The sequence below is a fragment of the Kitasatospora sp. NPDC059747 genome, assembly GCF_042732955.1.
Lineage (GTDB): Bacteria > Actinomycetota > Actinomycetes > Streptomycetales > Streptomycetaceae > Kitasatospora.
The window spans coordinates 1-45,228 of record NZ_JBHWGV010000078.1 but is presented as its reverse complement, the minus strand read 5'-3'; the positions used below and the strand labels follow the sequence as shown (position 1 = coordinate 45,228).

The window sequence follows — 45,228 nt, the reverse complement described above, 5'->3', positions numbered from 1 at the left end:
CGGCCGCGGTGACGTTGGCCGCTGCGGCGAGCTCTGCCGGGGGAGCGAAACGACGCTCCTCCTTGAGCAGGTTGGCCAGGCTCTCGTTGCTCAACACGCACTCCTCATCGAGTCATGATCTGGGACGATCCCGTGCGTGGGGATTGTCCCGTGTGTCCCAGCGCACAGCTCACCAGGCGAAGAGCCCACTTGACAAGAGGCACCCGGGAATTGGTGTAGACCTTTGACCGAGAGTCGAACGGACGTCGTCGTGGAGGGGCGGCCTGCGGACCCCCGCGGTGGCCGCCGGGCCGGCCGTCCCGGCGGCCACCGGGAAGGTCGGCCCGACCGTCGAGCGGCACCACCGCAGAAGCCGCGGAGGTCGCAGGAGGTCGGAGGGGGTGGGCCCGTGCCCCGGCCCGCTCGGCGGGGACACGGGCCCGGCTCTCAGGCGGCCAGACGGGGATCCCCCTCACTGCCGGCGGCGGACACCCGGTCCGGGATTCCAATCACTCCTTCGGGCGGGCACACCGCCGGTGCGCCCGGTGCCGCGCCGGCGAGCGCCTCGGCCGGCCCTGCTTCGGCGGGCCTTGCTCCGGCGGGCCCTGCCTCGGCCGGACGAGCCTGGACCGGGCTGAAGGTGCCGGCCTCGCGGTCGAGCACGTACGCCTGGGCGGTCGCGAAGTCGAAGTACATCCCGACCAGGCGCAGGGTGCCCTCCTCGACCCGGCGCTCCACCGCCGGGTTCGCCAGCAGCTGGTCCAGCTGCTGGACGACATTGGTGATGCAGAGCTGCTCGGCGAGGTCCACCACCGGCCGGTCGGCGAACTCGGCGGGGGCCCGCCGGAGCCGGTCGAGCGAGCCGCGGCCGTTGCGCAGCCAGCGGGTCAGCGGGGTCGGTGTGCCCGGGCGCTCGTGGACGCCGTCCAGCAGGGCCTTCATCGCCCCGCAGCCGGAGTGGCCGCAGACGGTGATCGAGCGCACCTCCAGCGCCTCGACGGCGTACTGCACCGCGGCGGCCACCGAGTCGTCGGCCGCGCCGGGCTCGAACGGCGCCGGCACGAGGTTCCCGACGTTGCGGACGGTGAAGAGGTCTCCCGGGCCGCTGTTGGTGATCATGCTGGTGACCATCCGGGAGTCCGCGCAGGTCAGGAAGAGCTGGGAGGGCGTCTGGCCCTCCCGGGCCAGCCGGGCGAGCTCGGGCCGGATCAGCGGGGCGGTGTGCTGCTGGAACACCCGGACGCCGTCGAGCAGCCGGCCGTGCGGGTCCTCCTGCCGCTCGATGCAGTGGTGGCCCACCCAGGGCGTCCAGGCCCGGCAGCGGTGCGGACCCGGGGAGCTGCCGGCGCGGACCGTCCCGTCGGGGTCGAGCACCTCGTCGTCCTGGCGCCGCGTCACCATCGAGACCCGTCCGCCCGCGGCCTGGTGCCCGGAGCGCCAGCTGTGCAGCGTCTCGTACGCGGCGTGGTCCAGGAAGGAGCCGTCGTGGACCACCGTCACGTCGGCGTCGGTGGGGATCCCGGCCAGTGCCCGGCTCAGCCGGGGCACGGCGGTGAAGGTGAGCGGGCCGTGCGTCTGGACCGTCACCGAGCCGTCGGGGCCGGCCAGCACGTCCACATGGGCGCGGGTGAGCCGGTAGAGCGCGAGCAGGACGGCGGTGGCGGCGCCGAGCGTCACGCCCCACAGCACGCCGAACACCACGACGCCCAGCCCGGTGGTGAGGTAGACCGGGAACTCGCGGTGCCGGTGGACCTTGCGGATGTGCGCGAAGCTCATCATCTGCAGTCCGACGACCAGCACCAGCGCACCCAGTGCGGCCAGCGGGATCCGGCGCAGCCCGCCGGTCAGCGCCACGGCGGCCGCGAGCACCCAGACGCCGTGCAGGACCGAGGCCCACCTGCTCTGCCCGCCCGCGCGCACGTTGGCGGTGCTGCGGACCGCGCCCCCGGCGATCGGGAGTCCGCCGACCAGGCCGCTGACGACGTTGGCGACGCCCTGGCCGCGCAGTTCGCGGTCGAGGTCGCCGGTGCGGCGGGACATCCGGTCGATCGCGACGGCGGAGAGCAGCGACTCGACGCTCGCGACCGCGGTGACGGTGAGGACGGCGGCGACCACGCCGGCGAGCGGCCCGTGCGGGAGCGCGGGGACGAACGAGTGCGGTTGCCAGGAGGGGAGTTCGATGTGGGCGAGCGGCAGGTTCGTCGCGGTGGCGAGCGCCGTGGCGGCGGCGATGGCGGCCAGCGGTCCGGGCACCCTGGCCAGCTTCGCGCCCAACTCGCCGGCGCGGCCCGGGATTCGGCCGAGCCGCGGCCAGCCGAGCAGGACGGCCACGGTCACCGACCCGATCAGCACGGCGGGCGGGTGCGGACCAGCCAACTGCCCCGGCAGCGCCAGGATGTTGGCGATCGCGGAGCTCTGCGGGGAGCCGCCGAGCACGACGTGCAGCTGGGCGATCGCGATGGCGAGCCCGACCCCGGCGAGCATGCCGTGCACGATGGCGGGCGAGACGGCGAGCGCCGTCCGGGCCACCCGGCGTGCGCCGAGGAGGAGTTGGAGCAGCCCGGCCGCGAGCGTGATGGCGCAGGTGGCCCGCCAGCCGTACTGGGCGATCAGCCCGGCGGTGATCACGGTCAGCGCGGCCGAGGGTCCGCTGACCTGGAGGGGCGTGCCCCCGAGCAGCCCGACGACGATGCCGCCGACGGCGGCCGCGGCGAGGCCCGCGGTGAGCGGGGCCCCGGTCGCGAGCGCGATGCCGAGGGAGAACGGCACGGCGATCAGGAAGACCACCAGAGAGGCCGAGAGGTCCTGCATCCACCGGACGCGGGGGCCGGATCCCGGACCCGGCGGCGCGTGGTCGGTCGTGTCGGAGGCGATGGGGGCGCTGGAGATGTCGAGGGTCATTGTCTTCCCGTCTGTCCGGGGGAACGAACGCAGTCAGGTCCGGCGGCGAGTCCGGTCGTGGGGCTCCGGGGCGGATCGGCTGTCGTGGGTCGCGACGGTGTGGCGGGATGGTGCGGGCGCGGCGGGGAGTGCGGGTGTCACCGGCCGGACCTCGACCATCGGGGCCCGCCAGGGGCCTCGGCGAGGAGCGGGAGGCCTCGCAGAGGGCCGTCGGGACGGACCATCAAGACTCGGTAAACCGAGGGTAATGAAAGCTTTGCACGCGGTCACCCGTGGCGGAAGGGGAAAAGCCCCTGATTCACCCCATTGGGTGGTGTTCGAACCGCCGCAAATCTGCTGGTGGGCACCCCGGACACGTCGAACGGGCCGTGCCCTTCCCCGGGCTGGGGGAGGGCACGGCCCGTTCCGGTGCCGTGCGGCGGCTCGGTCCGGCCGGTTCGTCAGGCGGGCGCGCCGGCCGTGGCGGGCCGCCCGCCGTCGTGGGCGAACTCGCCGAGCACGAAACCGTGGTCGACCTGGGTCGCGAGGTCGACGCCCACCTTGGCGCTGGCCCAGCTCTCCGCGTTCCGCAGGTGGAAGAGGACGGCCTGGTCGGTGTAGCGTCGCGCGTCGCGCCGCTCGTGGGCGGCGTCGACCTCGGTCAGCAACTGCTCCAGCACGGCCCGGTTGGCCGGCTCCAGGGTCCTCAGTGGCGGCTCGCCGCCCTGCTCCAGGCGCCGCACCCAGTCCGAGTGCCCGAAGGTCGTGAGCAGGTCGTCGCCGACCTCGCGGCGCAGGAACGCCAGGTCGTCCGGGCCCTGCACCTTGTTGCCGATCACCCGCAGGTGCACGCCGAAGTCGCGGGCGTAGTCCTTGTACTGGCGGTAGACCGAGACGCCCTTGCGGGTCGGCTCGGCGACCAGGAAGGTCAGGTCGAAGCGGGTGAACAGGCCGGAGGCGAAGGAGTCGGAGCCCGCCGTCATGTCGGTGACGAGGTACTCGTCGCGGCCGTCCACCAGGTGGTTGAGCAGCAGCTCGACCGCGCCGACCTTGGAGTGGTAGCAGGCCACCCCGAGGTCCTCCTCGGTGAAGGCGCCGGTCGCGAGCAGCCGCACCGAGCCCTCGTCCAGGGCGATCGGCCGCGCGCAGGCGGCGTAGACCGGGTTCTCCTCGACGATGCGCAGCAGGCGCGAACCCCGACCGGGCGGCGTGGTTTTGATCATCTCGTCCGCCGAGCCGATCAACGGGTTGCCGCCGCGCAGGTACTCCTTGATCTCCGGCAGGTGCGCGCCGAGCGAGGGCAGTGCGGCGGCCTGGTCGTCCGTCAGTCCCAGGGCGGGGCCCAGGTGCTGGTTGATGTCGGCGTCGACGGCGATCACCGGCCGGCCCGTGGCGGCCAGGTGGCGGATGAACAGCGCGGACAGCGTCGTCTTGCCGCTGCCGCCCTTTCCGACGAAGGCGATCTTCATCTGGGGACTCCGGCTCTCGCTCGGGGGCTCTCGCTCCGGGGGTTCCGCCCCCGGGCCTCGCCCTGGGAGCTCAACTGGCGCCGGGACGTAACTGGAAATCGTTATCGTCTCCGATAGTGGCCATGCTAGCCGGGGTTTGGGCGTCCCCGCGGACGGGAAGTGAGGATTGCCTCTAACGGGTGATGCGGGGTTGCTGTTCCGGGAGGGGCGGCCGGTTCATTACTCTCGGGTAGGTGAGCACTGGAACAGATCCCCTCGCCCCGCTGGCCCAGCTCCCCGGGGTGCCCGACGCGGTGGCCGAGGTGCGCAAGGCCGTCGACCGCCTCTACGGCCACCGGGTGATGCGCCGCCGCGCGGCCGAGGTCACCTCCGAGTCCGCGCTGCGCGGGGCCCGCGCCTCCGCGGCGCTGGCCGGGGCTGACTGGCCGCTGGAGGAGGTCCGGCGCCGCAGCGACTTCGGCGCGGACGACGGGGCCCGTACGGTCGGCGCCGCCCTGCGGATCGCCGCCGAGGCCGGCCAGCTGCTCAGCATCTGGCGGCACTCGCCGCTCCAGGTGCTGGCCCGGCTGCACCTGCTCGCGGTCGGCGACGCCGACCCGTCCGCGGGTCGTCCGCGGCGTGCGGGCGAGACGGCGGAGGAGCTGTTCCCGCTCGACCTGGAGCCGGTGGAGAGCGTCGAGGCGGTCGTGGTGGACGCCCCGCTGCCGGTGCTGCCGCCCGCGCCCGCGGCCGAGGAGGTCGCCGCGCGCCTCGACCAGCTCTCGCGCCTCCTGGTCGCGCGGGCGGAGGGGCAGGGCGTCGGGACGCCGGCCCTCGTGGTCGCGTCGGTGGTCCACGGGGAACTGCTCGCGCTGCGTCCGTTCGGCGCCCACAACGGGGTGATCGCGCGGGCCGCCCAGCGGATCGTGCTGATCGCCGAGGGCCTCGACCCGAAGTCGATCTGCCCGGCCGAGGTCGGCCTCGCCGAGCTCGGGACGGACGCCTACCGGCGGGCGCTGGCCGGCTACCTGTCCGGGACGGCGGAGGGCATGGGGGCCTGGATCGCGCACTGCGGCCGGGCGTTGCGGCTCGGCGTGCGGGAGAGCACGGCGGTCTGCGAGGCGATGCAGCGCGGAATGGTCTGACCGAACGGTCTCGTCCGGACGCCGGAGCGGTCTTGTCCGGACGCGGAGATGCGGCGGCACCCGAACCTGCCGGGTGCCGCCGCTGGTACAAGTGCCGGGTGACCAAGCATGCACCGGAAGTGCCGATCAGACGGGGATCCTGCCCGTTCGTCTGGTCCGGCGGCCCGACAGCGGGTCGGCTGCATGTGGGTGCTCGGCTACGTGTACGCGCGGTCCGTGGGGCCTGAACTGCGTTGTCGGTTTGACCTCTTCGGTCCTGACCGGGTCTCGCGGGCCGTGTTTCCTTTGTATCGCGTTTCGGGCGAAAGGGGAACCCGAAACGAGAAGTCTGCGGCAATTGCCCGTTTTGTCCCAAACGCGGAGAGTTGCCGGCTTCGAATCGGGCCCGGAACCGTTCCGGAGCCGCTCCCGAACGGCTCCGGGCCCGGGCGTCAGGCGGTCGGCCGCCGGCGCCGGGCCAGGTACCAGATCACGCCGGCGGTCAGCACGGCCGTCCCGACCGCCACGGCGGTGAGCACCGAGCCGCTCGGGGCGGAGAACTCCGGGAGCCGCCGCCGCAGTTCCACCGGCTTGTCGAAGACCAGCACCGGCCACTCCCGGGCCGCCGCCTCCTTCCGCAGCGCGCGGTCCGGGTTGACGGCGGACGGGTGGCCGACGGCCTCCAGCAGCGGCAGGTCGGTGGAGGAGTCGCTGTAGGCGTAGGACTGGGTCAGGTCGTAGCCCTCGGTCCCGGCCAACTCCCGGATGGCGGAGGCCTTGTTCTCGGCGTAGGCGTAGTACTCGATCTCGCCGGTGTAGCAGCCGTCCTCGATCTTCAGCCGGGTGGCGATCACGTGGTCCGCGCCGAGCAGGGCGCCGATCGGCTCGACCACCTCGGAGCCCGAGCTGCTGACGATCACCACGTCCCGGCCGGCCGCGTGGTGCTGCTCGATCAGCGAGGCGGCCTCGTCGTAGATGATCGGGTCGATCAGGTTGTGCAGCGTCTCGGCGACGATCTCGCGGACCTGCTGCACGTTCCAGCCCCGGATGAGCGACGAGAGGTACTCGCGCATCTTCTCCATCTGGTCGTGGTCCGCGCCGCCGACGAGGAACACGAACTGGGCGTACGCGCTGCGCAGTACGGCCCGACGGTTGATCAGGCCGCCCTGGTAGAAGGGTCGGCTGAAGGCCAGTGCGCTCGACTTGGCGATGATGGTCTTGTCCAGGTCGAAGAAGGCCGCCGTGCGGGTGCCGCCCGGCCGGGGGTGCGCGGGGGCGGGAGCGTCGGCGGGCCCGGTGGCGCCGCCCGCGGAGTGGTCGGCGCGGTCGTCGGCGTTCTCGGTGGTGTCCACGGGAACCGAGGATAGAGGGAGCTGCAAAAACACCCCGCCATTCGGCGTACTCGCGGGCGTGCGGGTTTGTGTTTCTGGCCTCTCGGGTACACCATGGAAGTCACGGATCGTTCGCGACCGTGCTAACCCGGTCCGGCTCCTCCCCCCCGAGTCGGGCTGTGGATAGACGACCCCCGCTCTCCCCCCCGGCGGGGGTCGTCGCACGTCCGGGGCCATTTTCAGGGCTTGAAGGCCCTTCACGGCGAGTGTGCCCGGCCGACCGCCCGCGGTGTACAGGGGGTGTCGGCAGCGGGGCCCGCCCACCATCTTTCGTCACTCTGCGTCGCCATTTGCTCATGCCTGCCGATGGCCACTTGCCGCCCCCGTCGCGGCGGTCCGGGATGCCGGACGGCTCCGTGAGAGGAGTCCGACGAGGTCGCGCGGTAAGTGCGACCGGAGTCCCCGGTTCATCTCCGTGATCCCGGTTCGTCAATTCTTGGCTCATTAGCCCCCCGCCCGGGTGAACGCATTTATCCACAGGCGCCGAGTTGTCCACAGGGATTCGGAAGCCCGATGACGGAATCCCGATCAGCCCCCACCGTGAGGTTCGGCGGCGGTCGCCGGGGCCTCCCTCAGGGCCTCTCCCGGGCCCTCCCGGGCGGCCGTCCGTCCCAACCGTCGGACGTGCGTCGTCGGCCGTGAACAGCGGTCGACGGCGCGGAGGGGAGAGCACCATGTCGACGCCGATCACCGGCCACACCACCGTCGAGGGGCCCGGAGCCACCGGGCCGCTGGTCCTCACCGAGGACGAGCGCCTCGCCGAGCACCTGGTGCGGCTCTGCGCGGCCGCGGGCACCGAGCCGCAGCTGATCCGGGGCGCCCCGCCGCCGCGCGGGCTCTGGGAGAGTTCCTCGCTGGTCCTGGTCGGGGACGACCAGGTGGCCCATTGCGCCGGGCTGCCCCGGCGTGCCGGGGTCCTGCTGCTGGGGCTGGACCTGGACGACCCGGAGGTATGGGTCAGAGCCGTCCAACTCGGCGCCGAGCACGTGCTGTTCCTCCCCGATGCCGAGGCCTGGCTGCTCGACCGGATCGCCGACGCGGCCGAGGGCGTCGGGCCCCCGGCGCTCACCGTCGCCGTGCTCGGCGGCCGCGGCGGCGCCGGGGCCTCCACCCTGGCGTGCGCCCTCGCGGTCACCGCGGCGCGGTCCGGCCGGCGGACGATGCTGATCGACGGGGATCCGTTGGGCGGGGGCCTGGACATCCTGCTGGGCGGAGAGACGGCCCGCGGGCTGCGCTGGCCCGATCTGGCCGGCTCGCGCGGCCGGGTCAGCGGGACCGAGCTGGCCCGGGCGCTGCCGGCGCTCAAACGGCCGTCCAGACTGTCCTGCCTGTCGTGGGACCGCGGCGACACGCTGGCCGTGCCGCCCGAGGCCATGCGCAGCGTCCTGGCGGCCTCCAGACGGCGCGGCGGGCTCGTCGTGGTCGACGTGGCGCGCCACCTCGACGCGGCGGCCGGGCAGGCGCTGGAGCAGTCGGACCTGGCGCTGCTGGTGGTCCCGGCCGAACTGCGGGCGGTGGCCGCCGCCGACCGGGTCGCGGCGGCGGTCCGGATGCGACTCGGGGACGTCCGGGCGGTGGTGCGCCCGCTGCGGGCGCGCGGCCTCCCGGCCGGGCGGATCGCCCGCGGGCTGCGGTTGGAGCTCGCGGGAGAGCTGGAGCGGGAGCCCGGGCTGGTCGAGGACGTCGAGAAGGGCGTGCCGCCCGGGACGCGGGACAACGGCCCGCTCGCGCGCTTCTGCGCGACCTTCCTGGACGAAGTGCTGCCGCCGGTGCCGGCGGTCGGAGGAGGTGTGTACTGATGGTCCGTCTGCGCAGAACGGGGATCGGGTCCGGCTCGGGTGGCACCGGCGCTTCCGCCGGAGCCGGCGGGATGGGCGGCTCGCCCGGCCGGGGCGGCGGTGCGCGGGAGCACCGGCTGCTCCGGAGCGTCCCGCCACCCGACGGGCCACCGGAACAGTCCCGTCCGTGCCCCTACGGGCGGACGGCCCGGGAGGAGCGGACTGCGGCGCTGCTGGACGCGGTCCGGCTGCGGCTGGCCGAGTCGGGCGCCGCCCCGACGGAGGGATCCGTCGCCGCCGCGCTGCGGGCCACCCGGCCGCCGCTCGGCGGGGACGAGGTCCTGGACACCGTGCGCTCCCTGCGCGCCGAACTGGTGGGTGCGGGCCCGCTGGACCGGCTGCTGGCGGCGCCCGACGTCACGGACGTCCTGGTGAACGGGCCGGGGGAGGTGTGGGTCGACCGTGGCGGCGGCCTGCACCGCGCCACCGGGGTCCGCTTCGCCGACGCCGAGGCGGTCAGGCGGCTGGCGCACCGGCTGGCCACCGCGGCGGGGCGGCGGCTGGACGACGCCCGTCCCTGGGTGGACGCCCGGCTCCCGGACGGCACCAGGCTGCACGCCGTGCTGCCGCCGATCGCGGCCGGCTGCACGCACATCTCGCTGCGGGTCTGCCGGCCCCGGCCGTTCACGCTCGCCGAGCTGGTGGCGGGCGGGACGCTGCCACCCGAGGGCGCCGGCCTGCTGGCCGGCATCGTGCGGGCGCGGCTGTCGCTCCTGGTCTCCGGCGGCACGGGGACGGGCAAGACCACGCTCCTCGCGGCCCTGCTCGGCCTCGTCGGCCCGGACGAGCGGATCGTGGTCGCCGAGGACTCCGCCGAATTGCGACCGGCCCATCCGCACGTGGTCCGGCTGCAGAGCAGACCGCCCAACCAGGAGGGGCTCGGCGAGCTCACCCTCAGGGACCTCGTCCGGCAGGCGCTGCGGATGCGGCCCGACCGCCTGGTCATCGGCGAGGTGCGCGGGGCCGAGGTGTCGGACCTGCTGGCCGCGCTGAACACCGGCCACGAGGGCGGCTGCGGGACGGTCCACGCCAACACGGCGGCGGACGTGCCGGTGCGGCTGGAGGCGCTGGGCTCGCTCGCCGGGCTCGACCGGCCGTCGCTGCACAGCCAATTGCGCGCCGCACTCGACCTGGTGGTGCACCTGGTCCGGGAGCCGGGCTCGGGGCGGCGCCGGGTGGCCGAGATCCACACGCTGGCGGGCGACCGCGAGGGCCTGGCCGTGACCATCCCGGCGGTGGAGTTCACGGCGGAGGGCCGAATGGCCCCGAAGGCGGGCTGGGAGCGACTGCTCGGGTTGCTGGCGGCGCGCGGCGTCACGCTCTCGGCGGGTCCGCCGTGACAGGGCTCGCGGGGGCGAGCGCGCGAGCGGCGGAACTCGGCTTCGTCCTGCTGCTGAGCGTGCTCTCGGTGGGTGCCCTCGCGCTGCTGGGGGACTGGGGCCGGAAAGGCCGATGACGTGGACGACGTGGACGACGTTGATGACAAGGAGGTTCACGAGATGATCGACGGTCAGATTTCGTTGTGGTGGGCCGCTGCGCTGTGCGTGGTCGCGCTCGGCGGGTGGCACGTGGTGCAGCAGCAGCTGCCGGGCGGGCGGCGTTCCAGGCTGGTGCTGGCGGGCGCCGGGCCGCCGGTGCCTCCCATGAGGCCGGTGGGTGCACTCGGGCCGCCGCAGTGGCTGGTTCCCGAACTGCTGCTCCTCCCGGTGGGATTGGCGGCCGGGTACGTGACAGCCTCGCCGGTGCCGGTGCTCGTCGGTGCCCTCGCCGTGGTGCCGCTCCGGAGGTGGCGTCTGCGGCGGGCCGTGGCGGCGCGGGCAAGGTGCCGGGCAGCCGGTGTGATCGAGCTCTGCGCCGGGCTGGCAGGGGAGTTGCGCAGCGGGTCGACACCGGAGCAGGCGCTCCACGTGGTGACGGCGCGCACCGCGGCCGACCCGGATGCCCTGCGCAGGCTGGGCGAGGAGCCGGTGGCGCGGCTGGCGGCCGGCCGCTACGGGGGCGACGTTCCCGCTGCGCTGCACCTGCTCGCCGAACTGCCGGGCGGGAGCGGGGCGGCGGCGATCGCGGCCTGTTGGCGGGTGGCGTCCGACGGGGGCGCGGGGCTGGCCGCCGCGCTGGACCGGGTCGCGGAGGCGCTGCGCGGCGAGCAGGCCCTGGCCGAGGAGATCGCCGGTGAACTGACGGGGCCTCGAACGACGATCGCTGTCCTGGCGATGTTGCCGGCGGCCGGGCTGCTACTGGGCACTGCGATGGGGGCGAGGCCGGTGGACGTCCTCCTGCACACGTCTGCCGGGCTCGGCTGCCTCGCGGTGGGTGCCGTGCTGGAGGGGCTGGGCGTGGCCTGGACGGCTCGGATCGTGCGGGCGGCGGCTCGGGGCGGCTTGGAGGGCCCCGCAGGCCCGGGGCGCGGCGCTGCTGTTCCGGGCTCGTGGGCGCCGTGGGCGCCGAGGACCGGGAGGGCGGGCGCCCGGGCCCTGAAGGCCGCCACACGCCGCTCCGGGCGAGTACGTGGCGAGTGGGGAGTCCGGGGCGTCGGGCGGGCGTTGAGCGGCCTGCCACGCCGCCGGGCCTGGCGCAGGCCGGTGAGCAGCAGGAGCGCCAGGGCAGAGGCGGTGGCCGGGTGATGTGGGGTGTGGCGGTCCTGATGGCCGCTGTGGCGGCGGGAGTTGTGCCGGGGCGCCGGTGGGTGAGGCGGCGCCGAGCCTCGGTCAGGCTCTTCGGTCGGGTTCCCGCGGCGCGGTCGGCGCCGTTGGCGCGGGAGGCGGGTGGGGCCGGGGTGCTCCGGCGGTCGGTGATGGCGGCACTGGCGGGCGCTGGAGCGGCTCTGGTGCTCGGCGGTGGCCTCGGGCTGCTGCTGGGGGTGGTACTGGCGGTGGGCGCCTACCAGGCGCTTGCACGAGCGCGGTCACCGGCCGATCGGCGGACCGAGCTGACGGAGGAGTTGCTCACCCGGCAACTCCCGCTGAGCGCCGAGCTGCTGGCGGCCTGCCTCGGCTCGGCTGCCTCGCCTTCCGTGGCGGTCATGGCGGTCGGGCGGAGCGTGGACGCTCCGATGGGACCCCGGTTGGTGGCGATCGGGGCCGAACTGGCCCTGGGCGCACCGCCGGAGCTGTGCTGGGACCGGCTGGGCGACCAGCACCCCTCGCTGGCACCGCTGGTCCGCTGCATGGTCCGTACGAGCCTCGGGGGCTCCCCGGTGGCCGGGTCCCTGATCGGACTCGCCCACGCACGGCGGACGGCTGCGGGTAGGGCGGCCCACGCCCGGGTCCGCAGGGCGGGGGTCCTGGCCACCGCGCCGCTCGGGCTCTGCTTCCTTCCGGCGTTCGTGCTGATCGGTGTCGTGCCGGTCGTCGTGGGGCTGACCAGCCGGTTCGCACTTGCGGTGTGAGGGGCCCCGGCAGCCCCGCCGAATCCACCGAATCCACTGAGTCCGCCGAATCCATCGCACGCATCGCAACGCATCGCGTGCAACCGAAACCGATGAGGAGAAAACCATGGCTGTTGTGATCGCGCCCAGGCTCGTGAACGCCCTTCCGGCCCGGCCGTTGCCGGGCGTGTGGAGGCGCCGGGGACGCTGGACCGCGCGCCGGGTCCGGCGGGTGGTTCGGGCCAGGGGCCGCTCGGACGCCGGGATGACCACGGCGGAGTACGCGGTCGGCACGCTGGGCGCGTGCGCGTTCGCGGCCGGGCTCTACAAGGTGGTGACCAGCGCGACCGTCACCGGGGCGCTGACCGATCTGCTGGAGCGGGCGCTCCATGCGACGTAGCGGGTGTCGGCGCGGCAGGGCACGCGGTGACGCGGGGTTCGTGACGGCGGAGACGGCGGTGGCCATGCCGGCGTTGGTCCTGCTCGCGGCCTTGCTGATCTGGGGCGTGCTCGCCGCGGCGGCCCAGATCCGGTGCGTGGACGCGGCCCGGGTCGGCGCCCGGGCCGCGGCCCGCGGGGAGACCGACGCCGTTGTGGTCGCCCGTGAGGCGGCCCCGCCCGGGGCACAGGTCGAGGTCGCCCTGGCGGCCGACACCGTGCGGGTCACGGTGGACGCGCCCTGCGGCGCGCCCGGCAGGCTCGGAGGCCTGCTCTCGGTGCGGCTGAGCGCCGTCGCGGTGGCGGCGCGGGAGGACACGTTGGTGGGAGGAGGAACGGCATGGCCGTCCTGACCCGCCGGCTGGTGCCGGCGATCGTGGGCGCGCGGTCCCGGGTCGCTGCGGCGCGCGGGCTCGGCGGGGCTGCGGACACCGGCTCGGCGACGGTCTGGCTGGTGGCCTTCGCGATGCTCGGCTGCTCGGTGTTCGCGGCGACGATGGCGGTCGGTGCGGTCGTCGCCGCCCGGCACCGGGCCGAGGCGGCGGCCGATCTCGCGGCCCTCGCGGCGGCGGACCGGCTCTTGCTGGACCCGGACGGCGGGTGCGGTCGGGCGGCCGGGATCGTCGCCGCGCAGGGCGCGGGCCTGGTGTCCTGCGTGCTGGACCGGGACGACGACGCCGTCGAGGTGGTGGCCGAGGTGCCCGTCGCGGGGCTGCCGGTGCGGCTTTCGGTCGGTCCGGCGCGAGCGCGGGCCCGCGCCGGACCGATCCGGGCCGCGGTCACCCCGGTGGAGGAGGGTTCATGAGTCCGTGTCGGTGGGGGCGGGAGCCCCGTCCGCCGCCTTCGGGGCGCCGGCCAGCAGGACGTCCAGGAGCCGGACGGCCGCGGTCTTGTCCAGCGGGTCGTTCCCGTTGCCGCACTTGGGCGACTGCACGCAGGACGGGCAGCCGCGCTCGCACTCGCAGGCGGCGATCGCCTCGCGGGTGGCCGTCAGCCACTGGACGGCCCGCTGGAAACCGCGTTCGGCGAAGCCGGCCCCGCCCGGGTGGCCGTCGTAGACGAAGACGGTGGGCAGCTCGGTGTCGGGGTGCAGCGGGACGGAGACGCCGCCGATGTCCCAGCGGTCGCAGGTGGCGAACAGCGGCAGCAGTCCGATCGAGGCGTGCTCGGCGGCGTGGGCGGCGCCGGGCAGCCGGTCGAGCGGGATGTCCGCGTCGAGCAGCTGGTCCTCGGTGACGGACCACCAGACCGCCCGGGTGCGCAGTGTGCGGGGCGGCAGGTCGAGCTTGCTCTCGCCCATGATCTCCCCGGTGGAGATCCGCTTCCGGAGGTAGCCGATCACCTGGTTGACCACCTCCACCGAACCGAAGCTGAGCCGGCCCTCGCCCCAGCGGACGGTGGTGTCGGTGTCGAGCACGGAGATGGAGGTGATGTCCCGGGCAGCCGTGGTGTACGGCGGGTCGGCCGCGTCGACCAGGGCGACGGAGTTCTCCAGGTCGAGCTCGCGGACCAGGAACGTGCGCCCCTGGTGCAGGTGGACGGCACCGGTGTGGACGGTCGTGTGGGAGGCGGAGGCGTCCACCGTGCCGAGCAGCCGGCCGGTGGCGGCCTCGACGATCTGCACCGGGCTGCCGCCGCTGCCGCGCAGGTCGACGGCGTCGGCCGCGCGTTCGCGGCGGGTCCAGTACCAGGAGCCGTCGCTGCGCCGGCGCAGCAGGCCGCGGCGTTCCAGGACGGGCAGCAGGGGTGCGGTGGAGGGGCCGAACAGCTCCAGGTCGGCGTCGGTGAGCGGGAGTTCGGCTGCGGCCGCGCACAGGTGCGGGGCGAGGACGTGCGGGTTGTCGGGGTCGAGCACGGTGGCCTCGACAGGCGCCGCGAACAGCGCCTCGGGGTGGTGCACCAGGTAGGTGTCCAGCGGGTCGTCCCGGGCGATCAGGACGGCGAGCGCGCCCTGGGCCTCGCGGCCGGCCCGGCCCGCCTGCTGCCACAGCGAGGCCCGGGTGCCGGGGTATCCGGCCATCAGGACGGCGTCGAGGCCGGAGACGTCGACGCCCAGTTCGAGAGCGGAGGTGGAGGCGAGGCCGAGGAGCCGACCACTGTGCAGGGCACGTTCCAGGGCCCGGCGTTCGTCGGCGAGGTAGCCGCCGCGGTAGGCGGCCACCCGCTCGGCGAGCGGTCGGCCGAGCTGGTCCTGGGCCTGCAGGGCGACGAGTTCGGCGGCCCGCCGGGAGCGGACGAACACGACGGTGCGGGTCTGCTGCTCGACGAGGTCGGTGAGCAGGTAGGCCGCCTCGGCGGTGGCGGTGCGGCGGACGGGTGCGCCGTGCTCGCCGACGTTCTCGGTCAGCGGCGGCTCCCAGAGGCCGAAGACCATCGGTCCGCGCGGCGAGGCGTCATCGGTGACGGCGACGGCGGGCAGGCCGGTCAGCCGCCCCGCGGTGGCGGCCGGGTCGGCGGTGGTGGCGGAGGCGAGCAGGAAGGTGGGTGACGAACCGTAGCGGGCGCAGATGCGGCGCAGCCGCCGCAGCACCTGGGCGACGTGCGAGCCGAACACGCCCCGGTAGCTGTGGCACTCGTCGACGACCACGTAGCGCAGCACCTTGAAAAATGAAGACCAGCGGGCATGGGCGGGCAGGATGCCCCGGTGCAGCATGTCCGGGTTGGTGAGCACGTAGGAGGCGTACTGGCGGACCCACTCGCGCTCCTCGGGCGGGGTGTCGCCGTCGTAGAGGGCGGCCCGGACCCGGGGCGGCGCGAGTTCGGCGGCGCGGCGGCGCTGGTCGGCGGCGAGCGCCTTGGTCGGGGCGAGGTAGAGGGCGGTCGCGCCGCGGCCGTTGCGGGCCTCGGTGCCGTCCAGCAGATCGCTCAGGACCGGGGCCAGGTAGCCGAGCGACTTGCCCGAGGCGGTGCCTGTGGCGATCACCACAGTCTGGCCGGTTTTGGCCAGGTTCATGGCTTCCGCCTGGTGCGCCCAGGGCTGTTCCACGCCGACGGCGCGCGCGGCGGCCGTGATCTCGGCGCGGATCGAGTCCGGCCAAGGCGCATAACGCGCAGGTCGGGCGGGAAGGTGCTCCGTATGGGTGAGCCGGTCGGACCGCCCCCTGGTGGTGGACAGGGTCGTGAGCAGTGCCTCGGGCAGGCTGTGTCGGGGCGGCATGGGGACCCAGTGTGTCACCGGCGTGACGGAGAATCGTCGTAAGCCATCGTGCGGGCATGGTCGCAGGTGGTTGAATGTGGCCGTGACGGCCGTATGGCCGTGGGTCGCAGCGCCGAGGCTTGCCACGCGTTGGCTGGGCGCGCCCGGGGCTCGCGACCATGCGGTGGCGGCCGTCCGGCCGAGGAACGCACATGACGTAGCAAGGCAAGGTGCTGGAGGTTCCGTGGACCTGTCCCTGTCGACCCGTTCAGTCGGCGATCGCACGGTCGTCGAGGTTGGCGGCGAGATCGATGTGTACACCGCCCCGAAGCTGCGGGAGCAGCTGGTCGAGCTCGTCAACGACGGCAAGTACCACCTCGTCGTCGACATGGAGGGCGTGGACTTCCTCGACTCGACCGGTCTGGGCGTACTGGTGGGCGGTCTGAAGCGGGTGCGTGCCCACGAGGGCTCGCTGCGCCTGGTCTGCAACCAGGAGCGCATCCTGAAGATCTTCCGCATCACCGGCCTGACCAAGGTCTTCCCGATCCACACCTCGGTGGACGACGCGGTCAACGCGACCGACTGATGCGGCCGGGCCGGTCCTGGTGGCCGGCCCGCCCGATCCACGCGGTCGGGACGGTCGGGGCGCCTCGCCCCGGTCGTCCCCGGCCGCACCGGGGCCGGTTCGGCCGGCCCGCAGGGGCCGCGGCGTCGGCCCCGGTCGGAGCACCCCGAGGGGGAGAGATGGCAACCGTCGAACTTCGATTCAGCGCGCTTCCCGAGCACGTCCGCACGGCCCGACTGGTCGCCGCGGCAGTCGCCAGACGGGCCGGCGTCGACGAGTCGGTGCTCGACGAGGTACGGCTCGCGGTCGGTGAGGCGTGCTCCCGCGCGGTCGGGCTGCACCAGCGCGGCGGCATCGGCGGCACCGTCAGGGTCGCGCTGACCGATCAGGAGAAGCGTTTCCTCATCGAGGTCGAGGACGAGGCGGGCCCGTCCGCCGTTCCGGCCTCCGGCGCGGCCGAGGGCGGCGATCCGGACGAGGACACCCTGGGCCTGGCGGTGATCACCGGCCTGGTCGAGGACCTGGAGGTCACCAACGGCACGGACGGTGGCCTGATCCGGATGAGCTGGCCGGTTTCGGTCGACGCCCTCGCGGTCTGAGGACCTGGGGGACTGGACGGTCTCCGGCTTCGCCGGGCGGACCCCTGAGCCTGCGTGGCCGCAGTGCCGTGACGTCGCAGTGCCGTGACGCCGCAGCCCCGTGACGCCGTGCGTCCATTCCTCGGGATCCCGTTGACAAACTGTTGAATCCGGCGGTTCGCTGCTTCCGGCACGACCGGGTCCGATCGACGATCGACCATCCACGATCGACGATCGGACCTGTCGCGGAAGAGGACGACCATGCGGATACGCATTCTGTGGCCGGCCGGTCAGGCGACCGCCACCCTGCGGGCCACCCCCACCGCCGAGGCGCTCTGGGCCGAGCTGCCGATCGGCTCCTCGGCCAGCACCTGGGGCGAGGAGGTCTACTTCGGGACGCCGGTCAGCGTGCTGCGGGAGGACGACGCCGAACAGGTCGTCGAGCCGGGCACGGTGGCGTTCTGGACGGACGGCGACAGCCTCGCCCTGCCGTACGGGCCGACGCCGATCTCGCGTGGCGACGAGTGCCGGCTGGCCAGTGCCTGCAACATCCTCGGCGCGCTGGACGGCGACGCCCAGGTGCTGCGGACGGTCCGGCCGGGGGACCCGATCCGCGTCGAGCGCGCCTGAGTTCGGGCCGGTACGTACCGAGTCAGGGCCGGGTACGTACCGGCTTCGGGCTGAGCGAGGCCCGGGGCGTGCCCGGGGCGGGCCTTCGTCGGGCCCGAACCCGGCCAGGACGGCCGGGAACCGGGGAGCGGATCGGCGGCGTGTAGGTTCGACGACCGAAGACGACCGAACCGAAAGGCTTCTCCCGGTGAACAAGCGACTGCTGGCCGTACCCGCCCTCGGCGTGCTGCTCGCGTTCGGAGCCGTCGGCTGCGGCGACGACAACAGCAAGCAGCTGGAGTCCTGGGCGTCGAACGTCTGCGGCGCGGCCAAGGACCCGATCGCCCAGGCCCAGACCGCGCTCGCCGACACCGGCCAGGTGAAGACCGGCGAGGCCCCGGCCGACCTGCAGAAGCGGCTCTCCGCCGACGTCGGGCGTCTCGCCAAGACCAACCAGGACATCGCGAAGGCGATCGACGCGGCGGGGGCGCCGAAGGTCGACGACGGCGCCAACCTGCAGAAGGACACCGTCGCCGAGCTGAACAAGGCGGCCGACGGCTACCTGGACGTCCAGAAGAAGCTGGACGCGCTGTCCAGCGCCGACCAGTCCAAGTTCGCGGACGGGCTGCGCAGCGTCGCCGACCAGGTGCAGCAGCTGGCCACGCTGTCCACCCAGGCGCAGGGCAAACTCCAGCGCGGCGACCTCGGTGCGGCCATGGCCAAGCAGGACGGCTGCAAGCCCTCCGCGGCCACCGCCGCCCCGAGCGCCGGGTCGGCCACCCCCGCCCCGAGCGGCGGCGGCGGCACGGCCCCGGCGACGGCTCCGGGCACCGCCGCACCGACCGACGGCGCGACCGGCGCCCCCTCCGCCGCGCCCGGCGGCACCCCGGCCCCGTCCGCGACGGGCAGCGCCGGCCCGGCGGCCACGCCCGCCACCACGCCGGCCGCCGCCCCGTCCGCGCCCGCGCCCAGCGCGAGCTGACCCGCCGCACGCCCGAGGCACACCCGTCGCGCCCGGCCCGGGCACGGCGGGTGCGCCCGCGGCCCGGGGGACAATGGCGGGGTGATCAGTAGCCCCGTTCTCGACCCCACCCGCCTCGCCAAGCTGCGCGAGGCGCTGCTCGCCGCCTCGTTCACCGCCGACGGCTGCCTCGACCTGCTCGGGCCCACCGGCTACGCGGCGCTGGCCCGCAGCGAGGCGGTCCCGGCGCTGCGCGCGACCCGCGGCGACGGCCCGCTGGAGACGCTGGTCCGGCTGTTCCTGCTCCAGCAGCCGGTGCCCTACAAGGCGGCCGCGGCCGCGCTGCCGGTCGAGGACTGCCTCGCGGACGGCTGGCTGCGCCCGGACGGCGACCTGGTGCGTGCCACCGTGGACGTCCGCCCCTACGCCAACGAGGTCGCCGGGCTGCCCAGTTCGGACGCCTGGGTGGTCTCCGACCTGGGCTGCGCGGTGGGCGGCGCGGGCGGCATCGGCTCCGGCGAGACGGCGCACGGCGTGGCCCGCAGGGACCTGGTGCTCGGGGTCGGCGGCGCCTCCACGACGCTGGCCAACATCACCGTGCGTCGGCCCGTCCGCGCCGCGCTGGACCTCGGTTCGGGCTCCGGCGTGCAGGCGCTGCACGCGGCCCGGCACGCCCAGAAGGTGACCGCCACCGACCTCAACCCGCGCGCGCTGCGCTTCTCCGAGCTGACCCTGGCGCTGTCCGGTTTCGACAACACCGAGGCCGCCGCCGGGAGCCTCTTCGAGCCGGTCGGGGAGCGGAAGTTCGACCTGATCGTCTCCAACCCGCCGTTCGTGATCTCGCCGGCCGGCCGGTTCACCTACCGCGACGGCGGCATGGCCGGCGACGACCTGTGCCGCACCCTGGTCCGTTCCGCGGCTGCCCACCTGGAGCCGGGCGGCTACTGCCAGTTGCTGGCCAATTGGCAGCACGTCAAGGGCGAGGACTGGCACGAGCGGCTGGCCGGCTGGGTCGCGGGCACCGGGCTGGACGCCTGGATCGTCCAGCGCGAGGTCCAGGACGTCGCCCAGTACGCCGAGTTGTGGCTGCGCGACGGCGGCGACCACCGCGGTCCGGGCGGCGACTACCAGGCCCGTTACGGCGAGTGGCTGGACGCGTTCGAGGCGGGCCGGGTCGAGGGCATCGGCATGGGCTGGATCACCCTGCGGGCGAGCGGCGCCGAGCGTCCGACGGTCCGGGTGGAGGAGTGGCCGCACCCGGTGGAGCAACCGCTCGGTCCGCACATCGAGGAGTGGTTCGACCGGCAGGACTTCCTGCGCTCGCACGACGACGCGGGCCTGCTCGCGGCCCGGTACGTGCTGGCCGACGAGGTCGTCCAGGAGCAGGTCGGCGCGCCCGGCGCGGAGGACCCGGAGCACGTGATCCTGCGTCACAACCGCGGCATGCGGCGGGCCACCAAGGTGGACACCGTCGGTGCGGGCTTCGTCGGCGTCTGCGACGGGACGCTGTCGGCGGGCGAGATCGTGGACGCCATCGCCCAGTTGCTCGGCGAGGACCGGGTCGTCCTGCGGGACCGCGTGCCGGAGTCGCTGCGGCTGCTGACCGAGCAGGGCTTCATCCGCCCCGTCGCCTGAGCCGAAGCCCCGGCGCCCCACTGCCCGAACGGGACGGGCACCCGCCTGCCAGGACGGGACGGGCGCCTGCCTCCCGGACCGGGCGGGCGCCCGGTTCACCTCCCGGTAGCCCCCGGTTCGTCCGTCGGCCTCCCGGCGGCCGTCCCGCGTTGGCCGCCCGCTGCGAGGCTCTGTCCACAGGCTGTGGACAGAGCTGGGGAGCCGGGGGGCGAGGGGTGGACAGGACGACGGCGGTCGTGGGCGGGCTGGTGCTCGCCCTGTTCGGTGGCGCGCTGCTGCTCTGGTGCGCCGCCGAAGTGCGCCTTCGCCACCGGGTCCGCCGCCGGGGGGTGCCGGCCGAGGCCGTCGTGGTCGCCGAGGACGACGCGCGCGGCGAGCTCGACAGCGCGCCGCTGCTCGCCTTCTCGGCGCTGCCGTCGGTCGGCGGCCCCGGAGCGGGGCGGTGCGCCGAGCGGGTGCTCGCCCGTCCGCGCGGCCACACGCCGCTGCGCCGTCCCGTCCGCTTCGCCCCCGGCACGTCCGTCCGGATCTGTTACGACCCGCGCCGCCCGGACCGGGTCGTGCTGGCGGCGGGGGAGATCAGCCGCCCGGCGGTGGCGGACCTGCTGTGGAGCGCGCTCGGCACCTGCTGCCTGGCGGCCGGGGCGGGCCTGCTGGCGGCCGTCGTCGGCTGAATCCGCAGGGCCGGGGCCGGTTCGGTCGGCCGCCCCGGCGGACCGAACCATCCGGAGCCCCGCGCTCCGCGGATACTCCGTTGACAGATCTTGAAATCCGTCATTCCATCCTCCGGAACCCGCCGATGCCCCCCTCCACGGGGCGCGATGCTCCATCATCGGGTTACCGTTCGAGTGGCGTCGGTGGGCCTGGCAAGTGAAAACGCGGGATCCGTCCGTTTGACAAGGGTGGCCGGGGTACGGTCACACTCCGCTGGTGGGGTCGTCGTTCAGCGGCAGCCCCGGGACGGTGGAGGGGTCGGGCGGAGCGCAGCCCGTGCTGCCGGCGCCGACCAGCTCACATAACGACCGGGAGAGAAGAGCGAAGGTGTCCCCGAGCAGCGAGACCGCGCACGGACAGCGACTCGTCATTGTCGAGTCGCCGGCCAAGGCGAAGACGATCAAGGGCTACCTTGGCCCCGGCTACATCGTCGAGGCGAGCGTCGGGCACATCCGCGACCTGCCCAGCACCGCGGCCGAGGTGCCGGACAAGTACACCGGCGAGGTGCGCCGCCTCGGGGTGGACGTGGACCACGACTTCGCTCCCATCTACGTGGTCAACGCGGACAAGAAGTCCCAGGTCAGCAAGTTGAAGTCGCTGCTCGCGGAGTCCGACGAGCTCTTCCTCGCCACCGATGAGGACCGCGAGGGCGAGGCCATCGCGTGGCACCTCCAGCAGGTCCTGAAGCCCAAGGTGCCGGTGCACCGCATGGTGTTCCACGAGATCACCAAGACCGCGATCCAGGAGGCGGTGGCCAACCCGCGCGAGCTGAACCAGCGCCTGGTCGACGCCCAGGAGACCCGTCGCATCCTCGACCGCCTCTACGGCTTCGAGGTCTCGCCGGTGCTGTGGAAGAAGGTCATGCCGAAGCTCTCGGCCGGCCGCGTGCAGTCCGTCGCGACCCGCCTGGTGGTCGAGCGCGAGCGCGAGCGGATGGCCTTCCGCAGCGCGTCCTACTGGGACCTCGTCGGCACCTTCAGCACCGGCCGCACCCCGGCCGACGCGGCCAACCCGGAGACCTTCGGCGCCCGGCTGTCGAGCGTCGACGGCAAGCGGATCGCCAGCGGCCGCGACTTCGGTTCGGACGGCCGGCTGAAGGCCGGCAGCACCAACACGCTCCACCTGGACGAGCAGGCCGCCCGCCAGCTGGTCGTCGCCCTGGAGCGGACCTCGTTCGGCGTCCGCAGCGTCGAGTCCAAGCCCTACCGCCGCTCGCCGTACGCGCCGTTCCGCACCACCACGCTCCAGCAGGAGGCCAGCCGCAAGCTGGGCTTCGGCGCCAAGCGGACCATGCAGGTGGCCCAGAAGCTGTACGAGAACGGCTTCATCACCTATATGCGCACCGACTCGACCACGCTGTCGGACACCGCGATCTCCGCCGCCCGCGCCCAGGTCACCCAGCTGTACGGCGCCGACTACCTGCCGGACGCCCCGCGCACCTACGCCAGCAAGGTCAAGAACGCCCAGGAGGCGCACGAGGCCGTCCGCCCCTCCGGCGACCGCTTCCGCACCCCGGCCGAGACCGGCCTGAGCGGCGACGACTTCCGGCTGTACGAGCTGATCTGGATGCGCACCGTCGCCTCCCAGATGAAGGACGCGGTCGGCCAGTCCGTCACCGTCCGGGTCGGCGGCACCTCCGCCGACGGCCGGGACGTCGAGTTCTCCGCCTCCGGCAAGATCATCACCTTCCACGGCTTCCTCAAGGCCTACGTCGAGGGCGCGGACGACCCGAACGCCGAGCTCGACGACCGCGAGCGCAGGCTGCCGCAGGTCGTCCAGGGCGACCCGCTGGCCGCCGAGCAGCTCACCTCCGAGGGCCACGCGACCAAGCCGCCGGCGCGCTACACCGAGGCCTCGCTGGTCAAGGAGCTGGAGGACCGGGAGATCGGCCGCCCCTCCACGTACGCGTCGATCATCGACACGATCATCCAGCGCCGGTACGTCTTCAAGAAGGGGACGGCGCTGGTCCCCTCCTTCCTCTCCTTCGCCGTGGTCAACCTGCTGGAGAAGCACTTCGGCCGACTGGTCGACTACGACTTCACCGCGAAGATGGAGGACGACCTCGACCGGATCGCCGCCGGTGAGGCGCAGTCCGTGCCGTGGCTGAAGCGCTTCTACTTCGGCGAGGGCGAGGGCGTCGAGACCGGGCGCGCCGCCGACGCCGGCAACGGCGACGGCGACCACCTGGGCGGCCTGAAGGAGCTCGTCACCGACCTCGGTGCGATCGACGCCCGCGAGATCAGCTCGTTCCGGATCAGCGACGACATCACGCTGCGCGTCGGCCGCTACGGCCCGTACGTCGAGCGCGCCTCCGCCGTCGAGGGCGAGCCCGGCCAGCGCGCCGACATCCCGGACGACCTGCCGCCGGACGAGCTCACCGTCGAGCTGGCCGAGGAGCTGCTGGCCAAGCCCAGCGGTGACTTCGAGCTCGGCCAGGACCCCGTCAGCGGCAACATGCTGGTCGCCAAGGACGGCCGCTACGGCCCGTACGTGACCGAGATCCTGCCCGAGGGCACGCCGAAGACCGGCAAGAACGCGGTCAAGCCGCGCACCGCCTCGCTGTTCCAGACGATGTCGCTGGACACCGTCACCCTGGAGGACGCGCTGCGGCTGCTCTCGCTGCCGCGCGTGGTCGGGGCGGACGCCGAGGGCGTCGAGATCACCGCGCAGAACGGCCGCTACGGCCCGTACCTCAAGCGCGGCACCGACTCGCGCTCGCTCACGAGCGAGGACCAGCTCTTCACGATCACCCTCGACGAGGCGCTGGCGATCTACGCGCAGCCCAAGCAGCGCGGCCGGGCCGCCGCGGCCCCGCCGCTGCGCGAGCTCGGCACCGACCCGGTCAGCGAGCGCCCGGTCGTGGTCAAGGACGGCCGCTTCGGACCGTACGTGACGGACGGCGAGACCAACGCCACGCTGCGCAAGGACGACGACGTCGCCTCGATCACGCCGGAGCGCGGCTACGAGCTCCTCGCCGAGAAGCGGGCGCGCGGGCCGGTGAAGAAGACCGCGAAGAAGGCCCCGGCGAAGAAGGCGACCGCCACCAAGACGGCGGCCAAGAAGACCACCACGGCCGCCGCCAAGAAGACGGCCGCGAAGAAGACGGCGGCCAAGACCACCACGGCCGCGGCGAAGAAGACGGCGGCGAAGAAGACCACCGCGAGCAAGACCACCGCGAGCAAGGCCACGGCCACCGACGAGGGCTGATCCTCCGACGGCGGCTCCCGGGCCCGTGCCCCCTTCACCGGGGGTGCGGGCCCGAGGCGTGTCCGGGGAAGGTCGTGTGGGCCGTTCGGGGGAGGGGGCCGGGACCGTTCGCGGAGGGGGCGTGGGCCGTGCGAGGGCGGTGGCGGGACCGTTCGGGGACGGCGGGTGTGTGTGCGGGGATCGTCACAACCCGGTGATGAGCCCGATCCGGAACGTCGTTCGTCTCTTTCCGGCCAACCCCCGACCGCTACGCTGACCGTATGACGAGCGAGGAGCAGCCCACCCCCAGCGCCGCCCCGGCCGCCAGAGCCGCCATGCCCGACCTGCCCGAGGTCGCGCCCGCCGGAACCCCGGTGGAGCGGGCCCGCGCGCTGCTGCGCACGCGGTCCTACCGGCGGCTGTGGACCAACCAGCTGATCGGCGGCACCGCCGACCGGCTCGGCCTGCTGGTGCTGCTCGCGCTCACCGTGATCGCGGCCGCCCTCGGCGGCGGGTTCGGCGAGCTGCCGCGCAGCCTGGCCTTCGCCGTCGCCGGGGTCTTCGCCGCCCGGCTGGCGGCCACCCTGATCGCCGGCGTCCTGCTGCTCGGACCGGTGCACCGGCTGGTCGCCGGCAAGCTGGACCGGCGCTGGACGCTGTTCGGCGCCGACGCGCTGCGCGCCCTGCTGATCGGCGTCGCGCCGTGGTGGATCGTGTGGCTCGGCTCCGGCCCGAAGCCGTCCGGCGCCGCCACGTACGTCCTGCTCGCCACCGTCTTCGTGACCGGCGCCGCCGAGCGCGTGTGGGCCGTCGCCAAGGACGCGGCCGTCCCCGGCCTGCTGCCGCCCGCCGACCCGTACGCCCCCCTCGCCGAGCAGCGGCCGTCCGCGGCCCACCTGGAGACCGTCCGGAGCGTTGACCGGTTCACCGGCTGGGTCTGCCTGCCGCTCGCCGCCGTCGGCCTGGTCGGCCTCACCCTGCTCAACAACATCTTCGCGGCGCTCGGCTCGGACTGGCTCCGGGCCCACCAGGTGACCTTCGCCGCCCTCGGCGCGGCCGGCCTGTTCACCGCCTCCGCCGTCCGCGGCTACCTCCAGCAGCTGGCCCTCGGCGCGGTCACCGCCGCCCCGTACTCACCGCTGCAGGGCCTGCGCGCCCCGACCGACGCCACCCCCGGCCCCGCCCTCAAGAAGGGCCGCACGGGCGGCGCCCCCTACTTCACCTTCGCCGTCGCCGCCGCCTACGCCTCGATGGCCGGCGTCGCCGCCCTCGCGCTGCTCACCGCCGTCGAGCACCGGGCCGGGCCGATCGGCTACGGCCTGCTCGTGCTCGCCGCCACCGGCGCGCCGGCCGCCGGCGTCCGGCTCACCCGGGCCACCCTGCCCGCCCTCTCCCGCCGCCGGCTGCTCGCGCTGGCGCTGATCACCGAGGGCGTGACCCTGATCCTGGCCGGGCTCGTGCTCGACTACGTCCTGGTCCTCCTGCTCACCGTGCTGGCCGGCCTCGCCGCCGGGATCGTCGTCTCGGCCGGGCGCACCCTGCTCGCCCAGGAGGTCGAGGAGGCCCGGCTGCCGAAGGTCACCGAGCACCTGTACGCGGTGCTGCGGGCCGTCGTCGGCGCCGCGCTGGTCGCCGTCCCGCTGATCGCCGGCGCCTACGGCGACGTCGAGTACGGCACGGTCGAGCCCGGCTCGTTCACCTTCATCCACGGTGGCGCGGCCCTCGCCGTCGCCACCGCCGGCCTGCTCACCCTGGTGCTGGCCGCCGTCGTGCTGGTCAAGACCGACGACCGGCGCGGCACCGCCCCGTTCGGGCGCGACCTGGTCGACGCCGTGCGCGGCGGCAGCGGCCCGGCGGCGCACCGCACCACCGGCACCGGTTTCTTCATCGCCCTGGAGGGCGGCGACGGCGCCGGCAAGTCCACCCAGGCCCAGGCGCTCGCCGAATGGATCCGCGGCAAGGGCCACGAGGTCGTGCTGACCCGCGAGCCCGGTGGCAGCCCGGTCGGGCAGCGGCTGCGCGGCCTCGTCCTGGACGTCGGCAACACCGGCCTCTCCCACCGCGCCGAGGCCCTGATCTACGCGGCCGACCGCGCCGAGCACGTCGAGAATGTCATCCGTCCCGCCCTCGCGCGCGGCGCCGTCGTCATCACCGACCGGTACATGGACTCCTCCATCGCCTACCAGGGCGCCGGGCGCGACCTCGCCGCGACCGAGGTCGCCCGGATCTCCCGCTGGGCCACCGGCGGTCTGGTGCCCGACCTGACCGTCGTCCTGGACGTCGACCCGACCAAGGCCCGGGAGCGCTTCACCGAGGCGCTGGACCGGCTGGAGTCCGAGCCGACCGAATTCCACCAGCGGGTCCGGGCCGGTTTCCTCGCCCTCGCGGCGGCCGACCCGGCGCGCTACCTGGTCGTCGACGGCAGCCAGGCGCCCGGCTTCGTCACCACCGCGATCCGCCACCGGCTCGACCGCGAGCTGCCCCTCTCCGAGAAGGAGAAGGCCGCCCGCGTCGAGCAGGAGCGGCTCGCGCGGGAGGAGGCCGAACGGCGCGCCGCCGAGGAGGCCCGCAAGAAGGCCGAGGCGGAGGCCGCCGAGCGCAAGCGGCAGGAGCTCCTGGAGCAGCTGCGGGCCGAGCAGGCGGAGAAGGAGCGGCTGGCCAAGGAGGAGGCCGAGCGGGTCGCCGCCGAGGCCCGCCGCAAGGCCGAGGAGGAGGCGCGGCGCCGCGCCGAGGAGGAAGCCCGCCGACGGGCCGAGGAAGAGGCGCGCCGCAAGGCCGAGGAGGAGGCCCGGCTCGCCGCCGAGGCCGCCGAGCGCAAGCGGCTCGCCGCCGAGGCGGCCGCGCAGGCGGAACTCCAGCGGCAGCGGGAGCTCCAGCGCGAGGAGCAGCGCCGCCGTGCGGAGGAGGCGCTGCAGCGCGCCGAGGAGGCCCGGCTGGCCCAGGCGGCCGCGCTCGCTGCGGCTGCGGAGGCCGCTGCTGCGGCTTCCGCTGCGGCCGAGACGGCGGCGGGGCGTGCGGAGGACGCGGCTACCACTCAGCTGCGGGCGCCTAAGGGCTTGGGTGCTCAGGGTTCGGGTGCTCGGGGTTCGGCCGAGGAGGTCGACGAGACCACCCGTGAGCTGTCCTTGCGGGATCGGCAGTCGGCTGCGGAGCAGACTGCGAAGCTTCCGGCGGTTCCGGCTGCTCCGCCCGTTCCGCCTGTTCCGCCCGTTTCGGCGGACCAGACCGCTGTGCTGCCCCGGGTGTCGGGCGGCCCCGCTGCGACGGACGAGACCGCCGTGCTGCCGAAGGTGCCGGCCGACGAGACCGACCGGACCGCAGTGCTGCCCAAGGTCGCGCCCGGCCGGGCCGAGGACCGGGTTCCCCCGGGCCTGTGGCGCGAGGAGCCCGCGGACACCACCCGCGAGCTTCCGGTGGTCGGCGAGGGGCAGGCCCCGACCGACGCCGCAGAGCCGCGCCGGCGGCCGGACTGGGCCGAGGAGACACCGATGGACGACCTCCCGAGCCTCACCGACACGCTGCTCGGCTCGCGCGATGAGTGGTCCCACTGGGAGCGGGGCGGCGGACCCGGCCAGGACCCGCAGGTTCCGCGTGGTGGTGCGGGTGCGGGCGCGGGTGCGGGCGCTGGCACCGGTTCCGAGGGCGATGGTGACGACCAGGGCAAGGGCAAGGGGCGCCGCTGGGGGCGCCGGAGCTGATCCTGCGCTGCGGGTTCCGCTGCGCGGGGCTTGGTGGCGGGGCATGGGCTTTCGGGTGGGTGGGGTTCGCCGGGGGTGGCGGAGGGGGTGCGGAGGTGAGGGGGTGGGGTGGGTGCATCGGTGCGGGTGTGCCGACGGCCGGGGGCGGGGGGCTCTGGGCTCCCCGGCTCCGGCCGTCGGGTGAGTGGTGGCTAGCGGAAGGTCACCGTCTCGATCGTGCACTTGCCGCGGTCGCGGGTGCCCATCAGTTCGGCGCGGCGGGTGAGCAGGCCGGTGGTGGTCGGGCGGAGGCGGATCGCGCCGATCGGGTCGTCCTGGGCCGCTTCCTGGGCGACGATCGGCGACGTCCGGCGACGGACGGTCTCGTGGATGTCCATGGCTCTTCCTCTCGTTCGGGGGGTCACGGCGTCCGGTGTGACGGCCGTGGTTCGATCGGCGCTCGCAGGAGCAGCGCCGAAGGCGTGTGGTCGGGGAACCCGAGCCGCAGCAGCCCGTGGCCGATGCCGGCCAGGCCGGTCAGGAGGCCGGGGGCCGGGACGGCGGACGGGGTGCCGCAGACCGGGCCGGCCCGGTCGAGTGCGGCGAGCAGGGCGGTGGTGCGGGTGCCGAGGGCCGGGTCCTTCACGTGGGCGAGCAGTTCGAGGACGCCGAGTTCGCCGTGGCACGGGCTGTGGGTGGGGAGTGGGCCGGCTGCGGCCGTGCGTTCGGTGGTGGTCTTGACGTGGTGGCTGAGGTGTTCGTCGGCCGATGCGGCTCCGCTGTCGGCGAGGGCGAGGGCGATTCCGGGCGTGCCTTCGCACCACGTCGACCGGGGGGTCGGCGAGGTGGCGGCGGCGTGCAGTGCGGCCAGCCCGGCTCGCTTGTGTTCCGTGCTGTCGTCCTCGGTCTCGGCGAAGCGGAGAAGTGCCCATCCGATGCCGGCGGTTCCGGTGGTGAAGCCGTGCTGGGTGGGCAGCGTGCGGGAGAGCAGCGCGTCCGCGCAGCGGCGGGCGCCTTGCCGGGCTTCGGCGGTGCCGACGGCCAGGAGGGCGGCGAGGCCACCGGCGGTGCCCTCGGCGAGGGTGGGGGAGTGTTCCGCTTCGGCTGCTGCGGCGGTCAGTTGGACGGCCGGGGCGAGCCAGGCGGCGATCTCGTGGTCGTCCAGGAGGACGGCGAGCCGGCTCAGCGCGTAGGTGAGGCCGCCGAGGCCCGTGAACGCGCCGGAGCCGATCAGTGGCGGTTCCGCGGGCCGGGCCGTGAGTCGGTCGAGGAGTTCGGGCACCGGGCGCAGGGCCTGGCGGGCGGCCTCGGCGTAGCGGTCCCCGCCGGTGAGCTCGGCGAGTTGGGCGAGGAACAGGGCGGGGCCGGGGTAGCCGCCGCCCAGGTCCGCGCCGGCGGGGGCGGGCTGCCAGTAGCGGTCGCCGAGGAGTTCGAGGGTGATCCAGTTGATTCGGCCGGTGGTGCGGTGGGCCTCGTCGAGGAGGGTGTCGCCGATCCGGCGGGCGGCGTTCAGGAGGTCGGCGGGGGAGGGGGGTCGGGCGCCGGGGCGGGGAGTCCTGGGCGGGGTGGGGGCCGGCTGGTGGGGCGGGGTGGCCGAGCGGCTCGTCATGGCCGCGCGGATGATCCACTCCTGGTGGGGGCAGGGTTGCCCGAGCCGCTCCCCGACCCGGTCGAGGCCGGGGCGGTCCAGTGCGCCGCGCACGCGCCTGCCCTGGCCGGTCCACAGGTCGGCCGTTCCCGGGCGGGTGGTGAAGACGGGTACGTCGCCGTTCCAGAGCTCTGCCGCTTCGTCGTCGGCCAGCCCGGTCCAGCCGGGGTGGTCGGTGCCGTCCGCGAGGGCGTCCCGGAGCAGGGCGTCCCGGTCGGCCGCGTCCTTCAGGAGGCCGGGGTGGGTGGACTCGTCGAGCAGCGTGGCGTAGTCGGCCGTCGCGCGGACGACGACGCGGGTCTCGTCGTCGGCGAACGCCGGCAGGAGGGCGAGCAGTCCGTCCCTGTCGTCGGCGAGGATGCGGCGGGCCAGGCGGTAGCCGTCGAGCAGGGCGTCGGCGTGGTCGGCCGGGTCGGCGTCCGTGCCGGCGAGGGTGGGGCGGTTGGCGCCGCCGTGGAGTTCGCCGGGGTGGCGGGCGAGCCGCATCCGGTCGGTGCCGGCCTCTTCCCACCGCACGGACTCCCCGGGCACGGTGGCTCCGGCGTCGCCGCCCAGCCCGGAGGCGTCCACGGCCTGTTCGTCACCGAGGATCAGGCGCGGCAGAAGGCCGGTCCGGTGCACCGAGGCGGCGAGGGCGACGGCCGCCGGGTCGACGGACTCCTCGGGCCGCTGCGGTGCGGGCGGGTGGAAGAGGGTTTCGAGGTCGACCGGTACGGGGTGGTCCGCGCACGCGATGAGGTTCTCGAAGTGCAGGTCGGTGCAGTCGAAGGCGTGCAGCAGCGCGAGCCACGCGCCCTGCCGGAGGTAGAAGCGCTCGACGTCCCGGGGCGTCGCGCACGGGCGGCGGTCGACGAACTCCGTCCAGCCGTAGCCGCCCCGGGAGACCAGGGCGACGGCGCGCAGACCGGGCGAGCCGGGCTGGGCGTTGAACCGGTCGATGACGGCGTTGAAGTGGCGGTGGGTCCGTAGGGAGCGCGGCTTGTACACGACCCGTTTCGTGGTGGTGAAGCCCAGTACGGCGACGGTGCGGCCGCGTCGGTGCTGGTCGCCGGTGCGGTGGACGGCGGTGAGCGGGCCGGGGTCGGTGCCGCCGAGCAGCGTGGTGACGATGTCCGCCCGGTCGGCGGCGAACCGGTTCAGCAGGTCGGTGAGTGCCTCGGTGGCGGCCAGGCAGGTCTGCGCGAGGATCCTCGCCAGGACGGGGTAGGTGTGGAAGAGGCCCGAGAGGCCGGACTGGTGGGCCGTCGCCTTGATGTAGGAGCGGAAACGATTCTCTGGGGTGGCGCCTGGCAGCCGGCCGTTCGTCCGGGCGGCGTGGAGTTCCAGGACGAGCGTGCGGGCGGCCTGCCGGGTGAGGGCGTCCGCGAGGTCGTCGGCGAACCGGGCGCGGATCGCGGGGAGGTCGGCGAGCTCCGGCGGGATCGCGGTGCGCACGCGGGTCAGCGCGGTCCGGACGAGCGGCGCCACGACCGGGCGGAATCCGGTGGTTCCGGGGAGCGGTCCCGTGGGTGTCCGCGGTGCCCCGGCGCCGGCGACCGCTTCTTCGACGAAGGCGGCCCACGCGGGGCGGCCGTCACGCGCGGGCTCGCCGGGGCGCAGGCCCGGCTCCCACCAGCGTCCCGTCAGGGCCGTGGCCGTGGCCGTCGCGTCGCTCGGAGGAGTGGTCACGGCACAGAGCGTGTCAGCCGGAAGACGGTTCGCACAAGAGTTTGATCAAGCCGGGTGGGTGCGGGGGATCCCGGGGCGCGTAAGAACATGGGGGCCGGTCCCCCATGTGGGGGTGGGGGCCGCGTGCCCAGAATGGCGATCGCGGCCGCGGTTCTCCGCTTCCGTTCCCGGCCAGGCCGTCTCCGATCAGGGCAGCGGCGGCCTCCGGGGCGGCACCACAGGTGGACGGTTCGCCCGCGTGGGGGCGGGGGTTCCGGCCCGGGGGGAGCCGGAACCCGCCGGCCACCCGGCGCGCGGACGTCGCCCGCCCTCCCCCCGTGGGGCGGGCGATGCCCTCGCGCCGGGTGGCCGAATCGCCGCTATCCGGCCGTCCGCACGTCCCGGACCGCCGTCAGCCATCCGTCGAGCGTCTTCAGCGCGGCCCCCGACTCCACGGCCTGCCGCGCCTCGTGCAGGGCGGCCGGGAACCGCGGCACCACCCGGCCGGGCCGGGGCCGGGCGGCGATCAGGGCGGCCGCCGCGTTGAGCAGGACGGTGTCCAGCACCGGGCCGGTCGCGCCCGCCAGGAGCTCCCGCAGGACGCGCGCGTTGTGCTCGGGGCCGCCGCCGACGAGCGCCCCGGCGGGCGCCGGCGCGAGCCCGAGGCCGGCGGGATCCAGCCGTTCCTCCGTCACGGTGCCGTCCTGGACCGCCCAGATCCGGGCCGGTGCGGTCGTCGTCAGCTCGTCCGTCCCGTCCTCGGAACGCACCACGAGGGCGGAGGTGCCCCGCTCGGCCAGCAGGCCGGCGATCGCGGGCGCCGCCCGCAGGTCGGCGACGCCGACCACCTGGTGGCGCGGCCGGGCCGGACCGATCAGCGGCCCGAGCAGGTTGAACGCGGACGGCACGCCGAGCGCGCGGCGCACCGGGGCGGCGTTGCGCAGCGCCGGGTGGAAGACCGGCGCGAAGCAGAACGTGATCCCGGCCCGGCGGGCGACCTCGGCGACGGCCGCGGGCGGCAGGTCCAGCGGGATGCCGAGCGCCTCCAGGACGTCCGCGGTGCCGCACTTGGAGGAGGCCGAGCGGCCGCCGTGCTTGACGACGGGCACTCCGCAGGCGGCGACCAGGACGGAGGCCATGGTGGAGATGTTGACGGTCGAGCCGCCGTCGCCCCCGGTGCCGGCGAGGTCGACGCACCGGCCGCCGTCGACGTCCAGCGGCACCGCGTGGTCGAGCGCGGCCGCGACCAGGCCGGACAGTTCGGCGGCGCTCTCGCCCTTGACCCGCAGGCCCATCAGGAAGCCCGCGAGCTGCTCCGGCCGGAAGTCGTCGTCCAGTACGCGCTCCATGGCCCACCGCGCCTCGTCGGCCCGGAGGTCGCGCCCGGCCGCCAGGGTGGCGAGCAGACGCGGCCAGGTGAGGGCCGGGGTGTGCGTGGCCGTGCTGCGTGTGAGGGTCCTGTTCTCCACTGGTTCGCCGTCCTTGGCGTCGAGTCCAGCGGGGGCCCGGGAAACGCAAATCGGCCGCCCACCGGACGGCCGATACATGACGCGCTGCGCTGTCAGGCCACCCGATCGGGGGCCCACCAGGATCCGCGGCACGTCGTCATGGCGGTCATGCTAGCCCATGCCGCGGGCCCGGGGCAGGCCACTCGGGTGGAATTGGACCGGGACGGCCGGTGCGCCGGTCGATACGCTCGGGGCACAGTTGATCTTCCCCGCCACGGAGTTGACCCCATGCACCCTGAACTCGCCGCCGACCTGGACCGGTTGCCCGCGCTGCTGGAGGAGACCCGGCAGCGGGCCGTCGCCTTCCTCGGCGGTCTCGACGAGCGTCCGGTGGTGACGGCGCTGGAGGAGCCCGCGCCGGTCCGGCTGGGGGACGGCGGGGGGATCGGGCTGCGCGCGGCGCTGGCGGAGTTCGGCGAGCGCTGGGAACCGCGGCTGAGCGCGAGCGCCGGGCCGCGCTACTTCGGGTTCGTCACCGGCGGCGCGACCCCGGCGGCCCTCGCGGGGGACTGGCTCACCGCCGTCGCCGACCAGAACTCCAACTCCTCGCTCGACCCGGCCGGTCAGCACCTGGAGCGCGAGACGGTCGGCTGGCTGCGCGAGCTCTTCGGCCTCTCCGACGCGCACACCGGCACGTTCGTGAGCGGCGCCACCATGTCGAACACCGTCGGCCTCGCGATCGCCCGCGAGTGGCTGGGCGAGCGCCTCGGCGTGGACGTCGCCGAGGACGGCGCCGGCGCGCTCGGCCGGGTACGGGTGCTGTCCGCCAGTGCGCACTCCAGCATCGCCAAGGCGCTGTCCGTGCTGGGCCTCGGCCGCTCGGCGCTCACCGCCGTGCCGACGCTGCCGGGCCGTGAGGCGGTCGACCCCGCGGCGCTGGAGCGGGCGCTCGCGGAGGCGGACGGCCCGTGCGTCGTCGTGGCCAACGCGGGCACCGTGAACACCGTCGACTTCGACGACCTGCGGGCGATCGCCGCGCTCCGCGAGCGGTACGACTTCTGGCTGCACGTGGACGGCGCGTTCGGCGCCTTCGCCGCCCTGACGCCCGAACACGCCGGTCTCGTGGCCGGGTTGGACCTCGCCGACTCCGTCTGCGTCGACCTCCACAAGTGGCTCAACGTGCCCTACGACAGCGCCGTGCAGTTCACCCGCCGCCGCGACCTCCAGGCACGCGTCTTCCAGAACTCCGCCGCCTACCTCGGCTCTCTCGGCGAGCACCCCGACCTCGTCCACCTCACCCCCGAGAACTCGCACCGACTGCGCGCCCTCGCCGCCTGGTTCACGCTGCGCGCGTACGGGCGGGCGGGCCACCGCGAGATCGTCGAGCGCTGCGTGGCCGGGGCCCGGGCCCTCGGGGAGGCGGTGGCCGGGATCGACGGGCTGCGCCTGCTCGCGCCGGTGCGGCTGAACGTCGTCTGCTTCACGCTCGCCGACGACCCCACCGCCGAGCGGCTCGCCGGCCTGGCCGCCGGGGTCGCGGGGGAGGCCTTCTTCACGCCGACGCGCTACGCCGGGGTCCCGGCCCTCCGCGCGGCGTTCAGCAACTGGCGTACGACGGAGGCGGACGTCCGCCGGACGGTCGCGGCGCTCGCGAGGTCGGTGGCCGAGTCGGCCTGACAGCGGATCGCTTCAGCCCGTCGCCGGTGCGGTGGTGAGGCCGCGGACGACGAACGCGACGCCGTCGGTGAGGGCGGACTCCCGTTCCTCCTCCGGGAGTTCGGCGTAGGGGCCGAGCAGGAGCAGGGCGAGGCCGTGGACGCCGGCCCAGGCGTTGAAGGTGGCGGTCGCGGCGGGTCCGGCGAGGAGGCCGGCGGCGTCGAGTGCGGCGAGGGCCTCCTGGAGGATCGCGAAGGGGCCGCGCCGCACCCCGTCGCCCTCGTCGTCGGGGGCGGGGTCCTGCCCGCTGCGCTCGGGGGCCCGGGTCTTGCCGCCGGTCGGGAACGCGGTGGCGAACAGGCCCGGCTCGGCCAGGGCGTAGCGGATGTAGCCCTCGCCCACGGCGGTGAGGCGGCCGGCGGCGTCGAGCCCCGGGTCGGCGGCGGGCGTGCGCCGTTCCAACTCGGCGTCCATGGCCTCGGCGAGGCGCCGGCGGGAGTCCCGGGCGACCTCGTCGACGAGGTCCGGCAGGGCGGAGAAGTGCCGGTAGGCCGCGTTGGGCGAGACGCCGACCCGGCGCGCGGTCTCGCGCAGCACGATGGTCGAGGGGCCGCCCTCGCGCGCGAGCTCGACGCCGGCCCGCACGAGGGCCTCGCGGAGGTTGCCGTGGTGGTAGCCCGCTCGCTGTGAATCCATGCCCGATGTTAACAGCGTGAACACGTCGACCGGGCCGGGCCCGGCTCTCCTCGTGAACCCGCTTGTGCTGCACAGTTGTTGGGGTGCGGGACAGCACGTTCGAATAAATGTTGACGCCGTCCACATGCGCGCGTAAGTTCACAGTGTCCACATTGGGGGACGGGTCGCGCCGGCCCCCTGCCCGGGGACGCTCCACCGACCAGAACGGGGACACCCATGACCAGCACCACGGCTCCGCCCGCTGTCGCCCCGACCGAGGGGACCGGCCCCGCCGGAGGCGGCCGCTTCCCCTGGACCGTCGTCCTCCTGACCTCCCTGGGGATCGTCGGCTACGTCGTCGCCACCTACGCCCAGGCCGGTCTGCCCCTCGACGGCTCGCGCGGCGGCCTCGCCGCCACCTACGCCGAGCGCCCCCTCGGCATCCAACTCGCCTTCTACGTCCACATCGTGACGGCCTCGGTGGCGCTGTTCGTCGGCCCGCTCCAGTTCTCCGCCGCGCTGCGCCGCCGCTCCCGCGCGGTCCACCGCTGGACGGGCCGGGTGTACCTGGCGGGCGTCGGCCTCGGCTCGCTGGCCGCGTTCGTGATGTCCTTCGTCAGCTCGATCGCCTTCGACGGCTTCTTCGGCTTCGGCAGCCTCGCGGTGCTGTGGGCGTGGACGACCTGGCGCGCCTACCGCGCCATTCGCGGGGGCGACCTGCCGAACCACCGCGCCTGGATGATCCGCAGCTTCGCCCTCACCTACGCCGCCGTCACCCTCCGTGCCTGGCTCGGCGTCCTGATCCTCCTCCAGACGCTCACCGCCGACGGGCCCGTGGACGGCACGCACGTGTTCGACACCGCGTACGCCGTCCTGCCCTTCCTCGCCTGGCTCCCCAATCTCGTCGTCGCCGAGTTCCTGATACGCCGCCGCGGCCTCCCCTCCTACCGCATCACCCCGGTCTGACCGGCGCCCGCCCGTAGCCGGGCCGCAGCCGATCACGGCTGCGGCCCGCCGGACCGTCAGCCCATGCTCTTCGCGCCGTCGATGGCCTCGCGGATGATGTCGGCGTGGCCCGCGTGCTGGGCGGTCTCGGCGATGACGTGGAACAGGACGCGGCGCGCGGACCAGGCCTCGTCCTTGAACCAGGGGGCCTTCGGAAGCGGCTGGATCGCACCCAGGTCGGGCAGGGTGGCGACCAACTCGTCCGTGCGGGCGGCCACTTCCCGGTACGCGGCGAGCATGCCCGCCAGGGTCTCGCCGGGCAGCATGCGGAACTCGTCGGCGCGGCGGGCGTAGTCCTCCGCGGTGAAGGACGAGAAGTCGGGGAACGCGGACGGGCCGTCGACGATGAAGTTCGCCCACAGCTTCTCGACCACCGTCACGTGCTTGATCAGGCCGCCCACGCACAGCTCGCTGACGGTGGTGCGCTCCCCGGCCTGCTCGTCGGTCAGGTCGCGGGCGGTGAAGCTCAGGAAGTGCCGCTGCTTGGCCAGCGCCACGAGGAGGTCGGCGCGCTCGCCGGTGGTGTCGGTGGCCTTGTCGACGGCAGTGGAGGTGGTGGTCATGGTGATCGCCTTCCGTGTTGCTTCCTGCTCCCTCGGACAAGAACCACAGTAGGGACCATTGCGGCCACTTCCTGACCTGAATTGCGCGCAGAATTGGAGCCATGGCGAACACCAGCACCCGCACCCTCCGGCTGCTCTCCCTCCTGCAGACGCACCGCTACTGGCCCGGCGAGGAGCTCGCCGAGCGGCTCGGCGTCTCCGCCCGCACGCTGCGCCGCGACATCGACCGGCTGCGCGAGCTCGGCTACCCCGTCGAGGCGCAGCGCGGGGTCGACGGCGGCTACCAGCTCGCCGCGGGCGCCGCCCTGCCGCCGCTCGTGATCGACGACGAGGAGGCGGTCGCGCTGGCGGTGGGTCTCCAGGCGGCGGCGGAGAGCCCGGTGGAGGGGATCGCCGAGGCGTCGGTGCGGGTGCTGGCGAAGGTGGTGCAGGTGATGCCGGCCCGGCTGCGGCGGCGGGTGGAGGCGCTGCGGGCGATGACGGTGCCGGTCGACTGGGGCGGCCGCCCCGCGGCGGCGGTGGACCCGGACGGGCTGACGGTGGTGGCGCTGGCCTGCCGGGACGCCGAGCGGCTGCGCTTCTCGTACACGGCGGCGGACGGCCGGCGGGCGGACCGGCACGTCGAGCCGCACCGGCTGGTGTGCCTGGACCGCCGCTGGTACCTGGTGGCGTACGACCTCACCCGGCAGGACTGGCGCACCTTCCGGCTCGACCGGCTCACGGCGCCCGAGGGCGGCGGCGGCCGGTTCGCCCCGCGCGAGCTGCCGGCCGCCGACGCCGCCGAGTTCGTCCGGGCGGGCGTCAACGGCCTGGTCCGCCCGTACCGGGTGGAGGCGGTGGTGGCCGCGCCGGCCGGGGGCGTGCGCGAGCGGATCGGCCGGTGGGGCGCGGTCGAGGAGGTGGACGAGGGGCGCTGCCGGATCGTGATGGCCGCCGACGACCTCAACTGGCCGATCATGGCCCTCGGTTCGCTCGGCGCGGAGTTCACCGTCGTCGAGCCGCCCGAACTGGTCGAGCGGCTCGGTGAGTGGTCCTCCCGCTTCGGCCGGGCGGTCCGGGCCTCGCGGTAGTGCCGTGGCCGGGCGTCACGGCGGCGGGATGGACTCGATCGTCCTGCGCAACCGCCCCAGCACGTCGCCGAGTTCGTGCCGTGGCGGGGTCGCCAGGGCGAGGCGGAGGGCGTGCGGCACGTGCGGGCCGGTGGCGAAGGCGTCGGCGGTGGAGACCAGGATGCCCTCCCGGGCGAGCAGGTCGGCCACCTGGTCCGGGCGTTGGTGGGCCTCCAGGGTCAGCCACACCGCGTACGACGACGGGTGTGCGGTGATGTCCATCCCGGCGAGTTCGGCCCGGGCGATGGCCTGGCGGGCGGCGGCGTCCTCGCGGCGGTGGCGTTCCAGGCGGGCGACCGTGCCGTCGGCGATCCAGCCGGTGGCGAGCGCGGTGACCAGGCCCGGGGAGCCCCACGCGGCGGCGCGCAGCGCGGAGGCGGCGGGCCGCAGGAGGTGCTTGGGCACGACGGCGAAGCCGAACCGCAGGCCGGGGGCCACGTTCTTCGACAACCCGGCCACGTAGCAGGTCCGTTCGGGCGCGAGGGCGTGCAGCGGGGGAGGGGGTGCGGGCTCCAGGAACGCGTACGTGCCGTCCTCGACGACCACGAGGTCGCGGGCGGTCGCGATCGCGGCCAGCCGCTCGCGCTGCCGCTGGTCGAGCACCCAGCCGAGCGGGTTGTGGACGGTGGGGATCGTGTAGACCGCGCGGACCCGGCGGGCCCGGCACAGGCGGTCGAGCGCGTCGAGGTCCGGGCCGGCCGGGGTGACCGGGACGGGTGCGAGGTCGAGGCCGTGGGCGGCGGCGAGCAGCTTGATGCCCGGGTAGCCGAGCGCGTCGACGGCCAGGACGTCGCCGGGCCGGGTGAGCGCGCGCAGTACACAGTCCAGCGCCTGCTGGGCGCCACTGGTCAGAAGCACGTTCTCGGGGGTGGTGTCGACACCGCGCCCCAGCAGGTAGGTGGCGACGACCGCCCGGTCGTGCCGGTGCCCGCCAGGCGGGTCCTGGCGCAGCAGGGCCTCGGCGTCGCCGGAGGCGGCGAGGGCGCGCAGCGCGTGGCGGAGGTCGTCGCCCTGGCCGGGGGCGAGCGGCTGGTTGAACGAGAGGTCGGCGAGGCGCGGCACCGGGAGCGTGCGCGAGGGTTCGACGCCGTCGTAGCCGCTGCGGACCCGGACGAACGTGCCGCGGCCCTGTTCGCCCACCACCAGCCCGGCGGCGGCGAGTTCGGCGTAGACGCGGGTCGCGGTGGCGAGGGCGACGCGGCGCTCGCGGGCGAGTTCCCGGTGGGTGGGCAGGCGGGTGCCGGGCGGGAGCGCGCCGGAGCGGATCGCGGCGGCGTACTCGTCGACGACGGCCTTGTAGGCGGGCGGTCGCATGGGCCTGTGCCTCCCGTGGGTACCCAGGTGTATCCAGGACAATGAGTGGATTGTCCTGCACGGCGCTCCCTAGCCTCGGTCCCGACCGCAGCCAGGCGCAAGGGAGCAGCCGCAATGACCGTCCGCACCGTCCGGGTGGCCCGTGACGCGCACGTCGTGACCCTCACCATCGACCGCGAGGCCAAGCTCAACGCCCTCGACTACCCGACGATCGACGCGCTGCTCGACGAACTCGCGCGGATCGACGCCGACGACACCGTCCGGGCCGTGATCCTCACCGGCGCCGGGACGCGCGCCTTCAGCGCGGGCGCCGACATCCCGTCGCTGGCCGGCAGCATCGCCGGCGGGACGGAACGGGCGCTGCGCGAGGTCGTGCGGCGCGGGCACGCGCTGACCCGGCGGATCGAGGAGTTCCCGAAGCCGATCGTCGTGGCCGTCAACGGGCTGGCGTACGGCGGGGGCTGCGAGATCACGGAGGCGGCGCCGCTGGCGATCGCGGCCGGGCACGCGACCTTCGCCAAGCCGGAGATCACGCTGGGCTTCCCGCCGCCCTTCGGCGGCTCGCAGCGGCTGCCGCGGCACGTCGGGCGCAAGCGCGCCCTGGAGATGATCCTCACCGGGGACCCGGTCCCGGCGGCGCGGGCGGCCGAGCTGGGGATCGTGAACGCGGTCGTGCCGGCGGAGGAGTTGATGGACGCGGCCCGGCACCTGGTCGACCGGATCGTCCGGCACGCGCCGACGGCGGTCGCCGCCTGCCTGCGGGCCGTCACGCGCGGGATCAACCTGCCGATCGACGAGGGACTGGCCGTCGAGGCGGCCTGGTTCGCCGCGACGGTGCCGACCGACGGGGTCCGGGACGGGCTGAAGCGTTTCCTGGACCGCTGAGGGGTTGCGGTCCCCGAAATAACGCCGTTATTCTCAAGTAACGGCGTTATTTCGATCGAGGAGGCGTGCGATGAGCGGCACCGTCGAGCTGACGATCCTGGACGACCACACCGAGACCCGCGTCGCGGCCGACCTGCGCCCCGCGCCGGACGGCGCGGACCCGCACGTCTGGCTCGCCCACGCGGACGTCGAACGCGCGCTGGGCTTCACCCGCAAACCGCAGGGCTGGTGCCGCGGCGACGTCTGCGTCCCGGCGGCGGCCGTCGCCCGGTTCGAGGACGCCGGCCGCCTCGACCTCACCGCCTTCGCCGCCCTGCTCGGCCGCCCGGTGGCCGCCGAGCCCGCCGCCGGCGTCCTCGCCCTCGGCGCCTCCGCCGCCGACCGCTCCGCCGCCCTGGCCGCCGGCGAGGCGCCCGACTTCTCGCTCCCGGACGTCCACGGCACCCGGCACGCGCTGAGCGACCTGCGCGGGCGCAAGGTCGCGCTGGTCTTCTGGGCCTCCTGGTGCGGCTGCCGCTACGACCTGCCCACGTGGGAGCGCCTGCACGCCGAACTCGCCGCCGACGGCTTCTCCGTGCTGAGCGTCGCCGTCGACCGCAGGACCGAGGACGCCGCGCCCTGGATCGCCGAGGCCGCGCCGACCCACCCGGCGCTGATCGACGTCGACGGCCGGGTCGCCGACCTCTACCAGCTGCTCAACGTCCCCACCGCGGTCTGGATCGACGAGGACGGCCGCATCGTCCGGCCCAACGACACCCAGTTCGCGACCGACCTCTTCCGCTCGATGAGCGGCCTCGACTCCGGCCTGACGCTCGACGCGCTGCGCCGCTGGGCGGCCACCGGCGACCCGGGCGTCGACCCCGCCGCCGTCGCCGCACTGACCGAGCCGGGCACCCCCGCGCGCCAGCGCGCCCGCACCGAGGCCGCACTCGCCCTGTGGCTGCTGCGCCACGGCCACCCGGGCGCCGCCGAACGGCACTTCGCGACGGCCGCCGACCTCGCCCCGGAGGACGTCACCACGTGGCGCAGCGCGATGCCGCTGCTCGGCGTCGACCCGATGGGCGACGAGTACTTCGCCCGCCGGGCCGCGCTGGAGGAGGCGGGCGTGCCGATCTACCGCCCGCTGCCGGAGCGCGGTTAGGGCGTACGGGAGAATCGTCCGCATGCCCGCCAAATCACCCACCGGCGCCTTCGCCCGGGCCCAGGCCCTGGGCGAGGCCGCGCTGCGCACCGCCCTGCTGGACATCGCCGCCGGCCTGCTCGCCGCCGAGGGCCCGGCCGCGCTGAGCATGCGCCGCGTCGCCGCCGCCGCGGACTGCTCGACCACCGTCCTGTACCGGCACTTCGGGGCCAAGGACGGCATCACGCGGGAGCTCTACCTGGAGGGCTTCGCCCGGCTGCGCCGCCGCCTGGACGCGGTGCCCCGCGGCGACGACCCGGCCGCGCACCTGGCCGCCCTCGGCCGCGCCTACCGGGCCAACGCGCTGGAGGAGCCCAACTTCTACGGCGTCATGCACGGCGAGGGCGTGCCCGGCTTCGTCCCGGACGACGAGTGCAGGACGGCCGCCGCGACGAGCCTCGACGTGCTGCGGGAGGCGGCGCGGGCGTGCGTCGAGGCGGGCGTGCTGCGGGCGGACGCGGACGTGGACGAGGTGACGGACACGCTGTGGGCGGCCGCGCACGGCGTGATCAGCCTGGAACGCGGCGGCCACTTCCCGGGTGCCCTCGGCGAGCAGCGCTTCCGGACGCTGACGCGGGCGGCGGTGGGGGCGTTCCTGCCGTAGGGCGGTGGCGGCGTGGGGCGGTGGCGGCGTGTTGGCGGTGTGGGGCGTTGCCGACGTGGACGTTGGCGGTGTGGGCGCTGGCCTCCTTCGCCTGAGCGCAGCTGCCGGTCCGGGGCCCCGCGCCCGGGGCGGATCAGTCCTCGGCGACGAGGCGGAAGGCCAGGCAGACGACGGGAGTGCGGTCCTCCACCGCGGTGCCGAGGCGGTCCCAGTACCGCCGGTGCCCGGCGCGCCACTCCTCCAGTGAGGTGAAGCCCTCTCCCTCGGCCTGCGCGTGTCCCCAGGTCACCTCGCCGAAGGGCTTCACCTCCACGCCCGTGATCTCGATGGCGGCGACGAACCGTCCCTGGTCGTCCACCAGCGCCAGGCGTTCGCCGGGGTACTCCAGGCCCTCGGTTTCCTTGGCGTAGTCGTCCAGCAGGCCGGTGGTGGCGGTCTTGTGCCCGGCCAGCGCCAGGGAGTTCAGCTCCGCCCGCATCCCGTCCGGAGTGCCGAGCTCCATCGACCGCATGCCGTTGACCCTGGGCCACATCTGCATCACCTCTCCCGGGCGCCCGCCCTCGGGCGGATCGTTCCCACTTCTAGCAGATCCGCTTGCCGCCCGGACGGGTATCCGCGGCAGACCGCCGCCGGGTCTGCCCGGTCCGCCGGTCCGCCCGGCCCGCGCGGCGCGCGCTCACGTCCCGCAGTGCTCGGCGACGGTGTCCGCGAAGGCGCGGGCCGGCGGCGAGAGGGTGTCCCAGCGGCGGACGGCCCAGCCGGCGGTGAGCGCGGGGAGGGCCGGCAGCGGGATCAGCCGCAGGCCGGGGTGGCCCGGGCCCTGCCACTCGGGGAGGGCGGGCACGACGGCCTGGCCGAGGCCGAGCTCGGCCAGCAGGATCGCGGTGTCCCAGTCCGCGACGCTGGTGTCGAAGACCGGCCGGATGCCCGATCCGGCGAGCCAGGAGTCGAGCTGGGAACGCGAGACGGAGTTCTGCGGCAGCCCGATGAGGCGGGCGTCCTGGAGGTCGACCGGGTCGACGTGGGTGCGGCCGGCGAGCGGGTCCCCGGCGGCGACGGCGAGCACCCAGGGCATTTCGACGACCGGCCGCTGCTCGATCCCGCGCGCGGGCGCACCGAGCGAGATCCAGGCGAGGTCGACGCGGCCCGCGGCGAGCGCCTCGAAGCAGCTGCGGCTGGACACCTCCGTCTGGAACTCCAGGCTCACCCCCGGGAAGCGGCGGCGGAAGTCGACGACGGCCGCGGACATGAAGTGCCGGATGCTGGTGGCGCCGGTCGTGATCCGCACCGATCCGCCCTCCCCGCGGGCGAGTTCGTCGATGCCGCGCAACGCGTGCTCGATGCCGCCGAGGCTGTCGACGGCCGCCGCGCGCAGCAGCTGCCCGGCCTTCGTCGGCACGACGCCGCGCGGGTGGCGTTCGAGCAGGACGACGCCCAGCTCCCGTTCGAGCCGCTTCACGTGCTGGCTGACGGCGGACTGCGTGCAGGACAGCCGGCGGGCGACGGCGCTGAGCGAGCCGGCCCGGCACACCGCGGCGAAGACGCGGAGATCGTCGAGGGTCACGGCGGCCACCGTACGTCGTTGCGGACCCAAGCTTTCCCTTGGGGGTTCCCCAGTGAATCCGTGGATTGACTTGGATGTCCGCGCGGCTCGATCATCGCTGCAGGGCCCAGGGCGGCAACCCGCCCGCTGTCCTCGCGCGTTCCGGACGCAAGGCGGGGCACGGCGGGTGCCGACCCACAATCCCCCGAGAGGAACACCGAGTTGACGATCGACCATGCCGTCTCCTTCCTGCGCTCGCTCGGCGCGGCCGAAGTACCGCACCCAGGCGGCACCCTGCTCGCCCACCTGGAACGCGTCCGCCTCCGGCTCGCCGACTGGGGCGCCCGCCCGGACCTCCAGCTCGCCGGGCTCTGCCACGCCGCCTACGGGACGGACGGCTTCCCCACCGCCCTCCTGCCGCTCGACCGCCGCTCCGACCTGGCCGCCGTGATCGGCCCCGGGGCCGAGCGGATCGTCCACCGGTACGCGAGCTGCGACCGCCGCGCCACCTACCCCGGACTGCCCGGCCCGGACGCCGCCTTCCACGACCGCTTCACCGGCCGCGCGCTCACCCCGGACCCGTCCGAGCTGCGCGACTTCGCCGAGCTGACCGCCGCCAACGAGCTCGACCTCGCCCGGACCGACCCGGCCTTCCGCGAGCGGTGGGGCGCGGACCTGCTCGCCCTGTTCACCCGGCTGCGGCCGCTCCTGAGTCCGGCCGCGTGGGCGGACTGCCGGACCGTCCTCGGCCCCGAAGCCGCGCCCGGCCCCGGCGCAGCGGCCGCCACCGCGCGCACCCCCGCCCCGGCTCCCGCGACCGCCGCTCCCTCCGGTCCCGACGGCCCCCGCCGGACGGTCGCCGTGCTCGGCCCCGGCGGGGTCGGCGGGCTGCTCGCCGCGCTGCTCGCGCGGGCCGGGCACCGGGTGATCTGCCTCGCCGGGGAGGCGACCGCCGAGGTGCTGCGCCGGGACGGGATCCGGGTGCGCAGCGCCCAGTTCGGCGAGTTCACCGCACCCGTGGAGGCGGACACCGCGCTGCGCGAGTCCGTCGACCTGTGCCTGGTGACCGTCAAGCACACCCACCTGGCGGAGGCGCTGGAGCGGGTGCCGCCCGCCCTCGTCGCCGACGGACTGGTGGTGCCGCTGCTCAACGGCATCGAGCATCCGGCGCGGCTGCGCGCGCGGTTCGGGGCGGAGCGGGTCGTCGGGGCCGTCGTCCGGGTCGAGTCGGCCCGGGTGGCGCCGGGCGTGGTCGAGCACGGCAGCCCGTTCACCGAGATCGACCTCGCCGGTCCGGCCGACCGGCTCGACGCGGTGGCGCGGCTGCTCGACGGCGCGGGCGTGCGCACCCGGGTGAGCGAGGACGAACCGGCCGTGCTGTGGGCCAAGTTCGCGTTCCTCGCGCCGTTCGCGCTGCTCACCACCCGGTACCGGAGCCCGATCGGGAGCGTCCGCACCGATCACCGCGCCGAGCTGGAGGCCCTCGTGGCGGAGGCCGCCGCCGTCGCCCGCGCGTGCGGGGCCCCGGCGGATCCGGCGAAGTCGCTGGCGCTCTACGACGCGTTCCCGCCCACCGCGAAGTCCTCCATGCAACGCGACGCCGAGGCTGGCCGCCCCCTGGAGCTCGACGCCATCGGCGGAGCCCTCCTCCGCGCCGCCGCCCGCCACGCCGTCCCCGTCCCGCTCGCCACCCGCCTGGTCGCCGAGCTGGGGTGACGGTCACGCCCGGCCGGTCCGGACGGCCTGCCGCAAGGCCCGCCCGGTCCGGCCGGTGCCTGCCGCCAGGTCCGCCCGGTGCGGACGGCGCCCGCCGCTAGGCCCGCCCGGCCCGGCCGGCGCCCGCCGCTACGCCCGGCCGGTGCGGACGGCGCCCGCGCTCGCGGCCATCACCAGGGCGACCGCCGCGCACTGCGACGCCGACAGGGTCTGCCCCAGCACCAGGAAGCCGGCCAGGGCGCCGACCGCCGGGGCGAGGCTCATCAGCACCGCGAAGGTCGCCGCCGGCAGGCGCCGCAGGGCGAGCACCTCCAGGGCGTACGGCAGGCCGGAGGAGAGCAGTGCCACGGCCAGCCCGAGCGCCAGCACCGCGGGGTCGAGCAGGGCGGTGCCCGCGGCGGCGATCCCCAGCGGCAGGCTCATCAGCGCCGCCACGGCCATCGCCACCACGAGCCCGTCCAGGCGCGGGAAGCGGGCCCCGGAGCGGGAGTTGAGGACGATGTACGCCGCCCACAGGGCGCCGGCGGCGAGCGCGAACCCGGCGCCCGTCAGGTCGAGCCGCTCGAAGCCGTCCCGGCCGAGCAGGAAGACGCCCGCGAGCGCGAGCGCCGCCCACACCAGGCTCACGGCCCGTCGTTCGGGGCACCCCGCCCGCAAAAGCGGGCCACGCCACACCACCACCCACCCGGGGCCCAAAAGGAGACAGTAT

General features: G+C 75.0%; 36 protein-coding genes and 1 pseudogene. 24 read left to right on the top strand and 13 right to left on the bottom strand.

The annotated features are described in order from the left end of the window. Positions 1–426: 426 nt before the first annotated feature. Positions 427–2,880 (bottom strand): SulP family inorganic anion transporter, encoded by a 2,454-nt coding sequence (locus tag ACFV4G_RS29095; RefSeq protein WP_380445088.1) that lies wholly within the window; start codon positions 2,878–2,880, stop codon positions 427–429. Between the two features lie 440 nt (positions 2,881–3,320). Further along, the gene (locus ACFV4G_RS29090; RefSeq protein WP_380445087.1) at positions 3,321–4,328 is read right to left on the bottom strand and encodes an ATP-binding protein; all 1,008 of its coding nucleotides are present in this window, start codon (positions 4,326–4,328) and stop codon (positions 3,321–3,323) included. Between the two features lie 233 nt (positions 4,329–4,561). On the opposite strand from ACFV4G_RS29090, the gene ACFV4G_RS29085 reads away from it, so the two are divergent. Further along, positions 4,562–5,452 carry an oxidoreductase gene (locus ACFV4G_RS29085; RefSeq protein WP_380445086.1) on the top strand — a complete coding sequence of 297 codons (891 nt, stop codon included), beginning with the start codon at positions 4,562–4,564 and terminating at the stop codon, positions 5,450–5,452. 431 nt (positions 5,453–5,883) lie between these two features. Here ACFV4G_RS29085 and ACFV4G_RS29080 read toward each other — a convergent pair whose 3' ends face one another. Further along, positions 5,884–6,783, bottom strand: a complete 900-nt coding sequence (locus tag ACFV4G_RS29080; protein ID WP_380445085.1) for an HAD family hydrolase — start codon at positions 6,781–6,783, stop codon at positions 5,884–5,886. 713 nt (positions 6,784–7,496) lie between these two features. Between ACFV4G_RS29080 and ssd the strand changes: the two genes are divergently transcribed. The 7 genes from ssd (at position 7,497) to ACFV4G_RS29045 (ending at position 13,270) form a co-directional block, all read left to right on the top strand. After that, positions 7,497–8,621 (top strand): septum site-determining protein Ssd, encoded by a 1,125-nt coding sequence (gene ssd, locus ACFV4G_RS29075; protein WP_380445084.1) that lies wholly within the window; start codon positions 7,497–7,499, stop codon positions 8,619–8,621. Continuing rightward, positions 8,621–10,000 carry a TadA family conjugal transfer-associated ATPase gene (locus ACFV4G_RS29070; protein ID WP_380445083.1) on the top strand — a complete coding sequence of 460 codons (1,380 nt, stop codon included), beginning with the start codon at positions 8,621–8,623 and terminating at the stop codon, positions 9,998–10,000. The genes ssd and ACFV4G_RS29070 overlap by 1 nt, the downstream gene beginning before the upstream one ends. 159 nt (positions 10,001–10,159) lie before the next feature. After that, a complete protein-coding gene (locus tag ACFV4G_RS29065; RefSeq protein ID WP_380445082.1) occupies positions 10,160–11,284 on the top strand; it encodes a type II secretion system F family protein in 1,125 nt (374 codons plus the stop codon). Between the two features lie 170 nt (positions 11,285–11,454). After that, on the top strand, positions 11,455–12,048 hold the full coding sequence (locus ACFV4G_RS29060; protein ID WP_380445081.1) for a type II secretion system F family protein: 594 nt from the start codon (positions 11,455–11,457) through the stop codon (positions 12,046–12,048). 106 nt (positions 12,049–12,154) lie between these two features. Then, on the top strand, positions 12,155–12,427 hold the full coding sequence (locus tag ACFV4G_RS29055) for a DUF4244 domain-containing protein (RefSeq protein WP_380445080.1): 273 nt from the start codon (positions 12,155–12,157) through the stop codon (positions 12,425–12,427). After that, on the top strand, positions 12,417–12,818 hold the full coding sequence (locus ACFV4G_RS29050) for a TadE family type IV pilus minor pilin (protein WP_380445079.1): 402 nt from the start codon (positions 12,417–12,419) through the stop codon (positions 12,816–12,818). The genes ACFV4G_RS29055 and ACFV4G_RS29050 overlap by 11 nt, the downstream gene beginning before the upstream one ends. Then, on the top strand, positions 12,806–13,270 hold the full coding sequence (locus ACFV4G_RS29045; RefSeq protein WP_380445078.1) for an Rv3654c family TadE-like protein: 465 nt from the start codon (positions 12,806–12,808) through the stop codon (positions 13,268–13,270). The genes ACFV4G_RS29050 and ACFV4G_RS29045 overlap by 13 nt, the downstream gene beginning before the upstream one ends. On the opposite strand, the gene ACFV4G_RS29040 is transcribed toward ACFV4G_RS29045, so the two are convergent. Continuing rightward, the gene (locus tag ACFV4G_RS29040) at positions 13,265–15,622 is read right to left on the bottom strand and encodes a DEAD/DEAH box helicase (protein WP_380445077.1); all 2,358 of its coding nucleotides are present in this window, start codon (positions 15,620–15,622) and stop codon (positions 13,265–13,267) included. The two genes, ACFV4G_RS29045 and ACFV4G_RS29040, sit on opposite strands and share 6 nt — an antisense overlap. Before the next feature lie 223 nt (positions 15,623–15,845). Between ACFV4G_RS29040 and bldG the strand changes: the two genes are divergently transcribed. From bldG to tmk, 8 genes are all read left to right on the top strand, one after another. After that, a complete protein-coding gene (gene bldG / locus ACFV4G_RS29035) occupies positions 15,846–16,187 on the top strand; it encodes an anti-sigma factor antagonist BldG (RefSeq protein ID WP_049659132.1) in 342 nt (113 codons plus the stop codon). A gap of 158 nt (positions 16,188–16,345) precedes the next feature. Beyond that, entirely contained in the window at positions 16,346–16,765 is a 420-nt protein-coding gene (locus tag ACFV4G_RS29030; RefSeq protein ID WP_380445076.1) for an ATP-binding protein, read from the top strand. A gap of 240 nt (positions 16,766–17,005) precedes the next feature. After that, positions 17,006–17,374 (top strand): cyclophilin-like fold protein, encoded by a 369-nt coding sequence (locus ACFV4G_RS29025; protein WP_380445075.1) that lies wholly within the window; start codon positions 17,006–17,008, stop codon positions 17,372–17,374. A gap of 187 nt (positions 17,375–17,561) precedes the next feature. Further along, positions 17,562–18,335 carry a hypothetical protein gene (locus tag ACFV4G_RS29020; RefSeq protein WP_380445074.1) on the top strand — a complete coding sequence of 258 codons (774 nt, stop codon included), beginning with the start codon at positions 17,562–17,564 and terminating at the stop codon, positions 18,333–18,335. Positions 18,336–18,416: 81 nt separating this feature from the next. Then, positions 18,417–19,949, top strand: coding sequence for a methyltransferase (locus ACFV4G_RS29015; RefSeq protein WP_380445073.1), 1,533 nt, complete (start codon positions 18,417–18,419; stop codon positions 19,947–19,949). Positions 19,950–20,164: 215 nt separating this feature from the next. Next, the gene (locus tag ACFV4G_RS29010) at positions 20,165–20,623 is read left to right on the top strand and encodes a DUF3592 domain-containing protein (RefSeq protein WP_380445072.1); all 459 of its coding nucleotides are present in this window, start codon (positions 20,165–20,167) and stop codon (positions 20,621–20,623) included. Between the two features lie 367 nt (positions 20,624–20,990). Beyond that, on the top strand, positions 20,991–23,870 hold the full coding sequence (gene topA / locus ACFV4G_RS29005) for a type I DNA topoisomerase (protein ID WP_380445071.1): 2,880 nt from the start codon (positions 20,991–20,993) through the stop codon (positions 23,868–23,870). A gap of 260 nt (positions 23,871–24,130) precedes the next feature. Further along, positions 24,131–27,547 (top strand): dTMP kinase, encoded by a 3,417-nt coding sequence (gene tmk, locus ACFV4G_RS29000; RefSeq protein WP_380445070.1) that lies wholly within the window; start codon positions 24,131–24,133, stop codon positions 27,545–27,547. 191 nt (positions 27,548–27,738) lie between these two features. Here tmk and ACFV4G_RS28995 read toward each other — a convergent pair whose 3' ends face one another. The 3 genes from ACFV4G_RS28995 to trpD form a co-directional block, all read right to left on the bottom strand. Then, the gene (locus ACFV4G_RS28995) at positions 27,739–27,924 is read right to left on the bottom strand and encodes a hypothetical protein (RefSeq protein WP_380445069.1); all 186 of its coding nucleotides are present in this window, start codon (positions 27,922–27,924) and stop codon (positions 27,739–27,741) included. Positions 27,925–27,947: 23 nt separating this feature from the next. Continuing rightward, positions 27,948–30,842 carry a type 2 lanthipeptide synthetase LanM family protein gene (locus ACFV4G_RS28990; RefSeq protein ID WP_380445068.1) on the bottom strand — a complete coding sequence of 965 codons (2,895 nt, stop codon included), beginning with the start codon at positions 30,840–30,842 and terminating at the stop codon, positions 27,948–27,950. A gap of 359 nt (positions 30,843–31,201) precedes the next feature. Next, entirely contained in the window at positions 31,202–32,290 is a 1,089-nt protein-coding gene (gene trpD, locus ACFV4G_RS28985; protein ID WP_380445067.1) for an anthranilate phosphoribosyltransferase, read from the bottom strand. 267 nt (positions 32,291–32,557) lie between these two features. Between trpD and ACFV4G_RS28980 the strand changes: the two genes are divergently transcribed. Beyond that, entirely contained in the window at positions 32,558–33,946 is a 1,389-nt protein-coding gene (locus ACFV4G_RS28980; RefSeq protein ID WP_380445066.1) for a pyridoxal phosphate-dependent decarboxylase family protein, read from the top strand. Between the two features lie 12 nt (positions 33,947–33,958). Here ACFV4G_RS28980 and ACFV4G_RS28975 read toward each other — a convergent pair whose 3' ends face one another. Further along, positions 33,959–34,621, bottom strand: coding sequence for a TetR/AcrR family transcriptional regulator (locus ACFV4G_RS28975; RefSeq protein WP_380445065.1), 663 nt, complete (start codon positions 34,619–34,621; stop codon positions 33,959–33,961). 216 nt (positions 34,622–34,837) lie between these two features. Between ACFV4G_RS28975 and ACFV4G_RS28970 the strand changes: the two genes are divergently transcribed. Next, on the top strand, positions 34,838–35,566 hold the full coding sequence (locus ACFV4G_RS28970) for a DUF2306 domain-containing protein (protein WP_380445064.1): 729 nt from the start codon (positions 34,838–34,840) through the stop codon (positions 35,564–35,566). Between the two features lie 56 nt (positions 35,567–35,622). On the opposite strand, the gene ACFV4G_RS28965 is transcribed toward ACFV4G_RS28970, so the two are convergent. Beyond that, a complete protein-coding gene (locus ACFV4G_RS28965; protein ID WP_380445063.1) occupies positions 35,623–36,168 on the bottom strand; it encodes a DinB family protein in 546 nt (181 codons plus the stop codon). Between the two features lie 101 nt (positions 36,169–36,269). Here ACFV4G_RS28965 and ACFV4G_RS28960 point away from each other — a divergent pair, with 101 nt between their 5' ends. After that, positions 36,270–37,238 (top strand): helix-turn-helix transcriptional regulator, encoded by a 969-nt coding sequence (locus ACFV4G_RS28960; RefSeq protein WP_380445062.1) that lies wholly within the window; start codon positions 36,270–36,272, stop codon positions 37,236–37,238. Positions 37,239–37,253: 15 nt separating this feature from the next. Here ACFV4G_RS28960 and ACFV4G_RS28955 read toward each other — a convergent pair whose 3' ends face one another. Next, the gene (locus ACFV4G_RS28955; RefSeq protein ID WP_380445061.1) at positions 37,254–38,591 is read right to left on the bottom strand and encodes a PLP-dependent aminotransferase family protein; all 1,338 of its coding nucleotides are present in this window, start codon (positions 38,589–38,591) and stop codon (positions 37,254–37,256) included. 114 nt (positions 38,592–38,705) lie between these two features. Between ACFV4G_RS28955 and ACFV4G_RS28950 the strand changes: the two genes are divergently transcribed. From ACFV4G_RS28950 to ACFV4G_RS28940, 3 genes are all read left to right on the top strand, one after another. Next, complete coding sequence (locus tag ACFV4G_RS28950; RefSeq protein ID WP_380445060.1) at positions 38,706–39,476, top strand: enoyl-CoA hydratase-related protein; 771 nt, start codon at positions 38,706–38,708, stop codon at positions 39,474–39,476. A 70-nt stretch (positions 39,477–39,546) separates the two neighbouring features. Further along, positions 39,547–40,617, top strand: coding sequence for a redoxin domain-containing protein (locus ACFV4G_RS28945; protein WP_380445059.1), 1,071 nt, complete (start codon positions 39,547–39,549; stop codon positions 40,615–40,617). 22 nt (positions 40,618–40,639) lie between these two features. Further along, entirely contained in the window at positions 40,640–41,260 is a 621-nt protein-coding gene (locus ACFV4G_RS28940; protein ID WP_380445058.1) for a TetR/AcrR family transcriptional regulator, read from the top strand. A gap of 133 nt (positions 41,261–41,393) precedes the next feature. Here ACFV4G_RS28940 and ACFV4G_RS28935 read toward each other — a convergent pair whose 3' ends face one another. Together ACFV4G_RS28935 and ACFV4G_RS28930 are read right to left on the bottom strand one after the other, a co-directional pair. After that, positions 41,394–41,798 carry an ASCH domain-containing protein gene (locus ACFV4G_RS28935; protein ID WP_380445057.1) on the bottom strand — a complete coding sequence of 135 codons (405 nt, stop codon included), beginning with the start codon at positions 41,796–41,798 and terminating at the stop codon, positions 41,394–41,396. Between the two features lie 138 nt (positions 41,799–41,936). Then, the gene (locus ACFV4G_RS28930; RefSeq protein ID WP_380445056.1) at positions 41,937–42,824 is read right to left on the bottom strand and encodes a LysR family transcriptional regulator; all 888 of its coding nucleotides are present in this window, start codon (positions 42,822–42,824) and stop codon (positions 41,937–41,939) included. Positions 42,825–43,025: 201 nt separating this feature from the next. Here ACFV4G_RS28930 and ACFV4G_RS28925 point away from each other — a divergent pair. Next, positions 43,026–43,550: pseudogene (locus ACFV4G_RS28925) on the top strand (DUF6817 domain-containing protein); the annotation flags it as partial. Positions 43,551–43,664: 114 nt separating this feature from the next. Then, positions 43,665–44,519: a ketopantoate reductase family protein gene (locus tag ACFV4G_RS28920; protein WP_380445089.1), complete on the top strand. Its 855-nt coding sequence runs from the start codon at positions 43,665–43,667 to the stop codon at positions 44,517–44,519. 129 nt (positions 44,520–44,648) lie between these two features. Here the strand turns inward: ACFV4G_RS28920 and ACFV4G_RS28915 are convergent. Next, a partial coding sequence (locus ACFV4G_RS28915; protein ID WP_380445055.1) for a DMT family transporter occupies positions 44,649–45,228 on the bottom strand: 580 nt, incomplete at its 5' end.

Bases quoted from the DNA above. Each gene is read 5' to 3' on its own strand.
- ACFV4G_RS28945 (WP_380445059.1), top strand. From the start codon at position 39,547: ATGAGCGGCACCGTCGAGCTGACGATCCTGGACGACCACACCGAGACC.
- ACFV4G_RS28940 (WP_380445058.1), top strand. From the start codon at position 40,640: ATGCCCGCCAAATCACCCACCGGCGCCTTCGCCCGGGCCCAGGCCCTG.
- ACFV4G_RS28980 (WP_380445066.1), top strand. From the start codon at position 32,558: ATGCACCCTGAACTCGCCGCCGACCTGGACCGGTTGCCCGCGCTGCTG.
- ACFV4G_RS28950 (WP_380445060.1), top strand. From the start codon at position 38,706: ATGACCGTCCGCACCGTCCGGGTGGCCCGTGACGCGCACGTCGTGACC.
- ACFV4G_RS28935 (WP_380445057.1), bottom strand. From the start codon at position 41,798: ATGCAGATGTGGCCCAGGGTCAACGGCATGCGGTCGATGGAGCTCGGC.
- ACFV4G_RS29065 (WP_380445082.1), top strand. From the start codon at position 10,160: ATGATCGACGGTCAGATTTCGTTGTGGTGGGCCGCTGCGCTGTGCGTG.
- ACFV4G_RS29055 (WP_380445080.1), top strand. From the start codon at position 12,155: ATGGCTGTTGTGATCGCGCCCAGGCTCGTGAACGCCCTTCCGGCCCGG.
- tmk (WP_380445070.1), top strand. From the start codon at position 24,131: ATGACGAGCGAGGAGCAGCCCACCCCCAGCGCCGCCCCGGCCGCCAGA.
- ACFV4G_RS29030 (WP_380445076.1), top strand. From the start codon at position 16,346: ATGGCAACCGTCGAACTTCGATTCAGCGCGCTTCCCGAGCACGTCCGC.
- ssd (WP_380445084.1), top strand. From the start codon at position 7,497: ATGTCGACGCCGATCACCGGCCACACCACCGTCGAGGGGCCCGGAGCC.
- ACFV4G_RS28970 (WP_380445064.1), top strand. From the start codon at position 34,838: ATGACCAGCACCACGGCTCCGCCCGCTGTCGCCCCGACCGAGGGGACC.
- ACFV4G_RS29025 (WP_380445075.1), top strand. From the start codon at position 17,006: ATGCGGATACGCATTCTGTGGCCGGCCGGTCAGGCGACCGCCACCCTG.
- ACFV4G_RS28975 (WP_380445065.1), bottom strand. From the start codon at position 34,621: ATGGATTCACAGCGAGCGGGCTACCACCACGGCAACCTCCGCGAGGCC.
- ACFV4G_RS28965 (WP_380445063.1), bottom strand. From the start codon at position 36,168: ATGACCACCACCTCCACTGCCGTCGACAAGGCCACCGACACCACCGGC.
- ACFV4G_RS29045 (WP_380445078.1), top strand. From the start codon at position 12,806: ATGGCCGTCCTGACCCGCCGGCTGGTGCCGGCGATCGTGGGCGCGCGG.
- ACFV4G_RS29070 (WP_380445083.1), top strand. From the start codon at position 8,621: ATGGTCCGTCTGCGCAGAACGGGGATCGGGTCCGGCTCGGGTGGCACC.
- ACFV4G_RS28960 (WP_380445062.1), top strand. From the start codon at position 36,270: ATGGCGAACACCAGCACCCGCACCCTCCGGCTGCTCTCCCTCCTGCAG.
- ACFV4G_RS29060 (WP_380445081.1), top strand. From the start codon at position 11,455: ATGGCGGCACTGGCGGGCGCTGGAGCGGCTCTGGTGCTCGGCGGTGGC.
- ACFV4G_RS29095 (WP_380445088.1), bottom strand. From the start codon at position 2,880: ATGACCCTCGACATCTCCAGCGCCCCCATCGCCTCCGACACGACCGAC.
- ACFV4G_RS28995 (WP_380445069.1), bottom strand. From the start codon at position 27,924: ATGGACATCCACGAGACCGTCCGTCGCCGGACGTCGCCGATCGTCGCC.
- ACFV4G_RS29090 (WP_380445087.1), bottom strand. From the start codon at position 4,328: ATGAAGATCGCCTTCGTCGGAAAGGGCGGCAGCGGCAAGACGACGCTG.
- ACFV4G_RS29050 (WP_380445079.1), top strand. From the start codon at position 12,417: ATGCGACGTAGCGGGTGTCGGCGCGGCAGGGCACGCGGTGACGCGGGG.
- ACFV4G_RS29040 (WP_380445077.1), bottom strand. From the start codon at position 15,622: ATGCCGCCCCGACACAGCCTGCCCGAGGCACTGCTCACGACCCTGTCC.
- ACFV4G_RS28955 (WP_380445061.1), bottom strand. From the start codon at position 38,591: ATGCGACCGCCCGCCTACAAGGCCGTCGTCGACGAGTACGCCGCCGCG.